This window comes from Virgibacillus sp. NKC19-3 (assembly GCF_019837165.1).
Taxonomy (GTDB): domain Bacteria; phylum Bacillota; class Bacilli; order Bacillales; family Amphibacillaceae; genus Virgibacillus_L; species Virgibacillus_L saliphilus.
Map to the genome: position 1 here is coordinate 2,133,202 of NZ_JAGYHC010000001.1, position 57,671 is coordinate 2,190,872.

At 36.5% G+C, this 57,671-nt stretch carries 60 protein-coding genes and 2 pseudogenes (2 of these 62 only partly in view); 57 read left to right on the forward strand and 5 right to left on the reverse strand.

Translation table 11 applies throughout. From position 1 onward, the window contains the following. On the forward strand, window positions 1–1,152 hold the 3' portion of the coding sequence (locus KFZ56_RS10300) for a DNA polymerase IV (RefSeq protein WP_222641850.1). The gene continues 105 nt to the left of window position 1, outside the view; only the last 1,152 of its 1,257 coding nucleotides appear in the window; the start codon falls outside the window, past its left edge; it ends in the stop codon at window positions 1,150–1,152. A 220-nt stretch (window positions 1,153–1,372) separates the two neighbouring features. Here KFZ56_RS10300 and KFZ56_RS10305 read toward each other — a convergent pair. The 3 genes and pseudogenes from KFZ56_RS10305 to KFZ56_RS10315 all read right to left on the reverse strand — a co-directional run bounded on the left by KFZ56_RS10305 (window position 1,373) and on the right by KFZ56_RS10315 (window position 4,486). Next, window positions 1,373–2,742: pseudogene (locus KFZ56_RS10305) on the reverse strand (aldehyde dehydrogenase). Between the two features lie 14 nt (window positions 2,743–2,756). Continuing rightward, entirely contained in the window at window positions 2,757–3,680 is a 924-nt protein-coding gene (gene rnz / locus KFZ56_RS10310) for a ribonuclease Z (protein WP_222641851.1), read from the reverse strand. 47 nt (window positions 3,681–3,727) lie between these two features. Continuing rightward, the gene (locus KFZ56_RS10315; RefSeq protein ID WP_222641852.1) at window positions 3,728–4,486 is read right to left on the reverse strand and encodes a glycerophosphodiester phosphodiesterase; all 759 of its coding nucleotides are present in this window, start codon (window positions 4,484–4,486) and stop codon (window positions 3,728–3,730) included. A gap of 232 nt (window positions 4,487–4,718) precedes the next feature. On the opposite strand from KFZ56_RS10315, the gene KFZ56_RS10320 reads away from it, so the two are divergent. Continuing rightward, a complete protein-coding gene (locus KFZ56_RS10320) occupies window positions 4,719–5,516 on the forward strand; it encodes an SDR family NAD(P)-dependent oxidoreductase (protein ID WP_222641853.1) in 798 nt (265 codons plus the stop codon). 122 nt (window positions 5,517–5,638) lie between these two features. Here the strand turns inward: KFZ56_RS10320 and KFZ56_RS10325 are convergent, their stop codons facing one another. Continuing rightward, window positions 5,639–6,556, reverse strand: coding sequence for an aldo/keto reductase (locus KFZ56_RS10325; protein ID WP_222641854.1), 918 nt, complete (start codon window positions 6,554–6,556; stop codon window positions 5,639–5,641). Between the two features lie 113 nt (window positions 6,557–6,669). Between KFZ56_RS10325 and KFZ56_RS10330 the strand changes: the two genes are divergently transcribed. The 21 genes from KFZ56_RS10330 (at window position 6,670) to KFZ56_RS10430 (ending at window position 24,624) form a co-directional block, all read left to right on the forward strand. Further along, window positions 6,670–7,221, forward strand: a complete 552-nt coding sequence (locus KFZ56_RS10330; protein ID WP_222641855.1) for an NUDIX hydrolase — start codon at window positions 6,670–6,672, stop codon at window positions 7,219–7,221. Between the two features lie 165 nt (window positions 7,222–7,386). After that, window positions 7,387–8,310 (forward strand): LysM peptidoglycan-binding domain-containing protein, encoded by a 924-nt coding sequence (locus KFZ56_RS10335; protein ID WP_222641856.1) that lies wholly within the window; start codon window positions 7,387–7,389, stop codon window positions 8,308–8,310. A 318-nt stretch (window positions 8,311–8,628) separates the two neighbouring features. Then, window positions 8,629–9,774 (forward strand): endonuclease Q family protein, encoded by a 1,146-nt coding sequence (locus KFZ56_RS10340; RefSeq protein WP_255585330.1) that lies wholly within the window; start codon window positions 8,629–8,631, stop codon window positions 9,772–9,774. Window positions 9,775–9,872: 98 nt separating this feature from the next. After that, window positions 9,873–10,508: a stage II sporulation protein M gene (gene spoIIM, locus KFZ56_RS10345; protein ID WP_222641858.1), complete on the forward strand. Its 636-nt coding sequence runs from the start codon at window positions 9,873–9,875 to the stop codon at window positions 10,506–10,508. A gap of 112 nt (window positions 10,509–10,620) precedes the next feature. Continuing rightward, window positions 10,621–11,076, forward strand: coding sequence for a ferric iron uptake transcriptional regulator (fur, locus tag KFZ56_RS10350; RefSeq protein ID WP_222641859.1), 456 nt, complete (start codon window positions 10,621–10,623; stop codon window positions 11,074–11,076). Window positions 11,077–11,287: 211 nt separating this feature from the next. Then, the gene (locus KFZ56_RS10355; protein ID WP_222641860.1) at window positions 11,288–11,494 is read left to right on the forward strand and encodes a YqzK family protein; all 207 of its coding nucleotides are present in this window, start codon (window positions 11,288–11,290) and stop codon (window positions 11,492–11,494) included. Window positions 11,495–11,499: 5 nt separating this feature from the next. Next, window positions 11,500–12,393, forward strand: a complete 894-nt coding sequence (xerD, locus tag KFZ56_RS10360) for a site-specific tyrosine recombinase XerD (RefSeq protein WP_222641861.1) — start codon at window positions 11,500–11,502, stop codon at window positions 12,391–12,393. Between the two features lie 89 nt (window positions 12,394–12,482). Then, window positions 12,483–13,658, forward strand: coding sequence for a phosphopentomutase (deoB, locus tag KFZ56_RS10365; protein WP_222641862.1), 1,176 nt, complete (start codon window positions 12,483–12,485; stop codon window positions 13,656–13,658). Window positions 13,659–13,892: 234 nt separating this feature from the next. Beyond that, window positions 13,893–14,714 (forward strand): purine-nucleoside phosphorylase, encoded by an 822-nt coding sequence (locus KFZ56_RS10370; protein WP_222641863.1) that lies wholly within the window; start codon window positions 13,893–13,895, stop codon window positions 14,712–14,714. 20 nt (window positions 14,715–14,734) lie between these two features. Then, window positions 14,735–16,039, forward strand: a complete 1,305-nt coding sequence (locus KFZ56_RS10375; RefSeq protein WP_222641864.1) for a pyrimidine-nucleoside phosphorylase — start codon at window positions 14,735–14,737, stop codon at window positions 16,037–16,039. 106 nt (window positions 16,040–16,145) lie between these two features. Next, the gene (locus KFZ56_RS10380; RefSeq protein ID WP_222641865.1) at window positions 16,146–17,327 is read left to right on the forward strand and encodes a D-alanyl-D-alanine carboxypeptidase family protein; all 1,182 of its coding nucleotides are present in this window, start codon (window positions 16,146–16,148) and stop codon (window positions 17,325–17,327) included. 108 nt (window positions 17,328–17,435) lie between these two features. Then, window positions 17,436–17,789 carry an anti-sigma F factor antagonist gene (gene spoIIAA, locus KFZ56_RS10385; RefSeq protein ID WP_222641866.1) on the forward strand — a complete coding sequence of 118 codons (354 nt, stop codon included), beginning with the start codon at window positions 17,436–17,438 and terminating at the stop codon, window positions 17,787–17,789. Then, window positions 17,786–18,226, forward strand: a complete 441-nt coding sequence (gene spoIIAB, locus KFZ56_RS10390; protein WP_222641867.1) for an anti-sigma F factor — start codon at window positions 17,786–17,788, stop codon at window positions 18,224–18,226. The genes spoIIAA and spoIIAB overlap by 4 nt, the downstream gene beginning before the upstream one ends. A 9-nt stretch (window positions 18,227–18,235) precedes the next feature. Next, entirely contained in the window at window positions 18,236–18,991 is a 756-nt protein-coding gene (gene sigF, locus KFZ56_RS10395; RefSeq protein WP_222641868.1) for an RNA polymerase sporulation sigma factor SigF, read from the forward strand. A gap of 91 nt (window positions 18,992–19,082) precedes the next feature. Next, the gene (locus KFZ56_RS10400; RefSeq protein ID WP_222641869.1) at window positions 19,083–19,700 is read left to right on the forward strand and encodes a stage V sporulation protein AA; all 618 of its coding nucleotides are present in this window, start codon (window positions 19,083–19,085) and stop codon (window positions 19,698–19,700) included. After that, the gene (locus KFZ56_RS10405) at window positions 19,678–20,106 is read left to right on the forward strand and encodes a stage V sporulation protein AB (protein WP_222641870.1); all 429 of its coding nucleotides are present in this window, start codon (window positions 19,678–19,680) and stop codon (window positions 20,104–20,106) included. The genes KFZ56_RS10400 and KFZ56_RS10405 overlap by 23 nt, the downstream gene beginning before the upstream one ends. 26 nt (window positions 20,107–20,132) lie before the next feature. Then, a complete protein-coding gene (locus tag KFZ56_RS10410) occupies window positions 20,133–21,614 on the forward strand; it encodes a spore germination protein (RefSeq protein WP_222641871.1) in 1,482 nt (493 codons plus the stop codon). 77 nt (window positions 21,615–21,691) lie between these two features. Beyond that, window positions 21,692–23,002 carry a diaminopimelate decarboxylase gene (gene lysA, locus KFZ56_RS10415; protein WP_222641872.1) on the forward strand — a complete coding sequence of 437 codons (1,311 nt, stop codon included), beginning with the start codon at window positions 21,692–21,694 and terminating at the stop codon, window positions 23,000–23,002. 77 nt (window positions 23,003–23,079) lie between these two features. Beyond that, window positions 23,080–23,517, forward strand: a complete 438-nt coding sequence (locus tag KFZ56_RS10420; RefSeq protein ID WP_222641873.1) for a peptidylprolyl isomerase — start codon at window positions 23,080–23,082, stop codon at window positions 23,515–23,517. A 47-nt stretch (window positions 23,518–23,564) separates the two neighbouring features. Further along, entirely contained in the window at window positions 23,565–24,041 is a 477-nt protein-coding gene (locus KFZ56_RS10425; protein ID WP_222641874.1) for a M50 family metallopeptidase, read from the forward strand. Window positions 24,042–24,246: 205 nt separating this feature from the next. Then, window positions 24,247–24,624 carry a GNAT family N-acetyltransferase gene (locus tag KFZ56_RS10430; protein ID WP_222641875.1) on the forward strand — a complete coding sequence of 126 codons (378 nt, stop codon included), beginning with the start codon at window positions 24,247–24,249 and terminating at the stop codon, window positions 24,622–24,624. Between the two features lie 302 nt (window positions 24,625–24,926). Here KFZ56_RS10430 and KFZ56_RS10435 read toward each other — a convergent pair whose 3' ends face one another. Continuing rightward, entirely contained in the window at window positions 24,927–25,007 is an 81-nt protein-coding gene (locus KFZ56_RS10435) for a YjcZ family sporulation protein (RefSeq protein ID WP_222643965.1), read from the reverse strand. Window positions 25,008–25,153: 146 nt separating this feature from the next. On the opposite strand from KFZ56_RS10435, the gene KFZ56_RS10440 reads away from it, so the two are divergent. The 34 genes and pseudogenes from KFZ56_RS10440 to menG form a co-directional block, all read left to right on the forward strand. Next, complete coding sequence (locus KFZ56_RS10440) at window positions 25,154–25,891, forward strand: segregation/condensation protein A (RefSeq protein ID WP_222641876.1); 738 nt, start codon at window positions 25,154–25,156, stop codon at window positions 25,889–25,891. A 2-nt stretch (window positions 25,892–25,893) separates the two neighbouring features. Further along, window positions 25,894–26,469: an SMC-Scp complex subunit ScpB gene (gene scpB, locus KFZ56_RS10445; RefSeq protein ID WP_222641877.1), complete on the forward strand. Its 576-nt coding sequence runs from the start codon at window positions 25,894–25,896 to the stop codon at window positions 26,467–26,469. 143 nt (window positions 26,470–26,612) lie between these two features. Continuing rightward, complete coding sequence (locus tag KFZ56_RS10450; RefSeq protein WP_222641878.1) at window positions 26,613–27,494, forward strand: superoxide dismutase; 882 nt, start codon at window positions 26,613–26,615, stop codon at window positions 27,492–27,494. A gap of 305 nt (window positions 27,495–27,799) precedes the next feature. Continuing rightward, window positions 27,800–28,903 (forward strand): D-alanyl-D-alanine carboxypeptidase family protein, encoded by a 1,104-nt coding sequence (locus tag KFZ56_RS10455; RefSeq protein ID WP_222641879.1) that lies wholly within the window; start codon window positions 27,800–27,802, stop codon window positions 28,901–28,903. Then, window positions 28,897–29,484 carry a nucleoside recognition domain-containing protein gene (locus KFZ56_RS10460; RefSeq protein WP_222641880.1) on the forward strand — a complete coding sequence of 196 codons (588 nt, stop codon included), beginning with the start codon at window positions 28,897–28,899 and terminating at the stop codon, window positions 29,482–29,484. Before KFZ56_RS10455 ends, KFZ56_RS10460 begins: the two co-directional genes overlap by 7 nt. Before the next feature lies 1 nt (window position 29,485). Further along, on the forward strand, window positions 29,486–30,016 hold the full coding sequence (locus tag KFZ56_RS10465) for a spore maturation protein (RefSeq protein WP_222641881.1): 531 nt from the start codon (window positions 29,486–29,488) through the stop codon (window positions 30,014–30,016). Between the two features lie 77 nt (window positions 30,017–30,093). Further along, on the forward strand, window positions 30,094–30,819 hold the full coding sequence (locus tag KFZ56_RS10470) for a pseudouridine synthase (protein WP_222641882.1): 726 nt from the start codon (window positions 30,094–30,096) through the stop codon (window positions 30,817–30,819). A 64-nt stretch (window positions 30,820–30,883) separates the two neighbouring features. Next, on the forward strand, window positions 30,884–31,459 hold the full coding sequence (resA, locus tag KFZ56_RS10475; protein ID WP_222641883.1) for a thiol-disulfide oxidoreductase ResA: 576 nt from the start codon (window positions 30,884–30,886) through the stop codon (window positions 31,457–31,459). Between the two features lie 38 nt (window positions 31,460–31,497). Next, window positions 31,498–33,141 (forward strand): cytochrome c biogenesis protein ResB, encoded by a 1,644-nt coding sequence (gene resB / locus KFZ56_RS10480; protein ID WP_222641884.1) that lies wholly within the window; start codon window positions 31,498–31,500, stop codon window positions 33,139–33,141. A 21-nt stretch (window positions 33,142–33,162) separates the two neighbouring features. Continuing rightward, window positions 33,163–34,359, forward strand: coding sequence for a c-type cytochrome biogenesis protein CcsB (ccsB, locus tag KFZ56_RS10485; RefSeq protein ID WP_222641885.1), 1,197 nt, complete (start codon window positions 33,163–33,165; stop codon window positions 34,357–34,359). A gap of 112 nt (window positions 34,360–34,471) precedes the next feature. Beyond that, window positions 34,472–35,188, forward strand: coding sequence for a response regulator transcription factor (locus KFZ56_RS10490; protein ID WP_222641886.1), 717 nt, complete (start codon window positions 34,472–34,474; stop codon window positions 35,186–35,188). Beyond that, the gene (locus KFZ56_RS10495; RefSeq protein ID WP_222641887.1) at window positions 35,188–36,951 is read left to right on the forward strand and encodes an ATP-binding protein; all 1,764 of its coding nucleotides are present in this window, start codon (window positions 35,188–35,190) and stop codon (window positions 36,949–36,951) included. The genes KFZ56_RS10490 and KFZ56_RS10495 overlap by 1 nt, the downstream gene beginning before the upstream one ends. Window positions 36,952–37,074: 123 nt before the next feature. Beyond that, window positions 37,075–38,139: a YpbB family protein gene (locus KFZ56_RS10500; protein WP_222641888.1), complete on the forward strand. Its 1,065-nt coding sequence runs from the start codon at window positions 37,075–37,077 to the stop codon at window positions 38,137–38,139. Window positions 38,140–38,153: 14 nt separating this feature from the next. Continuing rightward, window positions 38,154–39,707 carry a RecQ family ATP-dependent DNA helicase gene (locus KFZ56_RS10505; protein WP_222641889.1) on the forward strand — a complete coding sequence of 518 codons (1,554 nt, stop codon included), beginning with the start codon at window positions 38,154–38,156 and terminating at the stop codon, window positions 39,705–39,707. Continuing rightward, complete coding sequence (locus KFZ56_RS10510) at window positions 39,694–40,272, forward strand: CPBP family intramembrane glutamic endopeptidase (RefSeq protein WP_222641890.1); 579 nt, start codon at window positions 39,694–39,696, stop codon at window positions 40,270–40,272. The genes KFZ56_RS10505 and KFZ56_RS10510 overlap by 14 nt, the downstream gene beginning before the upstream one ends. 1 nt (window position 40,273) lies before the next feature. Further along, complete coding sequence (locus tag KFZ56_RS10515; RefSeq protein WP_222641891.1) at window positions 40,274–40,606, forward strand: hypothetical protein; 333 nt, start codon at window positions 40,274–40,276, stop codon at window positions 40,604–40,606. A 226-nt stretch (window positions 40,607–40,832) separates the two neighbouring features. Further along, on the forward strand, window positions 40,833–41,414 hold the full coding sequence (locus KFZ56_RS10520) for a genetic competence negative regulator (RefSeq protein WP_222641892.1): 582 nt from the start codon (window positions 40,833–40,835) through the stop codon (window positions 41,412–41,414). A 157-nt stretch (window positions 41,415–41,571) separates the two neighbouring features. Continuing rightward, window positions 41,572–42,852: a Glu/Leu/Phe/Val family dehydrogenase gene (locus KFZ56_RS10525; protein WP_222641893.1), complete on the forward strand. Its 1,281-nt coding sequence runs from the start codon at window positions 41,572–41,574 to the stop codon at window positions 42,850–42,852. Window positions 42,853–42,970: 118 nt separating this feature from the next. After that, a pseudogene (locus KFZ56_RS10530) lies at window positions 42,971–43,953 on the forward strand (YpdA family putative bacillithiol disulfide reductase). Window positions 43,954–44,264: 311 nt separating this feature from the next. Further along, window positions 44,265–45,038 (forward strand): spore cortex-lytic enzyme, encoded by a 774-nt coding sequence (gene sleB, locus KFZ56_RS10535; RefSeq protein WP_375540699.1) that lies wholly within the window; start codon window positions 44,265–44,267, stop codon window positions 45,036–45,038. A 15-nt stretch (window positions 45,039–45,053) separates the two neighbouring features. Beyond that, window positions 45,054–46,397, forward strand: coding sequence for a germination protein YpeB (gene ypeB / locus KFZ56_RS10540; protein ID WP_222641895.1), 1,344 nt, complete (start codon window positions 45,054–45,056; stop codon window positions 46,395–46,397). Window positions 46,398–46,551: 154 nt separating this feature from the next. Next, on the forward strand, window positions 46,552–47,244 hold the full coding sequence (cmk, locus tag KFZ56_RS10545) for a (d)CMP kinase (protein ID WP_222641896.1): 693 nt from the start codon (window positions 46,552–46,554) through the stop codon (window positions 47,242–47,244). A gap of 25 nt (window positions 47,245–47,269) precedes the next feature. After that, complete coding sequence (locus KFZ56_RS10550) at window positions 47,270–47,875, forward strand: lysophospholipid acyltransferase family protein (protein WP_222641897.1); 606 nt, start codon at window positions 47,270–47,272, stop codon at window positions 47,873–47,875. 153 nt (window positions 47,876–48,028) lie between these two features. Beyond that, on the forward strand, window positions 48,029–49,159 hold the full coding sequence (gene rpsA, locus KFZ56_RS10555; RefSeq protein WP_222641898.1) for a 30S ribosomal protein S1: 1,131 nt from the start codon (window positions 48,029–48,031) through the stop codon (window positions 49,157–49,159). A 104-nt stretch (window positions 49,160–49,263) separates the two neighbouring features. Next, window positions 49,264–49,869, forward strand: coding sequence for a YphA family membrane protein (locus KFZ56_RS10560; protein ID WP_222641899.1), 606 nt, complete (start codon window positions 49,264–49,266; stop codon window positions 49,867–49,869). A gap of 135 nt (window positions 49,870–50,004) precedes the next feature. Beyond that, window positions 50,005–51,315: a ribosome biogenesis GTPase Der gene (der, locus tag KFZ56_RS10565; protein WP_222641900.1), complete on the forward strand. Its 1,311-nt coding sequence runs from the start codon at window positions 50,005–50,007 to the stop codon at window positions 51,313–51,315. Between the two features lie 13 nt (window positions 51,316–51,328). Continuing rightward, a complete protein-coding gene (locus KFZ56_RS10570; RefSeq protein WP_222641901.1) occupies window positions 51,329–52,366 on the forward strand; it encodes an NAD(P)H-dependent glycerol-3-phosphate dehydrogenase in 1,038 nt (345 codons plus the stop codon). Window positions 52,367–52,424: 58 nt separating this feature from the next. Next, window positions 52,425–52,685, forward strand: coding sequence for a stage VI sporulation protein F (locus KFZ56_RS10575; RefSeq protein ID WP_222641902.1), 261 nt, complete (start codon window positions 52,425–52,427; stop codon window positions 52,683–52,685). Window positions 52,686–53,003: 318 nt separating this feature from the next. Next, entirely contained in the window at window positions 53,004–53,201 is a 198-nt protein-coding gene (locus KFZ56_RS10580; RefSeq protein WP_222641903.1) for a DUF2768 domain-containing protein, read from the forward strand. 20 nt (window positions 53,202–53,221) lie between these two features. Continuing rightward, window positions 53,222–53,941, forward strand: coding sequence for a YphF family lipoprotein (locus KFZ56_RS10585; protein WP_222641904.1), 720 nt, complete (start codon window positions 53,222–53,224; stop codon window positions 53,939–53,941). 190 nt (window positions 53,942–54,131) lie between these two features. Then, window positions 54,132–55,610 (forward strand): stage IV sporulation protein A, encoded by a 1,479-nt coding sequence (gene spoIVA, locus KFZ56_RS10590; protein ID WP_222641905.1) that lies wholly within the window; start codon window positions 54,132–54,134, stop codon window positions 55,608–55,610. 645 nt (window positions 55,611–56,255) lie between these two features. After that, window positions 56,256–56,528, forward strand: a complete 273-nt coding sequence (hbs, locus tag KFZ56_RS10595; RefSeq protein WP_222641906.1) for a non-specific DNA-binding protein Hbs — start codon at window positions 56,256–56,258, stop codon at window positions 56,526–56,528. Window positions 56,529–56,745: 217 nt separating this feature from the next. Then, window positions 56,746–57,540: a heptaprenyl diphosphate synthase component 1 gene (locus KFZ56_RS10600; protein WP_222641907.1), complete on the forward strand. Its 795-nt coding sequence runs from the start codon at window positions 56,746–56,748 to the stop codon at window positions 57,538–57,540. Between the two features lie 3 nt (window positions 57,541–57,543). Continuing rightward, on the forward strand, window positions 57,544–57,671 hold the beginning of the coding sequence (gene menG / locus KFZ56_RS10605; protein ID WP_222641908.1) for a demethylmenaquinone methyltransferase. Its footprint extends 577 nt past the window's final position; only the first 128 of its 705 coding nucleotides appear in the window; the start codon lies at window positions 57,544–57,546; its stop codon lies off the right edge, out of view.

Below are 57,671 nucleotides of genomic sequence, written 5' to 3' on the forward strand. Positions count from 1 at the left end.
CCTTTAGCAATTGCCGGAAATCCGGAAGAACGTAAGGGGATTGTCGTGACAAGCAGCTATGAAGCAAGAGCAAAAGGTGTTCAAACAACGATGCAATTACATGAGGCCAAAAGGCTATGTCCGGAATTAATTATCATGCGTCCTAATTTTGATCGTTATCGGATAGCTTCCAAACAAATATTTCAGATGCTTTCCGAAATAACACCATATGTTCAACCGGTATCCATTGATGAAGGATATATGGATGTGACGGACGCCGAACATGACAATAACCCTCTACGTATGGCAGAAAACCTACAAAAAAAAATATTAAAAGAGTTGGATTTACCATGCAGTATTGGAATAGCGCCAAACAAATTCATGGCAAAAATGGCCTCAGATTTTAAAAAACCACTTGGCATCACAATATTGAGAAAAAGAGAGTTACCACAAATGTTATGGCCACTCCCGATAGAAAAAATGTATGGTGTTGGTAAAAAAACCGCAGAAAAATTAAAAGCGATTGACATTGAAACAATAGGTGACCTTGCAATAAAAGATGTATATGAGCTTAAACAAATGTTAGGAATAAACGGCGAGCGTTTAAAACAGCGGTCCAACGGAATGGACAACAGACCAGTGGATCCGAATGCCGTAAATGATTTTAAAAGCATTGGAAGCTCACAAACACTATCCCATGACACGACAGATGAAAAAGAGATAAGAAGCCTAATGCATCATCTTGCAGACAATGTGGATCGCCGTGTGAAACGAAAAAAAGCAGCAGGACGAAGTGTACAGCTCATGATACGTTATCATGATCGAAAAACCATTACAAGAAGTAAAAAACTGCAAACCTACATTGACGCAAAAGAGGATATTCTTCATGTAGCAAATGAATTATTGCAAAAACACTGGAATTTAGAGCCGATTCGTCTCTTGGGAATCACGCTTCAAGATGTGGATGAAAAACAATATATTGGTCAGCAATTAGATTTATTTACGTATGAAAAGCATGCCCGAAAAGAAAACCTATACGTAGCGATTGATGCCCTATCCCAAAAATATGGGGAAAATCCGTTTAAGCAATTAGACGACGTGAGCAGCGTTGATCAGGATCAACCAAGGACAAGCTTTCAGAAAGATTTTTTGGATGATTATCGAAAAGGATAATAGCTCACATCCAAATTGAGGCTGTGAGCTATTTAAGAGATACAAAAGTATTAAATTTTGTTCAGTAGTAATGAAGTCTCGTCCAGCTCCAGTAACTCGCATTCTTCAACGACAAGTTAGGTTCATCTAATCTCACCTGCGGATAGGAGGTGCTGAGAACGCCTGACCACTCGCACACTAAGCACAGTTTGTACGTTGCTAACCGGATAGTTTGTGCTTCCTATTTCATGATTTTTTTTGTAACGGATTGAGCAAATTTCGTTCCCGGGTAACGAAACGGGATATCAAATTTAGTAGATTGCTTCAAAATGCTTTTATCATGTGAGAATGTGTCAAAACTGTATTTGCCATGGTACGATCCCATTCCGCTTGCACCGACACCTCCAAAGGGCAGGTGAGGATTGCTCAAGTGATAGATTGTATCATTAATGGAGCCCCCGCCAAATGACAGGTACTGCATAATTTGTTCCTGCATTTTTTCATTTTCACTAAAATAATACAGCGCTAGCGGTTTTTCCTTCTCTCTGATGACTGCTGCAGCATCCTCCACATTGGTAAAAGATAAAATAGGAAGGATAGGACCAAATATTTCCTCCTGCATAATCGAATGATCCCAGGTGATTTTATCAAGAATCGTGGGCTCTATTTTTAAAGCAGCAGGATCAGTATTGCCACCATGTAACGGGGTGCCATCAGACAGAAAACCCAGTAATCTATTAAAATGTTTTTCGTTGATGATGCGTATGTAATCATCATTGTTCAATGGCTCTTTCCCATAAAATGATTTGATATGTTTCTTCATTGCTTTCAATAATTTAAATTTTACTTTTTCATGTACATATACATAATCAGGAGCTACACATGTTTGTCCCGCATTGGTAAATTTTCCCCATACGATCCGTTTAGCAGCAAGATTTATATTGGCATCCTTATCAACAATGGCCGGGCTTTTACCACCTAATTCGAGTGTAACAGGTGTGAGATGTGTACTTGCTTCTTTCATAATTACCTTTCCTACTGCTGTACTTCCTGTGAAGAAAATATAGTCAAATCGTTGCTTTAGTAATTCTTCACTTGTTTCTTTCCCGCCCTGAACTACAGTGATATAAGATGGATTAAAAGTGTTTTGGATCATGTCTGCCAGAAGATCTGATGTAGCCTCCGTATATTCGGATGGTTTTAATACAGCACAGTTCCCAGCAGCAATTGCTCCAATAGCAGGTGCAAGTGCTAATTGCAAGGGGTAGTTCCACGTAGCAATAATCAGACTGACACCGTAGGGTTCTTTTAAAATAAAGCTTTTGCTTCCTTTATGCGTGATAGGGGAACGTACTTTCACTGGTTCCATCCAGCTACTAAGGTTTTTAATAGCAAAATCAAGTTCGGTATATAAAAAGCCCAATTCTGTTGTAAAGGTTTCATGCCTAGATTTGTTTAAATCTTTTTAAGCGCATGATAAATTACTCTTTCATTATCCTTAAGCATTTGCTTCAGATTTTGTAACTGCTCTTTGCGAACGTCGTAGTCTAATGTATTTCCATTCAGAAAAAATGCGCGTTGATGGGCAACAACTTCTTCTATTTGCTTCATTTCAAATCTCTCCTCTACTTTTTGTCTATAGCCATGTGTTGAAAATCATGAGCAAGCACAGTATTTGGAAAAATCTCTCTTGCTTCTGTAACTAACTCATGGTTATCTTCTTTTTGATAGCGAGAGGATATATGAGTTAATACTAGTTTTTTAACATTACTCTGTCTCGCGAGTGTGGCTGCCTGTGTAGTTGTCGAATGAAAATACTGATGTGCTAATGTTTCTTTATCTTTACCAAATGTAGCCTCATGGATAAGTATATCAGAATTTGCTACAAATGAACGGTACCTGTGGGAGGACCGTGTGTCTCCTAAAACGCTTATGATACGCCCCTTTTTATCAGGCCCGACAAAATTTTCTCGATGAATGACTTGTCCATCCGGTGTTTCCACAATCTCATTTTCCTTTATTTGTTTATATATTGGTCCAGGCATAATACCGACATTCTTTAATTTACTCACTAGTAATTCGCCTGGTTTATCTTTTTCCACAATACGGAATCCATAGCTTGGTATAGCATGATCCAGTTGCTCTGTATAGACCTGAAATTGCTCGTCTTCAAAAAGCTTCCCCGCACTAAACTCGATAATGGATAATGGATACGTTAAGTGCGTTGTACTTGCTTGAAGACTTGTTTCAATAAAATCTTTAATACCTACAGGACCATACACGGTCAATAAATCAGATCCGCCCTGAAACGACCGACTGCTGAGTAATCCTGGCAAACCAAATATATGATCCCCATGCATATGGGTGATGAAAATTTTATTGATTTTTCTTGGTTTGAGGTTTGTATGCAATATTTGATGCTGTGTCGATTCCCCGCAATCAAATAGCCATATACTGTTTTGTTCTTGCAGTAATGTCAAGATAATAGCTGATACATTCCGTTCTTTTGATGGAACACCAGCACCAGTACCTAGAAAAGTTAGTTCCATAGCTAATCCTCCAGCATCTTGTTTAGCATCCTACCTTGTTATTTTAATCATGGCTTCTGTTTAATCTTACGCTCATTTTTATAAAGTCTTTGACGATATTTCAATATCTTATCTGGAACATCGGTAAAAATAGCGTCACAACCAAAAGAAAAACATTTTTTAACATGTGCGAATTTATTAACGGTAAATATACGGATAGGCATGTTCTCCTTGTGAGCTTTTTTAACAAGGGTTTGATGGAGTAAACGATATTTTATATGTATGGCATTTGCACCAAGCTCCAACGCATAAGATACAAGATTTTTATTTTTTTGCAATGTTAAAAAGGCCGTTTCTATATCGTTGAACTCTCTCAATCGTTTTACACTATTTGGATTAAATGTAGAAAATATGGTACGATTTACTAATTGATAGTAATCGATCCTTTCGTAAACGATTGCTTCCAGATTCTTATAATTTATTTTATTATTTTTAAGCTCAATATTTAAATATAAAGGTTTATCATGTATCCATTGTAGGAATTCGTCAAGGGAAACGATCGTTGTACCTCGGTATTCTTGTGCAAACCAAGAACCTGCATCAAGCTGTTTTAATTGGTTAAAAGTGAAATCCTTTACGTAACCGGTACGATTTGTTGTTCGTGTTACTTGTTCATCATGAATTAATACCGGGATGTCATCTTTGGTTAATTGAACATCTGTTTCAATCCCTTGTGCGCCTAGAAAGTAAGCAAGCTTGAATGCGTGCATTGTGTTTTCAGGAGCACGTTTGCTGGCACCCCGATGTGCAAAAATCTTTGGATCCAATACATTCACCTCACTTTTATTGTGTTTTATTAACTGGAAAAAGTCAATTACAAGGAGGAACTTACGTGCAAAATTGGCAAACGAAAGAAGAACTTACGGATTTATGGCAATCTCGTTAATCAGCAAAGTGTTACCGGTAACACGGCAGAAGTTGCCCAGCTCTTGGAGCAAAAAGAATAAATAATGGGATTTGTAATTTAACGATAAAACAACAAAAAATGGTGTGTTATTTATGATACGAAATAGGTTGGAAAACAAGAAAATATTAATCACTGGTGCTTCGAGTGGAATTGGAGAAAGACTCGCCTGGCATATAGCAAACAATGACGGTATTCCGATTATGCTAGCAAGATCCATGGACAAATTGAAACAACAACAACAGTTGCTTAAACAAAAATCACGAACAGAGAGCTTTATTTACCAAGTTGATTTACAAAATGGAGGAGAGTTAGATGCTGTCATAAACAATATATTGCTGGATCATAAACGAATTCATGGGTTAATTAATAACGCTGGTGTTGGAAAGTTCGACTTTGTAAAAGATATCACGTGGCAGGATGTTGATCAGATGTATCAATTAAATGTGTTTGCCGTCATTCAAATAACCAAGCGAATGCTTGGCCATTTTTCACACTATCAGGAAGGACATATCGTCAACATCGCTTCACAAGCTGCTAAAATTGCCACACCGAAATCAGCAGTTTATGCTTCAACAAAACATGCTATACTCGGGTTTACCAATGCATTAAGACAGGAGTTAACCGATGAAAAGATAAGCGTCACTGGAGTCAATTTAGGTCCGGTACGAACAAATTTCTTTGTACAAGCAGACCCTGAAGGGACTTATCAAAAAAGTGTTGAACGTTATATGCTTGATCCAGATAGGGTTGCCAAAACAATTGTCCGACATTTGTTTACAACCAAACGGGAAATAAATTTACCATATTGGATGGAACTTGGTGGCAAAATATATCAACTTTTTCCGAGTTTCGTGGAACGTGCATTGAAAAGCCAATTTAATAAGAAATGAAAATCAGTCTCCTGCACCTATAATTGTTGACAAGAAGACAAGGTGGCATTGATCCGGAGAATCGGTTTTGCCACCTTTACAGCATTTGGTTTCATTGTAATAGCGAGTACAGGATTCACGTATTAACGATGGTTTGTATAGGTTATCGGTTTTGTAATGTCCTGTAATGCGTGATACGTTTCAGGTGTTAGTGCCTTGGAATGAGTCATGTCTACATTTTCTTTAACTTGCTCCTTCGAACTTGCTCCAAATACGGCACTTGCTACAGCCGGGTGTTTCAGGACATACTGTAATGCGCTGACATTGAGTGTAGCTCCCTTGGGTACAGTTGTAGAAAGGTTATGATGAATTTCTTTAAGCTCACCATACGTGTAATCTAAAAAACCATCCTGTCCTTTTTCCTCTATTTGTTTTGCTGCTTGGTTACTTAACATGCCTTTGGCTAACGGACCACGTGCAAGGACACTAATTTGGTTTTCATGTAATACATCTAATAGTGTCTCAGGTCTTCTATCCAACATGCTGTATTGCATCATTACGGCATCAATAGTAGAACGGTTCACATATTCGAAAATCACATTTGGTCTTATGGAAGATATACCATACGCACGAATAAGACCTTCTGCTTTTAACTCTTCAAATGCTTCAATCGATTCATTAATCGGATCGTCGATTGTTCCTCCATGAAGCATGTAAAAATCGATATAGTCAGTTTTTAATCGGGATAAGCTATCCTTTAAGCCATTTTTTATATGATTCTTTGATGGATCCCAGAACCAGTCTGTTTTTTCCTTATTAAAATGATTCCCAACTTTGGTTGTTAGTATTAGTTCATCTCGTTTTCCTTTAATTATTTCACCAATGATTTTTTCGTTTTCTCCAAAATCGTATAAATCAGCCGTATCTAAGTGATTGATGCCGGCATCCAGAGCCTGATTAATAATTTCTGTTGCTTCTTTTCTATTTGTTCCTAAGGACATGCAGCCGAGTGTTAATTCGGATACGTATATATCTGATTTGCCTAATTGATTTTTCTTCATAATCAACCTCCATTTCTATTTCTGCTTATTTTATTGTACAATTAACTTGAGGTGGAATACTACTATTTTATGCTAAAATGGGAAGTAGCATAAAGAAAGGCAAGGCGATAATAGTGAAAAAAATGGAAGAAAAAACGATCAAAACGGACGAAATATATAATGGGAAAGTGGTTCAATTACAAGTCGATGATGTTACATTACCAAATGGGGAAAACGCAAAACGGGAAATTATTAAGCACCCAGGAGCAGTGGCGGTGATTGCACTTACAAAAGATAATAAAATTGTTTTTGTAGAGCAGTACCGTAAACCATTGGAAAAGTCACTCATTGAAATTCCAGCAGGTAAATTGGAAGAAGGAGAAGACCCGGAAGTAACGGCAGTTCGTGAATTAGAAGAAGAAACGGGCTATACTACCAATGAATTATCCTTTGTTACCTCTTTTTATACCTCACCTGGATTTGCAAATGAACTCATGTACATCTATATAACCGATCAACTCCAAATCGTAGAAGAGACAGTTAACGGCGATGATGATGAATTTGTTGAACTAGTGGAGCTAACATTAGATGAAGCAAAAGAATACGTAGAAGCAGAACGTATACATGATGCAAAAACGAACTATGCAATTCTTTACTTACATGCTCTGAAAAGAAGTATGGCATAAAACCTCCTTATACATTTTATGCATAAGATAAATGAAATAGAACCAATTAATGCGAATATATTTTAATTGTAACCTTTGACATGTACGCTTAAACAAGCTGTAAACGCAGAAGGGTCCCTCCTATGGTACGATGACCTTGTCAATAATTATAAGGGGGACTACATAATGAAGAAGTTAGTAGCCATATTAGCAGGGTTGATTATTGCGGGTATATCTGCCATGAGTGTATCAGCAGCAGATTATAAAGTGGAAAAGGGAGATACACTTTGGGATATAGCAAATGAAAATAATACAAATGTAGAAACATTAATGGATATAAATGGATTAAGCAGTTCTGTGATTTATCCGAAACAGGAATTAAAACTGAAGGAAAAACAGCGTGAATATTATGTTGTGCAAAAAGGAGATACACTTTTTGAAATCAGCCGTGAACATAAGATACCTATAGATGACCTTAAAACATGGAATAATCTATCTTCCGATCTGATTATTACTGGACAGAAATTAGCCGTAAATGAAGTAAGTGCCAGAGAACAAGCGCCATCCGATGCTTCTGAACAAACAGCTGATAGTGAAGCAGGCACAACTGAAAAGAATACACAACAAGCGGAAGGAACCCTTGAATCAGAAGAAGCAGAAAATAATACAGAGCAAGCGGAAGAAAATCCGGAATCAGAAGAAGCGGAAAATAACACAGAGCAAGCAGAAGAAAATTCGGAATCAGGGGAAGGGGAAGATAATACAGATCAAGTCGAAGCCAATTCTGAACCAGAAGAAGAAACAGAACAACAACCGAGCGGCCAAACAATGTCAGTTGAAGCTACAGCATATACCTCAAGCTGCAATGGTTGTTCCGGCGTTACTGCTACTGGAAGAGACTTGAATGAGGATCCTCATGCGAAAGTGATTGCCGTTGATCCAAATGTGATTCCACTTGGAACAGAAGTTTATGTAGAAGGCTATGGCCATGCAGTTGCATCCGATACCGGCGGAAGCATTAAAGGACATAAAATAGACGTGCATGTACCAACGACAAATGAGGCAACTAGCTGGGGAAGGAAAACGGTTAATATTACCATTCTGGAGTGAATGATTGCAAGCCAGGAACGTATCTTACGAGGTACATTCCTGGCTTTATTTCTATGTATAAAGCTTTGTTTTGTGATATAGTTTAATGGATGTTCTGTTTACTTTAAACTGGGTTTATGTACTTTTATATAAACCAATGGTGGCAACTAAACGTGGGAAAATGAACTACAACTTTTATGTTGTAGCATTTTTATTTCTATATATGAAAGAGCTAAATTGAGGTGAAAGATGTTGAATAAAAACACGATAAAGCAGGAAGCAAAAGAAGTTATAGAAGAAAATAAAAATATAGTAACGAACAAAACTTATTTTGCAGATATGCATATTCACATAGGACGAGACATGTACGATAACCCTGTAAAAATAACCGGAGCAAAGCGTTTAACATTGACGAATATTCTAAAAGAATCCAGTCGCAATAAGGGAATCGATATGATTGGTGTGATTGATAGCCAAGCTCCGGCTGTCCAGCAGGAGATAAAAAGGCTGATTGAAGCAGGAGAAGCATACGAGTTGGCAGATGGCGGTATACGTTTTGAAAAAGTTACCCTACTATTAGGATCAGAAATTGAGGTCTATGACGAATATTGCAAAGGGCCTATTCATGTGCTGTGTTACTTTCCAACCCTAGATAAAATGGAATATTTTTCTGAATGGTTAACAACAAAAATGAAAAATATTACCCTTAGTTCTCAGAGATATTATGGAACGGCCAAAGCATTGCAGTATAAAGTAAAAGAATTAGAAGGGATCTTTATTCCCGCTCATGTGTTTACTCCTTTTAAAAGTTTATATGGCAAGGGTGTGCAAAGCTCGTTGCATGAAATATTTGATCCGGATCTTATTGATGGAATCGAACTTGGATTAAGTTCAGACACGCAAATGGCCGACCAAATAAACGAACTGCATGACTACACATTTGTTTCTAATTCTGATGCACATTCATTAGCTAAAATAGCACGTGAATATCAGGAAATAAATATGAAAGAGCCTTCGTTTAAAGAATTCTATTGGTCATTACATCACGTGAACGATAGAGGGATAAGAAGAAATTTCGGTATGAATCCTCAATTAGGAAAATATCATACCACTGTCTGCAGCAACTGTTTAGAACCGTTGACTCCAGAATCTACGGTGTGCAGGAATTGCGGTTCTAAGAAAATAATAAAAGGGGTATTTGATCGAATTCAGGAATTGAAAAACACGACTGGAAGGTTAGAGAAAAGACCCCTGTACTTATATCAAGTCCCATTAGAATATTTGCCATCACTAGGACAGAAAACGTTTGAGAAGTTACTGAATCACTTTGACACAGAAATGAACGTTATTCATTACGCAACATTCGAGGAATTACAAAAGGTCGTTCCAAAAAAACTAGCAGATTCCATTATCCAATTGCGAGAAGGTAAATTGACTATAAAAGCAGGTGGGGGAGGAAAATATGGCAGCATAAGATCATCGTAATATATATAGTATAAAAATAAAAAATAGTAATTTGGTATTTTTGTACGGCTTTCTTCATAGTTTTAATGATAGATACATCATTCGAATGGGGGATTCCGATGTACAAAAATAAGACACTAATCATGAATCACGTAAAAGAGCATGCAACGATCTATCTTTTTATGATTATTTTATTTTTAACAGGGGTCATTTTTGGGGCAATTATTGTTAACAGCATGAATTTTGTCCAGAAGCAAGATTTATTTTTTTATTTAGAGCGCTTTTTTAATCAAATTACAGATAACCAGCAGGTTGAAAACTTGGAAATACTAAAAGTGAGTTTTGCCTACCACGCTAAGTATTTATTACTTTTATTTCTTTTGGGGCTTTCTGTTATTGGTCTTCCATTAGTATGGATCTTGTTGTTTATAAAAGGAGTGGTCGTCGGATTTTCTGTAGGTTTCATCGTTAATCAACTTGGTACAAAGGGGCTTATTTTGGCTGCTTTGTCCATTGCACCACAAAATATTCTTATTATACCAGTATATATTATTGCCGGCAGTTTATCGATGATATTTTCATTGACTTTATTAAGTAAGCTGTTTACCCGGAAAATTTCACAACCTGTTTTCCAGCCGTTTGGTAGATATGTTATTATTTTTTCCATATTACTGGCGATTTCTTTCATTTCCGCTATGTTAGAGGCTTATGTTGCCAATGGAGCGATGGAATCACTGATTGAATCATTTTACTAATAGTTAAACTTAGATTATAATTATTATTAATACAAAGTAATATAAAATATTTTGACACAGGTTTCTTTGGTGCATATAATAAAAGATGGGATATGAGGGAGGTTAACTTGTCATGGAACATCGAATTGAGGGAATAAAAAAACAGCTCCATGCACAGAGCTATAAGCTTACTCCGCAACGAGAGGCAATTGTTCGTATATTGTTAGAAAGAGAAGAAGATCATCTAAGTGCAGAAGAAATTTATTTGCTTGTAAAAGAAATTGCCCCTGAAATTGGTTTAGCCACTGTTTACCGCACACTCGATTTACTTTCGGAACTAAAAATTGTTGATAAAATTAATTTTGGTGATGGAGTCTCTTCCTATGACCTTCGTAAAGAAGGTGCCAAACACTTTCATCATCACCTTGTTTGTACAGAATGTGGTTCTGTTGAAGAAATTATTGATGATCTATTAGAAGATGTTGAACAAATTGTTCAAAATGATTGGGGCTTTCAAGTACAAGATCACCGTCTAACATTTCATGGTATTTGCAAACAATGTCAGGAAGTAACGGTTAAAGCAACATAATACGTATATGAATTTGCCTTTTCCACGAGGATAAAGGCATTTACTTTATAATAATATCATTTAGTGATTTACAAATGGATGGAAAAAGGGTACATTTGATTGGAGAAGTTTTTTCTGTACTCTACTTTATTTCAACTTGTATGTATAATCTTATTCTTTTATGGCATATCTTTTAATAGGGTTTGAATTTTTAAAAGAAGGGACATGCCATATGAGACGTATCGTTTGGGACACATGCAAAGTTTTTGTGCTATTTATTGTTTGTACATTATTATTTTACTTTGGTTTACGTACCATGCATGCGGAATATCAAGATTATCACAGATACGATCCACCAGAAGGCCCTGCTGTAAAAGTATTTAATGAAGATCAGAGTTTTATCGATCGATTGAATTTATTTTTTCGATTAGGAGAGTAAGGGATATGCTGAAATATGCTTTTGAGGATTTTTTTCACTTTCTCCGGGTAGAAAGAGGTTTATCTGATAATACGCTGGAGTCCTATGAGCGTGATTTGACAAATTATAAGCATTATATGGAGCATGTCATATTAAAAACGGAATGGGACGCTGTGAATCGAAGCGACATCAGTAATTTTTTGTATATGTTAAAAGACAGTGGAAAATCCTCTGCGACGATTTCACGTCACATTGCATCTATCCGATCATTCCATCAGTTTTTAATACGTGAGCAACTTGTAAATCAGGATGTTAGTTTACATATTGAAACACCTAAAAAAGCGAGAAAACTACCGGATACTTTATCTGAAAAGGATGTTGAATCATTACTGATGATCAGCGGAAATTCGCCTTTGAAAATTCGAAATAAAGCAATGCTGGAATTACTTTATGCTACGGGCTTACGTGTAAGCGAATTAATAACATTAAAAATTGGTGATCTCCATCTTACAATGGGGTTTGTCCAGTGTATTGGAAAAGGTGGTAAAGAGAGAATTGTTCCACTTGGAAATGTTGCCAAAAGAGCTGTAGAGGATTATCTAAATCGTGCAAGAGGACGCTTAGTAAAACGACAGGTCGATGACAATGTTTTATTTGTCAATCAGCATGGTAGGGCCTTATCTCGGCAAGGATTCTGGAAAATACTTAAAACGGCTGCGAAAGAGGCAGGTATAACCCAGAAAATTACTCCACATACATTGCGGCATTCTTTTGCCACACATTTGTTGGAAAATGGTGCGGATTTACGTATCGTGCAAGAAATGCTGGGACATGTAGATATATCTACGACACAAATTTATACACACGTGACAAAAGCTAGATTAACAGATATATATAAGACGTATCATCCAAGAGCATAATTTTATTTATAGAGGTCTGACATCATACAACTTAATTGTTGACATAGATCAAAGATAAATTGGGAATATAATTATAGGAGGTAATATAAATGCAAAAATTTAAGCGCGTTTTTTTAATTGTAATGGATTCTGTTGGAATTGGAGAAGCCCCCGATGCAGAAAAATTTAACGACAAAGGTGCAGACACATTAGGACATATTGCCAAACATATGAATGGGTTGCATATGCCAAACATGGGTGAATTAGGGCTTAGTAATATTAGAGAAATACAAGGAATTGAGAAAGCGGATTCTCCAAAAGCGCATTTTACGAAAATGCAGGAATCCTCAAATGGGAAGGATACAATGACAGGTCACTGGGAAATCATGGGTCTGAACATACAACAGCCATTTCGTACATTTCCTGATGGTTTTCCAACTGCTTTAATAAATGAGTTAGAAGAAAAAACAGGTAGAAAGATCATTGGAAATAAACCGGCTTCTGGTACAGCGATTTTAGATGAACTTGGAAAAGAACAGATGGAAACTGGTTCAATAATCGTTTATACCTCTGCTGATTCTGTACTTCAAATCGCTGCACATGAAGAAATTGTTCCACTTAAAGAGCTGTATCAAATTTGTGAAATTGCACGCGAGCTCACATTGGATGAGAAATATATGGTAGGTCGTGTCATTGCTCGTCCCTTTGTAGGTGAACCAGGGTCTTTTCAACGTACGTCAAACCGGCATGACTACGCTTTAAAACCATTTGGTCGGACTGTAATGAATGAGCTTAAAGATGCAGAGCATGATGTGATTGCTTTAGGAAAAATCAATGATATATACGATGGTGAAGGTGTAACGGAAGCTATCCGTACAACGGACAATGAAGATGGAATGACAAAACTGGTTGAATCCATGCGTAAAGAGTTTACGGGTATTAGTTTTTTAAACTTAGTTGATTTTGATGCAAAATATGGGCATAGACGTGACCCTGAAGGTTACGGAAAAGCGCTGGAAGCATATGATGCAAGGCTTCCGGAAGTGTTGGATAAACTTAGAGAAGACGATTTGTTAATCATTACTGCAGATCATGGGAATGATCCTATTCATCATGGAACCGACCATACACGTGAATATGTACCATTGATTATTTATCATTCAGCTATCACAGAAGGCAAGGAATTGCCATTAAGAGAAACTTTCGCAGATATTGGTGCAACCATAGCAGACAACTTTAAGGTCAGCATGCCTAAAAACGGGGAAAGTTTTTTAGACACCATTTAACAAGACATATATAACGTTTATTTGCAACACGACGAGCACGAAGAGGGTTCATCAGCTGCCCTAAAGCGCGTGAAATGTGGTTTCGTATGCTACGCTCAACCAACATTCGCAAAAATAATTTCCACTACGCTGCAGTTTATATCTTTTGTACTAAAAACAGGGTTTATAAAATGGTGGTTTTATTTTATAAGGCAATCGCTACATGTAACATTATTATAAAGGGGAGGAACTATCATGGATCAAAGCGCTATTAAGGAAGCAAGTAAATATATAGAGGAAAAATTATCCGAGCAACCAACGATTGGCTTAATTTTAGGATCCGGACTTGGTGTATTGGGAGAAGAAATTGAAAAACCGGTAACAATTCCATACAATGATATTCCTCATTTTCCTGTATCAACTGTAGCCGGACATAAGGGGCAGCTTGTTATTGGATCATTGGAAGGAAAACAAGTAATAGCAATGCAGGGAAGGTTCCATTACTATGAAGGCTATTCCATGAAACAGGTAACATTTCCGGTTCGCGTTATGAAACAACTAGGAATTGATTCCATTATCGTAACCAATGCAGCTGGTGGAATAAATATTGGATTTAACCCTGGTGATTTAATGCTAATAACAGATCATATTAATAATATGGGAAGCAATCCTCTAATCGGTAAGAATAATAGCGAATTAGGCGATCGCTTTCCTGATATGTCACAAGTATATGATAAAACATATATACAACACGCAGAAACAGTTGCAGATGAACTTAGTATTGATGTAAAAAAGGGCGTATATGTTGGTAATACAGGGCCGACCTATGAAACACCAGCAGAAATTAAGATGCTTCGAACACTTGGTGGAGACGCAGTAGGCATGTCTACAGTACCGGAAGTTACTGCTGCTAAACATGCAGGCTTACGAATACTTGGCATATCCTGTATTTCCAATATGGCAGCAGGCATATTGGATCAACCGCTAACCCATGCTGAAGTAATGGAAACCACTGAAAAAGTCAGACAGGATTTTTTACGATTTGTTAAAAACATAATTAGCAAATTACCAAATTAAATCGAGAAAGGTGGGGTATAATGAGGGTATATGATGTTATTGAAAAAAAGCGAGATGGAAAAGCCCTAACACAAGAAGAAATACAATTTTTTATTGATGGGTATACAAATGGTGAAATTCCGGATTATCAAGCGAGTGCTCTATTAATGGCCATTTATTTTCAAGATATGACCAAAGAGGAACGTGCTAATTTAACAACAGCCATGGTTAAATCCGGAGATCAAATTGACCTTTCTGCCATCTCCGGTATAAAAGTGGATAAACATTCCACTGGAGGAGTTGGAGATACAACAACATTAATCCTGGCTCCTATGGTAGCCTCATTGGGCGTAGCAATCGCTAAAATGAGTGGGCGTGGACTTGGGCACACAGGTGGCACGATTGATAAGCTTGAAGCAGTGCCAGGATTTCATACAGAAATAACAAATAACGAATTTATTGATCTTGTAAATAAAAATAAAGTCGCAGTTGTTGGTCAATCCGGTAATTTAACACCTGCTGATAAAAAAATATACGGGTTACGTGATGTAACAGCTACTGTAAATTCGATCCCATTAATCGCCAGTTCCATAATGAGTAAAAAAATCGCATCAGGTGCGGATGCGATTGTATTAGATGTGAAAACTGGAGCAGGTGCTTTTATGAAAGATATTAGCGAGGCAAAGGAGCTTGCTAGTGCCATGGTTTCTATCGGAAATCAGGTGGGAAGAAGCACGATGGCGGTTATCTCCGATATGAGTCAACCACTTGGAAATGCAATCGGAAATGCCCTAGAAGTAAAAGAGGCTATTGAGACATTGCGGGGACAAGGACCTGAGGATTTAACTGAATTATGTCTGACGCTAGGCAGTCAGATGGTTGTATTAGCTAATAAAGCAAATAGCATTGAAGAAGCAAGGGCGCGTTTAAAAGAAAACCTTATGAATGGAAAAGCGTTTGAACAATTTAAAATTTTCCTTGCTTCACAAGGTGGAGAAGTAAACGTAGCTGATTCCCCTGAGTTATTAGCGCAAGCTACTCATAAAATTGAATTGCCTTCCAAACAATCAGGAACAGTCGCAAACATTATTGCAGATGATGTTGGTACAGCTGCAATGATGCTTGGCGCAGGAAGAGCTACAAAAGATTCAGAAATCGATTTAGCTGTAGGTATCGTTCTTCATAAGAAAGTCGGTGATGATGTAAAAGAAGGCGAGTCTCTACTAACGATACACGCGAACCGACAAGATGTGGAAGATGTGAAAGAAAAACTATATGCCAGTATTGTTGTCTCAAATACAGCAGTTCAAGCACCGAAGCTAATACATGATACGATAACAAAATAACTAGGTGAAAAAGCACACATTTTAGTGTGCTTTTTTCCTGTATAGCGGTATAAAAAATACCAATGATGGCAATCCTAAAATTATATAAATTGCTGGAGGTATAACGATGAAAAAGTATGCTTTAATTGTCGGTATTATATTTTTGATGGTGTTTACTACAAGTTTTCCCATTTTTGCTGAAGAGGAAAGTGATGAAAACACTGACGATACAAACCTTGCATCAAATTCAAAATCGGCTATATTGATCGAACGTGATACAGGGAAATTACTTTTTGATAAAAATGCACATGAACAGCTTCCACCAGCCAGTATGACTAAAGTCATGACACTTCTATTAATTATGGAAGCACTGGATCAAGAGGACTTAGCGTATGATGAGATCGTGCGAGTAAGTGAACGAGCAGCTTCTATGGGAGGATCACAGATATTTCTTGAAGCCGGTGAGGAAATGTCTGTCGAAGAGCTACTAAAAGGAGTAGCTGTCGCATCCGGAAATGACGCTAGTGTAGCTTTGGCAGAAAGAATTGCAGGCAGTGAAGATGCTTTTGTCAAGCAGATGAATGAAAAAGTAAAAGAATTAGGCTTGGAAAATACGCATTTTCAAAACACGACCGGATTACCAGCTGATGACCATTACAGTACAGCCTATGATATGTCTATAATAGCAAAGGAGCTATTAAAATACGAAACGATAACAGATTATACATCTATTTATGAGGATTATTTAAGAGAAGGAGCAGATAATGAGTTCTGGCTAGTTAACACGAACAAATTGGTTCGTTCCTACTCTGGGGTTGATGGATTAAAAACTGGGTTCACGAACGATGCAAAATATTGTTTAACTGCGACTGCCAAAAAAGATGATATGCGTGTAGTTGCAGTAGTACTAGGAGCAGAAACACCAAAAGATCGAAATGCGGATGTTTCTCAAATGCTTGATTATGCTTTTAATCAATTTGACACCAAAAAGTTATTTGAGAAAGATCAAACGATTACAAACATGGAATTACTAAAAGCAGAAAATAAAGATATAAATATTGTAGCATCTCAATCCATTAGTACCATTCATCCAAGGGGAGAATCGACAGAGAACCTGACGACAGCCGTAGATATTAATGAAACAATTGACCTGCCACTTAAAAAAGGAGATCCGGTAGGAACTTTAACCGTAGAAAATGAAGGTGAAATCCTATCTGAAACCCCTTTAGTTGTAGATAGAGATATTGAAAAGGCCTCTTATTTTACATTTTTAAAAAGGTCTCTGCAGGAAATAGCGAAATCACAATGAATGACTTCTAATTTCGTCGATTATCTTCTACTTTTGTCGCAAGGCAGGAATTGACCCATTCCATCAAGAAAAAATAGTGTGACATGGATTTTTGAAGGAGGAAGTTAAATGAGTCTACGTTCACTATTTGATATTAAACAAGATGTATTAATCGTAAGGCTATCCGGTGAGTTAGACCATCACGAAGCAGAAGCACTACGGGATAAATGGAAAAACATGATGCAATCGAATGATGTAAAACATGTAATATTAAACTTAGAGTCCATGACATTTATGGACTCCTCCGGGCTGGGAGTAGTACTGGGGAGATATAAGGAAGTTCTGCAGGTTGGAGGAGAAATGGTCGTTTGCTCCGTCTCACCACCTGTTAAACGATTATTCGAAATGTCAGGTTTATTTAAAATTGTTCGTTTAGAGGAGAACGAAGCATTTGCTTTAGAAACGTTGGGGGTGGCATCATGAAAAATGAAATGTTTTTGGAATTTTCCAGTGTTAGTCAAAATGAGTCATTTGCAAGAGTAACTGTAGGTGCATTTATCACCCAGTTAGATCCAACAATGGAAGAGTTAACAGAAATTAAAACCGTCGTTTCTGAAGCGGTAACGAATTCCATTATTCACGGATATAACAACGAAGCACATCATACCATTTCTATTTCCTGTCAGTTATTGGAAGGAGAAATCGAACTAACGATAAAAGATAATGGAATTGGAATTGGTAATGTTAATGAAGCCTTGCAGCCCTTATATACATCTAAACCTGAACTGGAAAGATCCGGAATGGGATTTACCATCATTGAAAACTTTATGGATACTGTAGAGGTTATATCACATCCTGGAGAAGGAACTACCGTAAATATGACAAAGCAATTAATGAATAGTAAAACGGTTAGTAAGTAGGTTCTGCCTATGGATGTGAATGTTAAAAACAATAGCCATAGTGAGGCATTAACGGATGAACAGGTGAAAGATTATATTTTTAGGAGTCAGCAAGGGGACAAAGAGGCAAGAAACGTACTGGTAGAAAAAAATGTACGTCTTGTATGGTCTGTTGTGCAACGGTTTATTAATAGAGGATATGACCCTGACGATCTATTTCAAATCGGGTGTATTGGGTTAATTAAATCCATTGATAAATTTGATCTGTCTTATGATGTTCGTTTTTCCACATATGCTGTTCCAATGATCATTGGAGAAATTCAGCGCTTTATTAGGGATGACGGCAGTGTGAAAGTGAGTCGTTCTTTAAAAGAAGTTGGTAATAAAATCCGTAAAAAGAAGGATGAATTAACAAAAAGCTATGGAAGGTCACCAACTGTAAATGAAATTGCTGATGCGCTTGAAATTTCAGCAGAAGAAGTGGTACATGCACAAGAAGCGTCTAAGTCACCACATTCCATTCATGAAACTGTCTTTGAAAATGATGGAGACCCAATCACCTTATTAGATCAGATAGCTGATCAGGATACAAACTGGTTTGATAAGCTATCGTTGCAGGAAGCGATCAGGGGGTTAAATGAACGAGAACGGTTAATTGTGTACTTGCGTTATTATAAAGATCAGACACAGACAGAAGTAGCAGATAGACTTGGCATATCACAAGTTCAAGTTTCCCGTTTAGAAAAAAAAATCTTACAGGATATGAAAATAAATATGGATTTATAAAAAATCATCACAGCCTGTGGTGATTTTTTTTGATAAAAATTGTACTTCCGGCAAATACTATTTTTAACGACATACAAAGGATGATGGCAACATGGCTGAAATCGTTTATTTACGTTTAAAAAAAAGTATAGAATTATCCATTATGCAACAGGTTCAGCTGAAAGATATTGCATATATATCCACTTCTTCGTCAAAGAAACGTAAATTAGAAAATACACCGATTTATCGGATTACGAAAAAAGACAAAAACATTGTAATTATTGACAGCTTTATCATTATAGATCATTTAAACAACGTATACGATGATTTGGAATTTCAGCTTATAGGCCCAACACAAACGATTATTCGCATCAATAAAAGTAAGAAAAGCCCTTCTATCGTAATTGTATCTTGCGTCTGGCTTCTTTTATTTATAGGTTCCGCCATGACGATTATGAATTTTCATTATGACGTCAGTATGCAAGAAGTTCAACAAAGACTGCATTATTTACTTACGGGGGAGAATAATGAATTTCCACTATGGATACAAATACCTTATTCTTTTGGATTGGGGATAGGAATGTTGTTATTTTTTAATCACTGGTTTAATAAACGATTTAATGAAGAGCCAAGCCCACTTGAAGTAGAGATATACAACTACCAGCAAGACCTTGATAATTATGTTAATCATTATGAAAATAAACTAAATGATACAAAACCTCCTACTTAATTGCATTCAAATTATTATTGGGTTTGCTGGAGGACTTGCTGTTGGGGGAGGGTTTGTTGCCTTCTTAACTGTTCTTGGAATCATTCCGAGATTAATTCAATTAACGAAAACCGAAAAAATAGTAAATGTTTATGCGACATGTGTAATTCTGGGTACATTATTTGGAACCTATCTGTCTTTTACTAATCTGACCTGGAATCAACCAATTGCATTATTAGTACTCTGGGGAATATTTCATGGAGTATTTAATGGAATGCTTGCGGCAGCTTTAACAGAAGTTTTAAATGTTTTTCCGATTATATCCAAAAGAATTAGGATGGAGAAATATATGCTATGGTTACTCATGGCTTTTGTCTTTGGTAAAATTGCCGGATCATTGTTTCAATGGATGTATTTCGTTACGTAATGCCTTTCTAAGAATGGAGGATGTACATGAACAAAACAAATAATACAAGTCCCATTTCTGCTAAATTACGTGATAATGAAGCATATATGAAAGAGCGAGTTGGATTTGATGTTTCATTCGATCTTGGTTTTCGAGAAATCAGCGTGTTAAAAAATAACATACAAATGTATTATGTAAATGGGTTAGTTGATGATGTTATTGTACAGCAGATAATGGAGACATTGGTCGAAGTTAATGATTTTGAGAGCAATAGGAAGAAGATTCCTGAAATTATAAAAAATCGTCTCGTACACCATCAAGTCGAGAAGGTTAAAAACATGGATGAAGTGGTAGATGAAGTACTATCTGGATTGATTTGTGTATTCATTGACGGAGCAAATTATGCCTTTATCATTGACGTTCGACACTATCCTGGAAGAACGCCGGAAGAACCTGATACAGAAAGGGTCATTAGAGGTTCCAGGGATGGTTATACCGAAAACATAATAGAGAATGCAGGCCTGACAAGAAGAAGAATACGTGACGAGCGACTTCGTATGGAAATGTTAAAGGTAGGGGAACGTTCGAAAACCGATGTGTGCATTAGCTATTTGCAAGATGTGGCAGATGATGATTTCATTAAAACAGTAAAAGAAAAAATTAATGCCATTGAGATTGATGGCATTTCGATGGCAGATAAACCGTTAGAAGAGTTTATCATGGAGCGAAAAACATCTCCATTCCCTTTAGTGAGATATACAGAAAGACCGGATGTTGCAGCAAATCACATATTGGAAGGACATGCACATATTATCGTTGATACCTCTCCTAGTACCATTATTCTTCCTACTACTTATTTTGACCATTTGCAACATGCTGAGGAATTTCGACAAGCCCCTGCTATTGGAACCTTTGTCAGGATGGTACGATTTTTAGCTGTATTTGCTTCGATGTATCTTTTACCAATATGGTTGTTATTTAGCCTTGAACCAACCTTGCTTCCTCAAGGACTGGAGTTTATAGGACCAACAGATGAAGGAAATGTTCCTATAACGGTACAAATAGTTCTGGGGCTTCTGGGAATGCAATTTCTTCGTCTAGCCGCCATTCATACTCCTACTGCTATTGCTACTTCTATGGGACTGATTGCCGCGGTATTGATTGGAGAAATTGCGATTGATGTAGGGCTGTTTACTTCTGAAGTGATTTTATATGTGTCTATCAGTGCTGTAGGTTCTTATGTGACACCAAGCTATGAATTAAGCATAGCCAACCAAATTGTCAATGTTGCTTTAGTTATACTAACCGGGCTCTTTGGTTTAATTGGCTTTATGATTGGACTTGTCATACATGTATTACTTTTAGTACGCCTAAGATCATTGAAAACACCCTATTTATGGCCATTTATTCCATTTAATGCAGAGGCCATGTTACGTGTTTTAATTCGTATTCCAGTTCCATATTCAAATAAAAGACCGAGTATCGTTCATCCAAAAAATAATTACAGACAACCTATAAAAAAGAGCTAATTAATGGTTAGCTCTTTTATTTTTTTATGTAATATGATAAAGTTTTTTTAACTTTAATGAAACAATGGAGGAAAATGATGATAATAGATAATCACCCATTCCAAACAAATCAGGATGGACATCTTCAGATAGGTGGTGTTGACACCATTGAACTGGCAGAAAAATACGGGACCCCGTTATATGTTTACGATGTTTCCATAATCAGAGACAATTGCAGAGCGTTTGTCAATACATTTCGTGACTTAAATGTAGAAGCAAAAGTGGCTTACGGAAGCAAAGCTTTTTCTTCCATCGCGATGCTTGAAGTCATAAAAGAGGAAGGACTATGTTTGGATGTCGTTTCTGAAGGTGAATTATATACGGCCCTACAGGCTGATTTTCCAACAGAAAGAATACATTTACACGGGAATAATAAAAGTTTAAGCGAGTTAGAGATGGCAATCACTCATAATATCGGTTGTATTGTGGTTGATAATTTTCTTGAAATAGAATTGATTAGTAGCATATTGAAAAAACACAATAAACAAGTAGATGTATTGATGCGAGTGACACCTGGAGTTGAATCAGAAACACATCAATATATTATGACAGGAAATGAAGATTCAAAGTTTGGTTTCAACTTAAAAAATGGACAGGCAGAAGAAGCGTTTCACGTTTTATATGGCCATGAATCCATTCATTTTAAAGGATTACATTGTCATATTGGTTCACAGATTTTCGAAACAGAACGTTTTTTGATGGCGACGAATGTTTTATTTGAAAATATTAAAAAGTGGAATGCAGCTGTGGATTATGTGCCGGAGGTTTTAAATCTCGGTGGAGGTTTCGGAATCCGTTATACCGAAAAAGATTCACCTATACCATTAAATAGCTATGTGGAAGATCTTGTAAAGACCGTTCAAAGTCATTCAGAAGATTTAGGTATTTCTATGCCGGAAATATGGATTGAACCAGGGCGGGCAATTGCAGGAGAAGCAGGCATAACGTTGTATACCGTTGGTGCAATGAAACAGATACCTAACGTCCGCCACTATATTTCTGTTGACGGTGGCATGACGGATAATTTGCGCCCCGCTTTATATGGAGCAGAATATGAAGCAGTAGTGGCAAATAAAGTTAATCACCCCGCCGATAATACAGTTTCTATTGCCGGAAAGTGTTGCGAATCTGGTGATATGCTCATTTGGGATTTGCTTGTACCTGATATAAATGATGGAGATATATTAGCAGTATTTTCAACAGGGGCATATGGGTACTCCATGGCTAATCACTATAATCGTATTCCAAAAGCCGCTGTTGTATTCGTGGAAAATGGTATAGACAAACTCGTTGTTCGACGTGAAACGTATGCGGATGTTGTCAAAAATGACTTATCCTATTATGACTGATTATCTTAAATATTTTCTTTTAAGTAAATGAATGGTAAAATGAATTAGGTTTATACATTATTAAAGGGGTTGTAAGTATGGATAAAAAAGGATACATTATAATGGAAAATGGTAATAAAATTGAATTTGAGCTTTACCCAAATGAAGCACCTAATACAGTTGCTAATTTTGAAAAACTGGCAAATAGTAATTTTTACGATGGGTTAACATTTCATAGAGTAATAGACGGTTTCGTTAGTCAGGGTGGATGCCCCAATGGAAATGGAACTGGTAATGCGGGTTATACGATTAAATGTGAAACAGAAGGCAATCCGCATAAACACGTAGAGGGATCGTTATCAATGGCTCATGCGGGGAAGGATACCGGAAGTTCCCAATTCTTTATCGTTCATGAGCCCCAACCGCATCTAAACGGTGTTCATACTGTATTTGGACAAGTCACATCAGGTATTGAATATGCGAAGGCCATGAAAAATGGTGATGTAATGAAAGAGATGAAGGTTTTTTCAGAATAATTAGTAGTAGCTGGTGATTTATTGGCATCTTCTGAGGAAGTTTTTTTATGGATATTTACGTATTACTCTATCTTGTATTTATAGTGGCACCACTTAGCAGCCTATTACATGAAGCTGGACATGCAGCTGCAGCTCGAACAGTAGGTGCGGATCAGATAACATTGTCAATTGGTCTGGGAAAAAGAATTAACACAGTTATCTTTGCCAACGTTCATATCACTTTTCATGCTATTTTCTTTTTAGGAGGCTTAGCGAAGAGTGAAAGAGTAATTCCGTATAAATCATGGGAAATTATATGGATTACCATAGTCGGTCCATGCACGAATGCTTTTTTTGCCTTTCTTTTTTATATATTGTATGGTATGTACCCGAATGATTATCTGCAATTACTTTTTTTATTTAATATGTGGCTTGCTTTTGTTAACATTATTCCATTCAAAATCAAAGAGAAATGTTCAGATGGGTATTTAATCCTTCAAACCATTTCGAGAAAAGACACACCTTTCAAATTTAAACATAAATAATAGTATGATTTTAACTGATCGTGTTAATGCTGTTTTAGAGAATGGTTGATTAGGATATGATTGGATAAATACGTGTATTCATGCGAAAATATATATACAAAAGTAAAAAATTATTGTATAACAAAGGTAATGATTAAAAATAGGTATTGTGTATGTTTGAAGGATATGACGTTATGATCCGTTATTTTGTTAATGAGGGGTATCTATGTTAATTCGTTATAAAAAAAATATGGAAAAGATTGCAATGGGTTTACTATCGTTTATGCCAGAAGAAAAAAAAGATGTAAAAAAATTGCAGCAAACAATTAAGGAATATGAAACAAATCCGGATTGGCATCTTTTTTTGTGGAAAGAGGAGGAAGATGTATTAGGTGCGGTTGGGTTAAGAATTGAAGATGAAATAAATGCTGTTATCCAACACGTTTCCGTGAATCCATCACATCGCAATATTGGAATTGGTAAGAAGATGATTAATGAGGTGCACCGACTTTATCAATCTAAATACGCTGTATCTGCTAATGATGAAATACAGCATTTTCACAATAAATGTGAAGTATCCAATAAACAGGACGAACATGACTAAAAAAAGCCAGCTCCTTCATTCAAAGGAGGCTGGCTTTTTTAAAAGATAAAAACTATAAAATTTGGATGGTACTAATTCTTATCAGGGATCCTACATCTAGCTCCATACGTCAAACTATAGAGACAACACGAGCGTAACCTTCGAAAAAGAAGACTTACTGATTGTGGAGCTACGGGCGCAGACAGAAGTAAAGTTCGTTTGCGCCGTTCCAGTTTTCTACGTTTTGAATTGGATCCCTGTGTTTTTGTTCATATAAACATTTGAGGTATTACAGTGAAACTAGGACACAATTGATTAGATCGTTACATCCATGCAGCACCAACGATAATGAGAAGAATGAACAGTACTACAATTAATGCGAAACCTCCGCCGTAATTACCCATAACAAAATCCTCCTTTTTCTTCTTTACATAAATGTTTTGTGGTAACATTTATCTTACGTTAATAACTTATGATAGAAACAATCATTCTGTATAGGCATTTATGCCAACACTTGCAATTTTCATTTTTAAAGAAGGGAAGCTTATCTATGAATCAAGCTTATCATGTAAAACTAGATGCATTTGAAGGACCGCTTGATTTATTATTACATTTAATTAATCAATATGAGATAGATATATATGATATTCCAATGGCTCAAATTACAGATCAATATATGCATTATATTCACACGTTTCAGCGTTTGGAATTAAATATAGCCAGCGAATATCTTGTAATGGCTTCAACACTTGTCGCCATTAAAAGTCAAATGTTATTACCACAAATGGAGACAATTGACGATTCGGAGGAATATATACAGGATCCAAGAGAAGAATTAATCGAGCGTTTAATGGAGTATAGAAAATATAAAGAAGCTGCAGGAAATTTAAAAGAAAAAGAACTGGAGGCACGACACACTTTCACGAGACCAGCTCATGTTTTTGACAATGTGGACACCAGAGAACTTCCGATGGTAAAAGGAGACGTTTCTGTGTATGATATGCTTGATGCCTTTGAAAAAGTCATGGAACGAAAGAAATGGAATGAACCATTGGACACCAAAATAAAGCAGGCGGAAATTACCATTGAGCAAAAGATGGAAGAAGTACTCCTCCTTGTAAAACAAGCAAAACAAGGAGTAAGATTTGATCAATTATTTTCATATAAGTCGCGAACTCATATCGTCGTTACCTTTATGGCTTTACTGGAATTGATGAAAAAAAATAACGTATATTGTAAGCAAACACAACATTTGGAAGCAATACATGTATTTTATGTGGAGGACTAAACGTGAAAGCAACTAAATTAAAAGCAATAGTAGAAGGTTTATTATTTGTTAGCGGTGATGAAGGAATTACGGTAAAACAATTAGCTAAAATACTGGAAATTACGCAAGCATCCGTTGAAGATATACTGGATGAATTAAAATACGATTACGAACATACCGAACGCGGAATCATGATCATGCAATCCAATCACATTTTTTACCTTACTACTATACCTGAGCATAGCAGTTATCATAAAAAGTTATTGGAAACACCACAGACAACGAAAATGTCTCAAGCCGCTCTTGAGACACTTGCTATTATTGCCTATCGACAACCTATAACTCGGACAGAGATTGAAGAAATCAGAGGAATAAAGAGTGACAGGCCTGTACAAACACTTCTTTCTAGGCTATTAATCGAAGAAGTCGGACGCAGGGACAGTATAGGGAAACCAGTATTATTTGGCACAAGTAAAGAATTTTTAACTTACTTTGGGTTAACCTCCCTGGACGAATTGCCTTCCCTACCAGAAAATGCAGATACAGAAGATATAGAACAAGAAGCGGATTTGTTTTTTGAACGATTTGAAGGTGAATGAAAATCCCAGTATTGATTAATCAATACTGGGATTGTTTAATGGAAATATCTTTTTTGATCTCTGTCAATACGATTTTTGCTAGAAAGAGCCTTTCGCATGCACAAACATATTTCAGGTGGCATAGGCTACCGCGGGGTGATTATATGGATAGTAATACACAAACGTATTTACAAAAGCTTATAGAATGGGGAGATCATACCAAAGCTACTTTAAATAATGTTCATGCTAAATCAACAGAAGGAACAAATTGGAACGAACAAATAGAAAATTGGCAGGTAGAAATAGATCGTAAATTGAACAGAAATACGGAAGTTTCAAATGAGGAACTTGAATTATTACAAGAGGAAGGGGAACGAATCGCTTTTGCAATAAATAATAAAGAAAGAAAGGAACATGAATCATCATCCATACCTTATGGCAAGCGTAAGTTACCACCTTTGCCTTATAAGTATGATGCACTTGAACCATATATTAGTGAAGAAATCATGCGCTTGCATCATGATAAGCACCACAAATCTTATGTTGATGGTTTAAATAAGGCAGAAAAGGAGTTATATACGAAAGGAGGGAATGATGATATTATCAAACATTGGTTGAGGGAACAAGCTTTTCACGGCTCTGGCCACCATTTGCATACCATTTTTTGGAATAACATGACACCGAATTCAAGTAGAAAGCCTTCTGGTGAAATTCAAAGACGTATCGAGGAAGACTTTGGATCATTTGATAAATTTAAGGAGTTATTTTCAGATGTAGCAGCTTCTGTTGAAGGTGTTGGTTGGGCGGTATTACTATGGGAGCCAAGAAGCGGGAGGCTTGCGGTGCAATCACTGGAAAAACACCAGTTATTCCAACTAGCCGATTCTATCCCATTACTGGTGCTAGATATGTGGGAGCATGCATATTATCTGCAGTACAAAACAGATAAAGAAACGTATATCAAAAATTGGTGGAATGTTGTGAATTGGGAGGATGTAAATCATCGATTTGTAGAAGCGCGAAAAGTAAAATGGCATTTGTATTAATAGCCTAATATAACAGTTGTTCTCCTGCAGGACTTTTTATTACCTCATCGCTATGATATGGGAGTAGAAGTAAATAGGAAATTATATAAAGAATGGCAAACATAACAGCATAAAAAGCATGAGCCAATAACCCTTTCGATGGCGGTTTGGTTCAAAAATCATGTTTGCAGAGATTACATGTCAAATTGACTTGCTTTTATATTATTTCTTTACGCTTCATCGTAAATGACAAAGCGCCTTTTTATTCATATCACTATATATCCTGCATAAAATAATTATACCAATCCTGTGGGAGGAAACCTACGATGCGAATTTTTTTATGTAGTATATTGATTTTACTATTTACGTTAATACATCCAATAAGTGGACAGGCTGCACCGAAAGTCTCCGCAAATAATGCTATATTAATAGAACAATCAACCGGTAGGGTTTTATTTGAGAAAAATGCAAATGAAGAGCAGTTGGTTGCAAGTATAACAAAGTTAATGACTGCCATTATTGCAGTAGAGTCTGGCAAAATGCATGAAGAAACCATAGCAAGCAGAAAAGCAATTAATACAGAAGGATCCGCTATTTATTTAGAACAAGGAGAAAAAATGTCCATAGAAGACCTCGTTTACGGGTTAATCCTGCGTTCGGGAAATGATGCAGCAGTTACGATAAGCGAGCATATTGGTGGCAGCATGGATGGATTCGTTTATTTAATGAATGAAAAAGCAAGATGGTTAGGGATGACAAATTCCAGTTTTGAAAATCCGCACGGGTTGGATTCGGACAACCATTATTCTACAGCGTATGACATGGCCATACTCATGAAATATGCCATGGATAATGACCAATTTAGAGAGATAATCGGGACAAAAACGTATAAATCTGATAAGAGAACATATCCTTGGCAAAATAAAAATAAATTGTTAACTCAATTATATGAAAATAGCACTGGCGGTAAAACAGGATACACAAAAACCGCTGGAAGGACACTCGTATCTTCGGCACACAAGAATGGGATGGATCTTATTGTTGTAACGATTAATGCCCCAGATGACTGGCAGGATCATATCAATTTGTTTGAATGGGGATTTGAAAACTATGATATGAAATCAATCGCCAAAGAGGGTCGGGAGAAATACCACCACAAAGGATCGGATAATGAAATCATTGGCTACTTACATCAAGATGTTCTTTTCCCATTAACGGAAGGAGAAATGGAGGATATTAATAAGCAAACATATTTACGAAATGACAATCATGCAGAAGATGTAATCGGGAAAACGATGTTTCACCTGGGTGGGGAGCAAATAGCAGAAACAACAATTTTTAATAATCCGTGGGACATGCAAGAAAAAGGCTTTTTCTCTAATGTGATATCGACGTATAAGAAAATTAGTGGGTTGGATGAGATATGGTAAATATTATATGGGCATGTATGGCTATAATCGGAATTCTATATGCTATATTCAATGGAACAATGGATCAAGTTAATGAAGCTATATTCGAAAGTGCAAATGAAGCAGTTACGCTGTCTATCGGTTTAATCAGTGTATTGGTGTTTTGGCTGGGTATTATGAAAGTAGCAGAACAAGCAGGGATTTTACGTATGCTAAGCAAATTATTCAGACCATTGATTCGTAGACTCTTTCCCGAGATACCGAAAGATCATCCTGCAATGGGGTATATATTATCCAATATAACAGCAAACATTTTTGGCTTAGGTAATGCGGCAACGCCGATGGGAATAAAGGCAATGGAACAAATGAAGCAATTAAATGGTGATCGTGATACTGCATCACGTTCGATGATCACCTTTTTAGCATTAAACACATCGGGCTTAACCATCATTCCAACTACGGTTATTGCGATTCGCATGCAGTATAACTCATTATCTCCAACGGAAATTGTAGGAACTACGATTATAACTACGGCTATATCTTCTGTTAGTGCTATTTTAATTGACCGTTTTTTCTATTATAAGCGTATTTGGAGGAAATAGAATGGGGATTATTACTTCTGTTAGTATATGGCTTATACCATGTTTCATACTACTAGTACTTGTTGTTGCAACATGGAAACGGATACCTGCATATGAGATGTTTGTGGAAGGAGGGAAGGAAGGTGTCAAAATGGCATTTACATTACTTCCTTTTTTAGTAGGCATGATCGTTTCCATTTCAATATTGAGAAGTTCAGGAGCGTTGGAAGCTTTTATTAATCTCATTTCACCGTTTTTAATAGCTGTTGGTATCCCGCCCGATATCATCCCGCTTGCATTAGTAAGACCTATCTCAGGTAATGCTGCACTTGGAATGACAACGGAATTAATTGATAGTCATGGCCCTGATTCATTTATCGGCAGATTAGCATCAACCATGCAAGGGAGTACCGATACGACCTTGTATATTTTAACTGTATATTTCGGTGCAATTGGTATTAAAAAAATGAGATATGCACTAAAGGTTGGACTACTGGCCGATTTAATTGGTATACTTGCATCTATCATTGTTGTTACTATTGTATTTGGATAATACGTTTGAGTAGCGTTAACCTATAGTTAGCGCTATTATTATGTAAGGAAAAAATAAAATAAAATTTGGTGGTATATATGTCAAACACAGAAGAAAGATTACAAAAAGTGATCGCACAAAGTGGTATTACGTCAAGAAGAAAAGCAGAGCAGCTCATTATGGAGGGGAAGGTAAAGGTTAATGAGCAAGTTATCATAGAATTAGGTACGAAAGTTTCACCAAGTGATAAGATTGAAGTAAATGGTGTACCCTTAGAAAAGGAAGCTCCTGTATACTATATGTTATATAAACCTCGTGGGGTTATTTCAAGCGTTAAGGATGATAAAGGAAGAAAAGTGGTTACAGATCTACTAGAAGGAGTCACGGAACGTATCTTTCCAATTGGAAGACTAGATTATGAAACATCCGGAATTTTATTATTAACAAATGATGGCGAATTTGCTAATCTGTTAATGCACCCGAAATATGAAGTGGAAAAGGTATATGTGGCTAAAATAAAAGGAATACCAAATAAAATGGAATTAGGACAACTTCGAAAAGGGATTACAGACGAAAAAGACACCTTGAAGGCTAACCACTATAACGTTTTATCAACCGATAAGAAAAAGAACACCATGATCCTGGAAATCACCTTGCATGAAGGGCAAAATAAACAGATCAGACGAATGATGGATCGTCTTGGGTATCCGGTAATGAAGTTAAAGCGGGAAAAATACGGAATGTTAACCTTAGATGGTCTTACACCTGGTAACTATAGGGCCTTAACACCGAAAGAAATTAAACAAATGAAATACGGCAAATAAAATTGTTAAATAATCGACAAATTTATCATTGCACACACATGCTATAATGAGCGGGGTGGTCTAAGTGAGTTTAAACCAAGTCAAGAAAAAGAAAAAAGGCAAAAAAAGAAATCGGTTAATATTTAGATCGGCTGTTCTTGCAATTTTATTGATAGCAGTAATTTTTGCATTGGTTAATAACTTCCAGCAAGATAATACCATCTACAGTGCGGGGGATAAGGCACCTGATTTCCAGCTACAGCAAATTAGCGATAATAATGAACTGGAATCAATCCAACTAAGTGATCTGGAAGGAAAAGGTGTTATGCTTAATTTTTGGGGTACCTGGTGTGAACCTTGTGAGGATGAAATGCCATATATGGAGGAATTATACCCCGAATATAAAGATAAAGGGGTTGAAATCGTTGCAGTAAGTTTAGATGCAACAACATTAGTTGTTGACCGATTTATTGATAAACATGATCTTACTTTTCCAATTCCACATGATACGAATGGGGAAGTAATGGATTTATACAAAGTGGGACCTATTCCAAGCACTTTTTTCATTAATCCGGATGGAGAAATTGAGGAAGTAGTAAATGGTGCCTTAACACTGGATAAGCTAGAGGGGCATCTGCAGGATATTCAACCTGAATTATAAGCGTAAACACGCAGTAATAGTCATTGTGAGGGATTTGAATGAAAGAAATAAAATGTGAGTGCGGGCATGTTAATCCGGAGGGAACGGTTCTCTGTGAGGCTTGTGGAAAACCGATAGAAGGAAATCAGCATATTGATGGAAACGAAGGAAAAAAACTCTTAAATATGCGCTATGATGGAAGTGCGCGTAGATCACAAACTTACAATAAATCGATCATTGATAAAATTTGGAGCTTTTTCTCCTCGGTAAAAGTTGGTGTGTGGTTGATTGTTATCACATTACTGGCTTCTGCCGTTGGTTCTATCTTGCCACAGGAAATGTATATACCTGAAGATGCACCAACTCGAGATCCGGAAATCTTTTATGAAGATAGGTATGGTCTGTTCGGTCTCATCTTTTATCAATTGGGCTTCCATAATTTGTACAGCTCATGGTGGTACATCATACTGATAGCACTCATTGGTGTTTCCCTGGTTATTTGTAGTCTTGACCGGTTTGTTCCGCTGTATAAAGCATTGAAAAATCAAAAAGCGAAGCGACATGAAACGTTTTTAAATCGACAGCGTTTGTATAGTGAAACAGAAACAGTGACCGATGAGGAGATCCAGCAGGTAAAGGAGAATTTAAAGAAACAGCGTTATCATGTGAGGGATGAAAATGGACATATCCTCGCTGAAAAAGGCAGATTTTCCAGATGGGGCCCATATGTCAATCATATTGGATTGATTATCATCTTACTTGCGGCGATATTGCGTTCTACCTCCGTTTTATATATGGATGAATACATATGGATAAGAGAAGGGGAAGAAGCCGTTATTCCTGGTACGGAGGGAGAGTACTATATCGAAAATGAGGAATTCATTTTCGAAACACATGATGAAAATGATGAACGGTTCAGTGAAGCCATCGAGCAAGAGGGTGGCATGGTAGCAAGTAATTATCAAACCAATGTTGTTATTTCCGAAGCAGCGGAAGGATCTGTTCCCGGAGCAGATCCTGAACTTGAGCCAATAATCGAAGATGAAATTCGACTGAATCACCCTGTTAAATTTGATGGATATACATTATATCAAGCGGGATACCAGTTAAATGAATTTACCAGTATGTCGTTTAACATTCATGAAACAGATGATGAAAATGAAGAGGCTCTAGACACATTTACCATTGATTTAACATCTCCGGAAATGGCATATGATTTAGAAAACGGGTTTCATGTAGAGATAGGCCAATATTATCCGGATTATTATTTGGACGATAATGGAGAACCAGCTTCCGAAACCAATTATCCAAGAAATCCGGCATTTGTCTTATACGTTACCCCACCTGATAGCGATAATACAGAGGTGAGCTTTTTAGGAATCGGTAGAAATATTGATGCCACCGGAGAAAACCAATATAACGTAAGTATCCAAGACTTTGATATGCATGATGTAAGTGGAATAACCGTTCGTCGTGATTATACATTACCATTTTTCGGCTTAGGTGCAGCCATTTTCATGATCGGGGTCATTCAGGGAATGTACTGGTACCATAGAAGAATTTGGATTCATCCAAAAGGCGATGGTCTATTATTGGCTGCTCATACGAATAAAAACTGGTTTGGTATACAAAAAGATATCGAAAAGGCAATTGAAGATACGAACATTAACATGGTAGATGATCAGAAGGAATTAGATGAATAGGATAAGGAGGGCGACTAGCGAATGAGTAGTTTAGTAAGCATAAGTAGTACATTACTTTATACAGCTTTTGTACTTTACTTAATCGCGACATTTTTCTTTGGCGCAAGCATAAGAGATAAGCGTACAACGAAAAAAAGTAGAACAAAAACAGCAAGTAAAATTGGGATTACACTAACCATCATTGGTTTTATGGCACAACTTGGTTATTTGATCACCAGGTGGATAGCTAGTGGACATGCTCCGGTAAGTAATTTATTTGAATTTATGACATTCTTTGGTATGTGTATGGTTTTGGCGTTTATCATCCTTTACTTTATTTACAACCTCAATGTCCTGGGACTGTTTGCACTACCTGTAGCAATGATTATGATTGCTTATGCCAGCATGTTTCCAACTGAGATATCTCCATTGGTACCATCTTTGCAAAGCCACTGGTTGTACATACATGTGACAACCGTTTCTTTGGCACAAGGAATACTTGCTATTAGTTTTATTGCCGGGTTGATTTATTTGATCAGACAAATCGATCAATCTGTTAGAAGCAAACGGACAACGTGGTTAGAGATTGTTTTATATTCGCTGTTCCTGTTTGTTGGCTTTGTTGTGATTACAACAGCCTTTAACTTAGCAGATTATCATGCAACATTTGAGTATACAGAACAAAATACAAGGGTTACAACAGATTATCACCTACCAGCAATTGCAGGACCTAACGAAGGAACGTTAGTAACAGAAGGTGTGATGCAACCATGGTTTGAATCACCTGAATGGATGCATGGTCAAGACGCCGGCAGGAAATTTAATACAGTGGTATGGTCATTCATTACTGGATCTATGATATATATCCTAGTCCGTTTAGTGATAAGAAAAAGAGTTGGGGCAGCTATTCAACCCATTCTTAAAAACACCAAACCGGATCTTTTGGATGAAATTAATTATCGTGCCGTAGCAATAGGCTTCCCGGTATTTACACTTGGCGGTTTAATATTTGCTGCAATATGGGCACAAATTGCCTGGGACCGTTTCTGGGGATGGGATCCTAAAGAGGTTTGGGCATTAATAACATGGTTTTTCTATGCTGCATACTTGCATTTACGACTTTCAAGAGGGTGGCATGGCGAGAAATCTGCTTGGCTGGCTGTCGTCGGGTTTGCCATCATTATGTTTAATCTGATTGCCGTAAATCTGGTCTTGGCCGGTTTACATTCCTATGCTTAGATATGTTCAAGCAAGGTGTCATTATAAAAAGCGATGATACCTTGCTTTTTTCTTATACTTTTAACTAGTCATGGTTTATACTTTAAATAAGGTCGAATAAGGGGGAATTTTCATGGACATAGCTAGTAAAATATTAGTAGTAGACGATGAAGAACGAATTCGTCGATTAATCCGTATGTATTTAGAAAGAGATGACTATGAAATTGATGAAGCAGAAAATGGGAAAGATGCTTTACAAAAAGCACTTAAAAATGATTATGATGTTATTTTATTAGATATTATGATGCCAGAGATGGATGGAATCGAAGTTTGCCGTGAACTAAGAAAAGAAAAGGAAACTCCGGTAATTATGCTGACAGCCAAAGGGGAAGAGAGCAATCGGGTACAGGGGTTTGAAACGGGGGCTGATGATTATATTGTAAAGCCATTTAGTCCCAGAGAAGTTGTCTTACGTGTTAAGGCTTTGCTACGAAGAGTATCGTCTTCCTCTTTTAAAGATGTAGATGTAGAGGCAAGAGATATTCTTGTTTTTCCGCATTTAACGATAGATCATGATGCACATCGGGTAACGGCAGATGGTATGGAAGTTGCTTTAACACCAAAAGAATATGAATTGCTTTGTTTTCTAGCGCAATCACCAGATAAAGTATTTCACCGTGAGCAATTGTTAAAAGAAGTTTGGCAGTATGAGTTTTTCGGTGATTTACGTACCGTCGATACACATGTAAAGCGACTACGGGAAAAATTAAACAATATTTCCGAAGAAGCTGCAAAGATGATTGTAACTGTATGGGGTGTTGGATATAAATTTGAGGTAGATGAAGAATAATGTTCTGGCGCAGTGTAGTTGGCAAACTGGCATTAACCATCCTATTGCTGGTTTCCTTCGTCTTACTTATATTGACCATTTTATTATTGGAGTTTTTTGAGGAATTTCATATTGATGAGGCAGAAAAAGAAATGATGCAAACAGCAACTAGAGTTGCCGAGTTAGTGGAACAACAACCGAATCGATCAACAGCCCTTGAAACAACGGAACGTATTCAAGATCCGGACAGCCGTATTGCAATCATGTTTGATGAAGAAGACATTTGGGTTTCCGATAGTGCTAATGAAAATTTGACAGAGTTTCAAGCGGATTGGATAGAAAAGGAAACTGGCTTAACCGATGTATTAACGAATGATGAACGCATAAGGAAACAAATCGTTTTACCAGGCACCGAGATTGAAGCAATGATTGTTGGGGCGCCAACATTTACGAATGATGGTGCAGTATTTGTATATCAATCGCTGGATGTTATTGAACAAACAAAAGCAGAAACGACCAAGATTATATTTTTGGCAGCCGGAATTGCCATTATCTTGACAATATTTTTTGCCTTTTTCCTATCAACACGAATAACATCCCCTCTAATCAAAATGCGAGAGGCCGTTTCTGATTTAACTAGAGGAGAATTTAATACGAAGGTTCCTGTTTTATCCCATGATGAAATCGGGGAATTGGCTGTGGCATTTAATCGAATGGGAAGACAGCTTAAATTTCATATTAATGCGCTCCATCAGGAAAAAGAACAGCTTTCCAGTATCGTCAGTTCGATGGCAGATGGCGTTGTGACCTTAAATAGAAATGGGGATATGGTTGTCACTAACCCTCCTGCAGAAAAATTCATTGAAGACTGGAATTTTGAACATAATATTGAAATGACTGAAGATAATCGTCCATTGCCAGCTGAACTAAATCAAGTATTACAAAAGGTGATTGACGGAGAGTCGGAAGCTTTACATGAGATAAGTATACAGGGGCGAAATTATGTGATGTTGATGACACCACTATATGATCAATCTCATGTACGCGGGGCAGTAGCTGTAATCCGTGATATGACAGAAGAAAGACGCTTGGATAAATTTCGTAAAGACTTTATAGCAAATGTGTCGCATGAGTTACGTACACCCATCTCCATGCTTCAAGGATACAGTGAAGCAATTGTTGATGATGTTGCGGAGAGCCAATCAGAAAAAAATGAACTCGCAAAAATCATTCATGAAGAGTCTCTTCGAATGGGGCGACTGGTTAATGAATTACTGGATCTGGCACGTATGGAAGCCGGCAATATCCAGCTGAACATGGAAACTGTAGATATAGAAGCGTATGTCGACCGAGTCATGAAGAAATTTAATGGATTAGCAACTGACAATCAAATCGAATTTTCACTGCATAAAAATATAACTGAATCATTCGTAACCATTGATCCGGATAGGCTAGAGCAAGTTTTCACAAATTTGGTCGATAATGCAATTCGACATACGAGTGAATGTGGATTTGTTAAGGTATATATTGAATCTAATTCGAGTGAATTTCATGTGTTTATTGAAGATAATGGGAGTGGAATTCCTGAAGAAGATTTACCATTTGTGTTTGAACGTTTTTATAAAGCGGATAAATCCAGAACAAAGAATAATTCCAAAAAAGGCACAGGACTAGGATTAGCAATTGCGAAAAATATTATCGATGCACATCATGGTATTATTACTGTAAACAGTAAAGTGGATCAAGGAACAACCTTTAGCTTTAAAATCCCACAAACAAAATAACAGATGATATTAAAGTGTACGGTAATAACTAATACCAGCTGAATTCCAGTTGGTATTTTTCTTGTTTTATACTATAGTAGAGGTAATATCACGATAGGATTTTTAAGGGGGAGCTGAGGACCATTGTTATTCGAAGGGATCATTCTATTATGTTTTCTGCGAATGAATGCAGAACGAACAGAGATGGCCATTTATCATTTATTAAGAGCTAAAAAATCCATTCAAACCGTTCAGGATGCGCATCTCTATAACCTTGAGCAATTCTACGGTGTATATCATCATTTAAATCAAGTTCAATTTGAATATAAATTACATGAATTGGTACGTAGTGGGTTGCTTCAGGAGAGTTCCTCTCAAAAGTCTGAGACTATTTACATGCCTACCAAAACAGGAGTAGAATGGATCAATAAACATCGAAAAAATCTCCCGTTCGATTATTACAATGGGTTGAAGTTTCATGATAGTGCGAATGTTTTTTTGGAACGTTTAACATTACTGATACAAACATTAACCAATAGTAAAATGAACTACTTTTCCTTTATTCCTGTCATTGATAAGTTACCGATTGAAAATTGGGTGAGATCTTTTTACAAAAAAATGAAACCCCATGAAACGAAATTATTACCGGCAATTCATGATGAATTATCGAACCTTCTACATTATTTTTCGGATCATGAAGCAGGAATGTTTGTGGATCGATTAACCGGTTTTAAAAACTATGGCATGAGCGTGAATCAACTTGCGGATAAGTATGAGATGACACCTGATGATGTAATACTATGGTCTACAGCAATAAAGCATCGCATGTTAAACCTAGTGGAAAAGGAACAAGCGCATTATCCATTTCTGTGTATGTTAACAAATGATTTGTTACAGCAAACGTCTATGACAGCTTCTGCACGTACGACCTATGAATTGTTACAAAAAAAATATTCGATTGATAACATATCTAAAATAAGACAGTTAAAGCCAAACACCATTTATGATCATATTGTGGAGATCGCTTTATATAGGACAGATTTTCCAATAAACGATTATGTGAATGAGGAAAGCCAGCAGGATATTATAAATGTCTTTAACAACATAAAATCGACGAAATTAAAAAATATAAAACAGCAGCTTAATACTGACATCAGTTATTTTCAAATACGTTTGGTATTGGCCAGGACCAAAGACTTGCTGAAATGAGGTGTACGTATAAAATGAATTCCCAGATGATGCTGGAGGACAGCTTAAGAACCCATTTTAATTATACAGCTTTTCGTTTGGGACAAAAAGAAATTATAGAAGATATTATGAGTGGGAAAGATGTACTTGGAGTACTCCCCACTGGTTCCGGTAAATCGATTTGCTACCAATTGCCGGCCGCATTGTTAGACTATGGGACAGTGATTGTTGTGTCACCATTAATTTCTTTAATGGTAGATCAAGTAAAGCAATTAAAAGCTATGAATTTCAAAAAGGTTATTGCCATAAATAGTTTTATGGCTTCAATAGAAAGAAAACGTGCATATGATCACTTACATACGTATAAGTTAATCTATATTTCTCCTGAATTATTACAAAAAAATGAGATCATGGAGTATTTGCGAAAATTAAAGATACGTTTATTCGTAATCGATGAAGCGCATTGCATATCTCAATGGGGGCATGAATTTCGACCGGATTATCTAAAGCTTGCTTCCATTATACAATCACTTGATAATCCTCCTTTATTAGCACTAAGCGCAACGGCAACACCAGAAGTTCAACAGGATATTATAACTGCTTTAAAAGTCCCGAACATTACAAAACATATATATCCAATGGACAGAGATAATATTGCCTTTGCTGTAGAGCAAGTTACTGACAATACACAAAAACAATCTATAATTAGCGAATTACTGGCAAATTATCAGGTTCCAACATTAATCTATTTTTCAAGTAGAAATATGGCGGAAACCACAGCCCGATTTCTTTCTGAAAAACTGCCTTTCAAACGAATTGCATTTTACCATGGAGGAATGGAACAATATGATCGTATTACGATTCAACAGCAATTTATGAATGATCAACTGGATGTTATATGCTGTACAAGCGCATTTGGGATGGGGGTTAACAAAGATAATATTCGCTTGGTTATTCATTTTCACCTCCCGCCCCAAATAGAAGCATACATTCAGGAGGTTGGACGAGCAGGTAGGGATGGAAAATCGAGTGTCAGTTTATTGCTATTTTCTGAGAAAGATGCATATCTTCCAAGGAAAATTATTCAAAAGGAACTACCAACAGCAGATGATTTAAAACTGGTATTTCATGAATTATATAAGCTATATCAAGCTGAATCCTTAATTCCCGATGACATCACACAGGTAGAGAATTTGTTCCAAATCAGTGAAATACAGTGGCGATTTTTAACCTATCAATTTGAAAAGCATGGTATGATTGAGGGAAATAGAATTATTTATCAACGGGAAAATTGGCAGCAGGCATTTCAACAAATAAATAATCATCGAATGAAGCGCTCTTTACTAAAAGAGAACAAATTAACGGAAATGCTCACATGGATACATGAAAAAGAATGTCTAAGAAAACACTTGTATAAAAGCTTTCAATCTTCATATAGCAGTCCCAAATATCAATGTTGCAGTAATTGTGGTTTTTCTTTTGCAAATTGGAAACCAGTTGAGAAGCATATCAAAGAAACAGGTACAACAACGTGGCAGGAGAAATTAGAAAAATTGCTATTGATTGGAGCAACGGATGAAACAAAGTGAAATCATTAAGATGATGTCAGACAAAGAACTAAAAAAGCAATTGCTACTATCACAGTTTATATTCCTATTTATTGGTCTCATACTTAGTATATTTTTATTCCGTAATATATCTGAATGGCTTCTATATTTTGACTGGGATCTAAATGAAATGCTCTATTATGGGGTCATTCCGGGACTTATTATTGTGTTAGTCGATGTATGGTTAATGGTTGTTCTCCCAAAACACTATTATGATGATGGAGGTATTAATGAACGGGTCTTTAAAAATCAGTCCATTGCCTATATATTTATCCTCTCTCTCATAGTAGCTATTTCGGAGGAAATATTATTTAGAGGGGTCATCCAAACTACCTTTGGTTACGTGTTTACCAGTGTATTATTTGCACTCGTTCACTTCCGTTATTTGAAAAAACCTGTCTTATTGATCTCGGTCTTATTTGTAAGTTTCTACATTGGATATATGTTTGAAATAACCGGGAATTTACTCGTCACGATAGTTGCACATTTTACAGTTGATTTTTTATCAGGATTACTTATTCGCTTTCAAAAATGGGGTGCTTTATAGAATGAATAATAATTCAAGTAATCAAGAGGATCAAGCAACAGAACTAAAGTCTCTACTGGATGAAGTGCAGCAGAGAGATGGAGCTAAGGGAGACAATAGCCAAATAGCAGCAATAGAAGAAACAGAAGTACAAGAACGAGAAATTGATGTGTTAAATTTGCCTCCAAGAAAAGAAGTACATCGTAAAAATAAGCAACGCACACATATAAAAGTGGGAAGTTTAGGAGGTCCACTGCTGCGTTTTTTAATCGTTTTTATTTTACTATTGGTTGTATTGACAGGAGCATATCTCTTGTGGGAAGAAGAATTGATAAACGTGATAAGCAATTTATAGTTCTCCGTCACCATTATATTTCAGTAACTAAAAAAATGTATAAATACAAATTAATAGCTTGGTGAAAGATAAATAAATAGCATAAAAAGAGCGTATAAAAATATAAGTTACGTTCAACAATTACGTAAGAAGCATATAGTGTATAAAGGGATATTTTTAGTAAGGTGTTGCGAAATAATTTATGTTTTAAATAAATGTAAGATAGTTATATGAGGGAGGATACTGTATGCGTATTGAGCGGTTGACCGATAATCAATTTAGGATATTTTTAACATTTGATGACCTAATTGAACGTGGGTTTACAAGAGATGATTTGTGGCATGATGCGTCAAGTGTCCGTAATCTGTTTAGCGATATGATGTATGAAGCTAGTACAGAGCTGGGATTTGAATTAGAAGGTATGTTGCTTGTTCAAGTACATTTAATGCAAGCACAAGGGATGCATGTTATTGTTACACAAAATTTCGAAGATCAGAATTGGGATGATGATTTCATTGAAATGAAAGTGACGTTGGATGAGAGTGAAGAGTTACTATTTTCCTTTGAGGATTTTGAGAATGTAATTCAAGTATCACCGTATCTGTCAGTATTGCCAATAATGGGAGGGCAAGTCTATTATATGGATAACCTTTATTATATGCTGTTAGATGACAATGATTTGGAAGATAAAATCAAAGAAGACATTATTGCGATCATGTCCGAATATGCGAATCCAAGCATTATTACATCCTATAAGTTAAAGGAATATGGGAAGGTAATTTACCAGTCGAATGCGGTTAAACAAATTATGAGGGTTTTTAATTCCTGAAAAAAACAGGTACCCATTGTTTGCAGAGCAGTTTTTCGTAGCAGCTATGCAGGGGAAAAATGAATTTATTTTATTGCATATTTATCATGAAGGTGTATACTAATGTCTGAGTACAGCTATATCTAAAATATTTATGGATATTCTAGGAGGTAAATTCATGGTAGCCGAAAAAGCAGCAGATTCTACCAAAGAAGATGATAAAAAAATGGATGTTTTAAGTTCAACACGAACTGTTGTAAAAACTGCATTGGAGAAATTGGGTTACCCTGATGAAGTTTTTGAGCTTTTAAAGGACCCAATCCGTATGATGACAGTGAGAATTCCAGTTCGTATGGATGACGGATCCATTAAAGTTTTTACCGGATATCGTGCACAGCATAATGATGCAGTTGGCCCAACAAAAGGTGGGGTTCGATTCCATCCCAATGTTACAGAAACAGAAGTAAAAGCATTATCTATTTGGATGAGTTTAAAAGCCGGTATAGTAGACCTTCCGTATGGTGGGGGTAAAGGTGGAATTATATGTGACCCGAGAGAAATGTCTTTCCGTGAACTTGAGGGACTGAGCCGTGGATATGTTCGTGCAATCAGTCAAATTGTAGGTCCTAACAAGGATATTCCAGCACCCGATGTATTTACAAATTCACAAATTATGGCTTGGATGATGGATGAATACAGTCGGATTGACGAGTTTAACAGCCCCGGTTTTATTACTGGTAAACCAATTGCGCTTGGCGGATCACACGGTAGAGAAGCTGCAACTGCAAAAGGGGTTACAATTTGTATTAATGAAGCTGCTAAGAAAAGAGGCCTGGATGTAAAAGGGGCAAGAGTTGTTGTTCAAGGGTTTGGAAACGCTGGCAGCTTTCTTGCAAAATTCATGCATGATGCGGGAGCAAAAATTGTCGGAATTTCAGATGCATACGGCGGATTGCACGACCCGGATGGCCTTGATATTGACTATCTTTTAGACAGAAGAGATAGTTTTGGAACGGTTACGAAACTTTTCGATAGTACAATAACCAATAAAGAATTACTTGAATTGGATTGTGATATTTTAGTTCCAGCAGCTGTAGAGAATCAAATTACAGAGGAAAATGCACATAATATTAAGGCAGAAATTGTAGTGGAAGCAGCAAATGGCCCGACAACGATGGGTGGTACAAAAGCTCTATCTGATAGAGGTATCCTTTTGGTACCTGATGTTATGGCTTCTTCCGGCGGAGTTACTGTCTCTTATTTTGAATGGGTACAAAACAATCAAGGCTACTATTGGACAGAAGAAGAAATAGAGAAAAAGCTTCATGAAATTATGATTAAATCATTTAACCAAATTTTTAATACGTCCAAAACCAGGCGTGTTGACATGCGTCTGGCAGCATATATGGTTGGTGTCAGAAAAATGGCTGAAGCTTCCAGATTTCGCGGATGGGTCTAACCATTTAATAATTAAACAATCAAACGATATGACGAAAAAACTCTTATCAGGTATAATTAGATAGGAGTTTTTTACTGTATATGCTAGGTAGGAATTTATATAAAGGAAGTGTATATCTTTGCAGAAAGAAAAAGTTATTATTATTGGCGGGGGCCATGTGGAATGTCCTGCGCCATTGAATTACAAAAGCTTGGAATCTCCCCGTTAATCATTGAAAAGGGAAATGTAGTAAATACGATTTATAATTTTCCGACCCACCAAACCTTTTTTAGTTCAAGTGAAAAGTTGGAAATTGGGGAAGTCCCCTTTATTACGGAAAAACAAAAACCTGTAAGAAATCAGGCTCTGGCTTACTATCGTACAGTAGCTGATCGGAAACAATTGCGTATAAATACATATGAAAGCGTAATGGAGGTTGAACAAGTTGACCATCGTTTCCAACTAACTACAAAGAAGAACACAGGAGAAAACCAAAAGTATTTTGCCGATCATGTAGTTATCGCCACTGGCTATTATGATCATCCCAATTACATGAATATTCCCGGTGAAAATCTCGATAAAGTGATGCATTACTTTAAGGAGGCGCACCCTTATTATAATAAAGATGTAACAGTTATTGGCGGGAAAAACTCTGCTGTAGATGCCACATTAGAGCTTCACAAGGCTGGTGCTAATGTCACGGTTTTCTATCGTGGTGGAGTATATTCAAAGAGTATAAAACCTTGGATACTTCCCGAATTTGATTCATTAATAAGAAAAGATATTGTTCAAATGCATTTTAACGCTGAAGTTACAGCAATTACAAATAATCATATTCATTATACAACTGGCGAACAAGCATATAAACTTAAAAACGACTTTGTGTTTGCAATGACTGGATATAAACCGGATCTACATTTTCTAAAAGATATAGGAATATTCATTGATGAGCAAAGTGGGGTTCCTCATTTTAATGACAGCACTTATGAAACAAATATCCCCGGAATATATGTAGCAGGTGTTGTAGCGGCTGGATATAATAATAATAAAATATTTATCGAAAATGGACGTTTTCACGGGGAAAAGATTGCAAACGCGATTAATAATAAAAAGGATAGCTGATTGTCGGATCAGCTATCCTTTTTATTATTTTTGCAGAGCTATGAATAATGATTGTAATGATACACGCTAGTGAAGAAAGACTAGTGTTTTTCCACAGCGGTTTTCAATCCTAGATTTGGGTATTGGTCCTTTATTTTTATCGTGAAATGGATTTTTAATTGAACAACTCGCATATATTCCTCTATTTATGAATAAAAAAGACATTAATTCAAAAAATAGGTATCATAATATAATCAGGAGGATAAACGATGGCCTATAAAAAACTGTCTCTTTTATTTGTAATTACATGTTTACTAACTATAGGACTGTTCATGTCACAGCCACAAAAACCTGTAAATGCTTTTAGCTCGCAAGTGGTTCAGCAAGGTGCAACAGGGGATGATGTTATTGAATTACAAGCCAGATTACAATACCTAGGTTTCTACAACGGGGATATTGATGGGGTTTTCAGTTGGGGTACATACTGGGCCTTAAGAAACTTTCAATATGAGTTCGGACTTAATATAGATGGTTTAGCCGGACAGACTACAAAAGATAAGCTAGTGCAAGCAAGTAATTATGATGAAAACTATGTAAAAGAACAAATGAATCAGGAAAATAATTTTAGACATTATGGAGGTAACGATAATCAGTCTGCTTCTGGTGAAGAAAACGGTGGGGCGAATGCAGAAGATGAGTCTGCAGAAGGACAAACATCAAACACGGCAAGTGTAAATGTACCACAGGGCTATTCACAAAACGATATTCAATTGATGGCAAATGCCGTCAATGGAGAAGCTCGAGGAGAGCCGTACGTAGGTAAGGTTGCAGTTGCAGCAGTTATCTTAAATCGAGTGGAAAGTCCCACATTTCCCAATACAGCCTCTGGTGTAATATTTGAACCAAGAGCCTTTACTGCAGTTGCAGACGGTCAGATATGGTTAACCCCAGATGAGACCGCAAGGAAGGCTGTACTTGATGCAATTAATGGATGGGATCCTACAGGAAACGCAATCTATTATTTTAACCCGGATACGGCAACATCAGAATGGATTTGGTCAAGGCAACAAATTAAAAAAATAGGCAAACACATATTTGCTTTATAGAAAGGTGTGAGGTATATGATTCGTTGGATTTTAATAACCGTACTTACAATTGGAGTTGCTGGAACAGCTTTTTGGGGTTACCAGGAACATCAGGAAAAGAACGCCGTGCTTACACAAGCAGAAAATGAATATCAACGTGCGTTTCATGAACTTTCCTATAATATGGATTTGTTAAATGACAAAATCGGTACAGCTTTAGCTATGAACTCAAATCAAAAACTTTCTCCGCAATTAGTGGATATATGGCGTTTGACATCCGAATCTTTATCAAATGTCGGTCAATTGCCACTTGGTTTGTTACCCTTTAATAAAACGGAAGAATTTCTTTCTAATATTGGGGATTTTACGTATCGAACTGCAGTACGAAATTTAGAAGATGAACCGCTTTCAGAAGAAGAAACGAAGTCATTAGAAGATTTATATGCTCAATCGGCAGATATTAAAGATGAACTACGGCGTGTGCAGCATGCTACTTTAGATAATAATCTACGCTGGATGGATGTTCAACTTGCCTTAGCTAATGAGGATGAGCAAGTGGATAATACAATCATTGATGGATTCCAAACAGTGGAAGACACAGTAGAAGGGTTTTCAGAGAGTAATGTGGACTCTCCCATAACTGGCACCTCGTCACAAGAACATGAATATAAGTTTTTGAATGGTGATCAGATTAGCGAGGAAGAGGCGTTAAATTTAAGTAAAAAACATTTTAATGTCGATAATGAACAAGACTTAACGCTTACACCAAGTGGTGATGGTGCTAACGTTCCTATGTATAGTATTTCCTACAGAGATGATGAAAAAAATGGTTATATGGACATGTCTGTACAAGGAGGACATCCACTTACGCTTTTAATTGACAGACCGGTTAATGATAAACAAATAAGCCTTAATGAAGGATTGAAAGAAGCAGAAGCATATATAGAAAACAATAACTTCGACAATATGCAGGTTTACGAAAGTAATGAATACGACAATGTCGGTTTTTATTCATTTATATATAATGATGACGGTGTTCGCGTATTCTCCGATGCCATAGAAGTTAAAGTTGGGTTGGATAATGGTGAAATATTAGGGGTCACCGCAGAGAACTACTTTATGAACCACGACGACAGGGATATACCTGAGCCCAAACTGTCTGAAGATGAAGCGAAAGAAGCTGTAAATCCTAATGTAGAAATCCAGGAAGAATTTATGGCTGTTATTGATAACGATATGGGTGAAGAAGTTTTCACCTATGAGTTTCTTGGGGTGTTAGATAATGAAACATATCGGATATTTATTAATGCAATGGATGGAAAAGAAGAGAAAGTAGAAAAATTAGATGGCAAAGAAATAAATTACGCAGGGAACTTTTAAGGAAGGGCTTATGCCTTTCCTTTTTATTTCTCACTAACAAGATGCGATAGCGTTTTTCATAACAGTTATGTTATTATTTAAAGGAAGATGGTCAGTAGTAACGAAGTACTTGCCATATTTAAAAAACGGATAAACTTATAGGGTGACGAGAGGAATGAATTTAGTGAGTACGAAAACAATAGCAATCGCAATTGATGGCCCGGCAGCAGCTGGAAAAAGCACCGTAGCAAAAATCGTAGCGGGAAAACTCTCCTATATTTATATTGATACAGGAGCAATGTATCGTGCTTTAACGCTTCAAGCAATGCTCGAACATATTCCATTAGATGATGAAGCTTTGTTAGTTCAATTATTACAACGTATTGATATCAAATTAAAACAAGATAAAAATGGTCAACTTATATTAGTGGATGGTACAGATGTTACCTCCGAAATTCGTTCTCAAAACGTTACAAACAATGTCTCTTTTGTTGCTAAACATTCCAATATACGTAAAGAAATGGTTAATAGACAACAGACTTTAGCAGCAGAGCGTGGTGTTGTGATGGATGGTCGGGATATTGGAACGCATGTAATTCCGGATGCAGAAGTTAAAATTTTCTTAGTTGCAACAGTTGAAGAGCGCGCGAAACGGCGTTATGAAGAAAACGTAAAAAAAGGATTTCAACCTAATATAGAAGAGTTGAAAAAAGAAATTGAGCAACGAGACTTTATCGACTCTAAACGAGAGGCGGCCCCTTTAATTCAAGCAGTTGATGCAATCGAAATAGATACGACTTCTTTATCAATTAACGACGTGGCTCAACGTATCTTAGATAGGGTCAAAGAAGTCACTCATTCATTATAATCACTCATATAAAGGGGGCGTGCATATGAGTTTATATAAAGTAGCAAAATATGTTGTAGCCAGTATTTTTTTTCCGCTTTTTCGCATCAATGTAATTGGAAAGGAAAAAATACCACAAGAAGGGCCAGTCATTATTTGTTCTAATCATATATCGAATTTAGACCCACCTGTTGTTGGTATTACCTCTCCAAGAGATATATACTTTATGGCGAAAGGAGAATTATTCGAAAAACGATTTTTAGGCAAATTATTAACCGCTATCCATGCGTTTCCAGTTAAACGGGGGATAAGTGATCGTAGCGCATTACGAAAAGGGCTTAAAATTCTTAAAAATAACGAAACCCTGGGGTTATTTCCGGAAGGGACCAGAAGTAAAACGGGTGAACTTGGACAACCATTAGCCGGAGCTGGCTTTTTTGCATTACGATCAAATGCCGTAATCATTCCATGTGCTATTCTTGGACCATATAAAGCGTGGAAGAAACTGACGGTTGTATATGGTGAACCAATCGACATGGAGTATTACCGTAATACCAAAGCTTCTGCAAAAGAAGCGGCTGAGGCAATTATGACAGAAATTAAAATACTTAAAGAAAAACATCAATCAGAAACTGCTTTACTTGACAAATAATTATAATTATTAGAAGTTATATAAAAGGGTTTTTTTAATAGTTTACTTTTAACTATTTTCTAAAATAAAATGTAGGAATTAAAGAAAACTTTTATTGTTGTCAAAATTACATGACAGTTTACGTTTTCGAACTGCTTTTAGGAGGCTATGGACATGAGTGAAACGAACAATGCATTAGAAGAAGTAGAAGTAGGTAAAACATTAACAGGAACGGTTATTAAAGTAGAAGAAAAACAGATTCTTGTAGACATTGGGTACAAGACGGAAGGTATAGTCCCAATTGGTGAATTATCCAATCTTCACGTAGAGTCGACAAACGATGTTGTAAAAGAGGGGGACACGATTACTTTAAAAGTAATAAAAATGGATGATGACGAAGTAATACTTTCTAAGAAAGCGATAGACGCTGATAATGCGTGGGATGATTTAGAAAAAAAGTATCATAACAATGAAACGTTTGAAACAGAAGTAAAAGAAATTGTAAAAGGGGGGCTGGTTGTTGACGTAGGCATTCGCGGGTTTATTCCGGCCTCATTAGTAGAAACTTATTTTGTAGAGGACTTTTCAGATTATAAAAATCAGCGATTAACTGTAAAGATAGCCGATTTAAATAGAGAGCAAAATCGGATCATTCTATCCCATCGGGCAGTAGTTGAAGAAGAAGCCAATGCAACCAAAAATGAATTGTTACAGTCATTAGAAGAAGGCCAAATACTGGAAGGAACTGTACAGCGTTTAACTCATTTTGGAGTTTTTGTTGATATTGGTGGTGTTGATGGTCTTGTTCATATATCTCAGTTAGCCCATGAGCATGTAGATAAAGCATCTGATGTAGTTTCAGAGGGAGACACTATTAAAGTTGAAGTGTTGTCCGTTGATCGTGATAATGAGCGAATTTCCCTATCACGAAAGAAAACATTGCCAGGACCTTGGGCTAATATAGCGGATCGCGTGTCACAAGGTGATGTATTAGAAGGAACTGTTAAACGTCTCGTTAACTTTGGAGCTTTTATTGAAGTACTACCCGGCGTAGAAGGTTTAGTTCATATTTCGCAAATTGCAAATAGGCATATAGGTACACCACAAGAAGTTCTTGAGGTTGGTCAGCAGATTAAGGTTAAAGTACTCGATGTAAATGAAAAAGAAGAACGAATTTCCCTAAGTATTAAAGAGCTAGAACAAGAACAGGAAGCTAAAGATTATAAGCAATACGAAAAAGATGATGAGCAATCCGGATTCCAAATTGGTGACTTCATTGGTGATAAACTCAATAAATATAAGTAAAACTCATGAACATGATACCAAAGGTTCTTTCCTCTATTGGGAGAGAACCTTTTTAGTATAGAATTCACAAATAACACCCATAATGCCTAATGGGGTGTGTTCATATGATAAATGGCCTTTTATTTTATTGGTTTAGTTGGATATTGTGGATTGTTGTTACATTTTTTATGAAAAAAAGTAAAAGAAGAACGATCTTGGCGTGTTGGATACTAGTAACGATTCTCAGTTCAAGCCTTTCAATCGAAATGCAAAATCAGCAAATCTCGGTAGCGTTTTTACTATTGGTTGGAGGGTCCTTTATTTTACTAATACAGCTACCGCGTGTCGTATATCACTTATTTGCTTCATTTACGATTATGATTGGTTATGCAGCCATTCTATTTTGGGAAAAGAGCGCTCCTATTTGGATGATTGCACCAAGGGTGATTCTTATTTCTTTTATTTTGGGGCTACTTATAACCATATTGACTAAAGGACTTTACAATCAATTAAGTATAGGTTTATTAGGGCTGACATGTGGTGAAATGATTAATGGACTTATGTTATCCAGCTATGGATTTCGTATAACCATAGGAGAAATGCAGTTTTTTGATCTTTTGTTATTTATTTTAGTCATACTCGTATTTCTAGAAATGCTACATAAAGGCAAAGATAAATTATATGTCGTGTTACAAAACCATAAACAAACAGTGAAGTGGCAAAATGAATGACATACACTTCATAAGCTTAGTGATGAGCTTTTTATCAATATGATGTATGAAGAAATTCATTGTTAATGTCACCAACATTTGCTAGAATGAATGAAGCTAAAGCAAATTAGGGTGTAGAGAAAGGATGTTCCTTTCATGAGGAAATCAGTTGTTGCCATTGTAGGAAGACCCAATGTTGGAAAATCAACTATATTTAATAGATTAGTTGGTGAAAGAATCTCTATTGTGGATGATATTCCGGGAGTAACAAGAGACAGGGTATATGCTCAAGGTGAATGGCTATCCCAGTCGTTTAATATTATTGACACTGGAGGAATTGAAGTTGGCGATGAGCCTTTACTCCAGCAAATGCGTTATCAAGCTGAAATAGCGATCGATGAAGCAGACGTTATTATTTTCCTCGTAAATGGCAAAGAGGGTATTACTGCAGCCGATGAAGAGGTTGCAAAATTATTGTTTAAATCCAATAAGCCAATTGTGCTTGGAGTTAATAAAATCGATAATCCGGAAATGCGTGAGAATATTTATGAATTTTATGCCTTAGGTTTTGGACAACCTTATCCAATTTCAGGGTCTCATGGTCTAGGCTTAGGTGATCTGTTAGATGAAGCAGTTAGTCACTTTCCGAAAAATGACGATGAAGAAATAAATGAAGATATGATCTATTTTAGTTTAATTGGAAGGCCAAATGTTGGAAAATCATCCTTGGTCAATTCCATTTTAAATGAAGAACGTGCCATCGTGAGTGAAATTGAAGGTACAACAAGAGAAGCTACTGACACGTATTTACATAAAGACGATCAAGATTACGTCATTATTGATACAGCAGGTATGCGAAAACGTGGGAAAGTTTATGAGACTACAGAGAAATATAGTGTACTTCGGGCACAGAAAGCGATTGAACGTTCAGATGTCGTGTTAGTTTTGATTGATGCTGAAACAGGAATAAGAGAACAAGATAAAAAAATTGCTGGCTATGCGCATGATGCGGGACGTGCCATTGTTATTGTTGTAAATAAATGGGATGCAGTGGAAGCAAATGACAAAACAATGAAAGAATTTGAAACAAAGGTACGAGGGCAATTTCAGTTTTTAGATTATGCTCCGATTGTTTTCTTATCTGCAAAAACAAAAAAAAGACTGCATACGCTTATTCCATCAATAAAAGTAGCAAGTGAAAACCATGCAAAACGAGTACCTACTAATGTTTTAAATGATGTCATCATGGATGCATTAGCGATAAATCCAACACCAACATTTAAAGGGAGCCGTTTAAAAGTACTGTATACAACACAAGTAGCTGTTAAACCGCCCAGTTTTGTCGTGTTTGTTAATGATCCTGAATTAATGCATTTTTCGTATAAACGTTTTTTAGAAAATAAAATACGGGATGCATTTGGTTTTGTAGGTACACCAATTCAAATATTTGCTAGAAAAAGGCAATGAGGAGGAATTTTAGATGGCAAAAGTTGCTGTATTGGGTGCAGGAAGCTGGGGGACAGCATTAAGTATTGTTTTAGCAGATAACGGAAATGATGTTCGTCTTTGGTCACATCGAAGGGACCAAGTTGAAACCATTAACCAGACACACAAAAATGAAAAATATTTAGATGTGACAATCCCAAAGCAAATTAAAGCATTTTATAATCTAGATGAAGCGATACACGACGTGACGTCGATTGTTATTGTCGTGCCTACAAGTGCAATACGTGAGGTGTGTGGCCAACTGAATGAAATACTGGAACAACGAGTTACCCTTATCCATGCTTCTAAAGGTATTGAACCAGTAACATTGAAACGGGTTTCACAACTAATAAGTGAAGAAATGGATCACTATAACGATGAAGATATTGTAGTTTTATCTGGCCCCAGCCATGCAGAAGAGGTTGCGCTTAGACAGCCTACAACGGTAACAGTTTCTTCTTTGAATAATGCGAAAGCAGAGCATGCACAGGATTTATTTATTAATGAATCCTTTCGTGTTTACACAAGCCCCGATATTCTCGGGATAGAGCTGGGAGGAGCATTGAAGAATATTATCGCCTTAGGTGCAGGTATTTCGGATGGCCTGGGGTATGGAGATAATGCGAAAGCGGCTCTTATAACAAGGGGCTTAGCTGAAATTGCGCGCTTAGGAACATCACTTGGAGCGAATCCACTCAGCTTTTTGGGCTTACCAGGTGTAGGTGATTTAATTGTTACATGTACAAGTGTACATAGCCGTAACTGGCGTGCCGGGAATTTATTAGGTCAAGGGTATAAATTAGATGACGTGTTAAAGCAGATGGGTATGGTTGTAGAAGGTGTGAGAACAGTTAAAGCTGCATACCAATTTGCTGAAGATCAACAAGTTGAAATGCCGATTACGGCAGGCATTCATCAAGTTTTATTTGATGAAAAGGAACCTGGAGATGTCGTTGAACAATTAATGAATAGAAATAAACGGGAAGAAATGGACGATTTGGCCAAATTGCTAACAGAGCGCTATTCACAATAACAGTAATTCTCCTCTTTGCATACAATATGTTGAATTAATTAAGCAAGGAGGAGAATGTGTGAATAAATTTCAAAAAGATCTTTTTGATAAAGTACAACAAAATGCCAATATTAACCCAGATGAAGTATATAAAGTCGCAAATTCTGTGAAAAATGCAGATTTTTCCGATGAAAAGACAGTAAGACAATTAGTTCGTCATTTGTCAAAAATAGCTAATAAGCCATTATCCAAGGAAAAAGAAGATAAAATTGTACATTCCATTATAAAAAATAATATGCCAATGGATGCAGAATCGTTAAGTAAATTCTTTGGAAAATAACTGCACCTGGGCAAGTGAGGATGCAATACCGCGAATACTTGCATAAAATAAATCGCACAAGCATTCATGTATAGAGTTGCTGTGGATGTTATTTAGTCAAACCGGGATGAAATTGCCCCTTTCATCCCGGATTTTTTTGGTGTGCTAGACATGCGCACGTTATCTAGAGCTGAAGTCCCGACTGCGAAAAGTAGTAGTGGTTGGAAAACGATTTATACAAACAGGCCAATGATGATACATTTCGATACTTGTAGTGGATGGCCTGTGTTATAATACGTTTTGTGATATTGAATTTTTTAGATTTTAGGAGTGAAACAAATGTCGTTATCAATGCTAAAAATGTACATATCATTTGCGGGCATGATTTTTTTAATTTTAGCCGTTGGCCTTATTCTACTTAGTAGGTACAAGCTTAAAGGGGTGTTGGCCGGAATTGTATCAGTGATTGCATACTTATTCTTAATCGTAGGCGCGTTAATCATTTTTTATATTGTTTTTAGTGGTCCGACAAACTAGATGCAAAAGGAGGCTATTAAATGGAGGGTACATATAATCGGGTCTGCAGCATATTGTTATTTGTCATCTTACTAAGTGGCTGTTTAGCTCCTCAAAATGAATTAGCCAAAAATCAACCACCTAATGAACAGCAACTGGAACAAGTGCAACATGCAGTTGAAACCTATCAAGAAGAAACTCAAGTTTTACCTATTAAAACAAAACCAAATGATACACCCATTTTTCAAAAATATTTGATTGATTTTACCGCACTAAAAGAAAATAATGCACTGTCTGAAATTCCTGGAACTGCATATGAAAATGGTGGAGTCTATCAATATACATTAATAACTCCAGAGGAAAATCCACGTGTGAAACTTATTGATTTACAAATAACAGAAGCTATTCGAAGTGTAAATGTGCAGCTTGACATTTACCGGGATGAAAATATTTATCCTCCTTTTGGAGAGGAAATTGCTGAAGATGTATACTCGATCGATTATCAAAAATTGGGCTTTGAAAGTCCTCCAAGTGTAGAAAGCCCATATTCGGATGAAAAGCTTCCAATCATTATGGATGTAGAAGGCAACTTACATGTGGATTATCGAATAGAACTAAAAAAAGCCCTAAATGATTATGATCATGACTATACAGAAGGTGATGACATACGCTATATATTACCGGAAAATACACCATTTGTTCCTGCTTATTCACTGCCATATACAATTAAAGATGGAGATCCGATATTCGCTGATAGATAATTAAATAAATATAACATATTCATTCCCTTGTAACATATATTGTTGCAAGGGTTCATTGTTTTTTGTCTTTTTTCTTCATCCTTTACACATATTTAAGTCATATTATGATAGGACAACATCATAGACTTGTAATGACAATTATTCGCAGTTTGTGCATAATTAAAAAGTACGGAGATCGGGAGGGGATCTTTTGGAAAAGGTTGATATTTTTAAGGATATTTCGAAACGGACAAATGGAGATATTTATCTTGGAATCGTAGGAGCTGTCCGTACAGGTAAATCGACATTTATCAAGAAATTTATGGAATTAGTTGTGCTGCCTAGCATCGAAGAAGAAAGTGAGCGTGTGCGAGCGCATGATGAACTACCGCAAAGCGCTGCTGGTAAAACCATTATGACTACAGAGCCCAAATTCATTCCAAATCAAGCTGTATCCGTAAATGTAGAAGAAGGCCTTGATGTAAATGTTCGCTTAGTAGATTGCGTGGGATATGCGGTTGAGGGTGCTAAAGGATTTGAGGATGAGAATGGTCCAAGAATGGTTCATACACCTTGGTATGAGGATGAAATACCTTTTCATGATGCAGCTGAAATTGGTACAAGAAAAGTAATCCAAGAGCATTCAACCATAGGTGTGGTTGTAACGACAGATGGAACAATAGGAGAAATTGAACGAAACGATTATGCAGATGCGGAAGCTAAAGTAGTTGATGAATTAAAAGAAGTTGGTAAACCTTTTATCATGGTCGTTAATTCCACAAATCCAAGAAATCCGGATACAGAATTATTACGTCAGGACTTAACAGAAAAATATGATATACCAGTTCTATCTATGAGTATAGAATCAATGACAGAACATGATGTATATAATGTGTTGCGTGAAGCGCTTTATGAATTTCCAGTACTGGAGGTTAATGTCAATCTCCCAAGTTGGGTAATGGCTTTGAAAGAAGATCATTGGTTAAGGAAAAACTATCAAGAATCTATACAAACAACAGTGAAAAACATCAGGCGATTAAGGGATGTTGATCAAATAGTTGGTGACTTTTCAGATTATGAATATATTGATAAGGCAAACATAGCCGGGATGGAATTGGGTGAAGGCGTTGCTGAGATTGATTTACATGCACCGGATTATCTTTATGATCAGATTCTAAAAGAAATTGTTGGAGAAGAAATACGTGGCAAAGACCACTTACTGGAGTTAATGCAGAATTTTGCACATGCAAAAAGAGAATATGATCAAGTATCAGATGCATTGAAGATGGTTAAGCAAACAGGATACGGGATTGCAGCACCGAGCTTAGAGGATATGATACTAGATGAACCTGAAATAATCAGACAAGGCTCAAGATTTGGTGTAAGATTAAAAGCTGTCGCTCCGTCTATTCATATGATAAAAGTTGAGGTGGAATCAGAGTTTTCCCCCATCATTGGTACAGAAAAACAAAGTGAAGAGTTAGTAAGATATTTAATGCAAGACTTTGAAGAGGATCCATTATCAATTTGGGAGTCAGATATATTCGGCAGATCTCTTAGCTCCATTGTAAGAGAAGGAATTCAGGGTAAAATATCACTTATGCCGGAAAATGCAAGATATAAATTAAAAGATACATTAGAGCGTATCATCAATGAAGGATCAGGAGGATTAATAGCCATTATCTTATAGCAGCTTTTCATAGCTGCTTTTTTGTGGTATAAAATTTGAAGGTGTGGGTATTTAGTAGCCAAATAAGCCTTTACACGGCTTCGGCATCCAGCAACTAGCAATACTATTGATGGGACAATCTTTAGCAGTCCCGAACCTTTTCACCCTCCACCGCAATAAAGAAGACTTACTGATGGCGGGACTGCAGATGCAAGCAAGTGAGTCACACTTATATTTGTAGGCGAAAAGTTGAACACAGATTATTGTTGCTAATCGGGAGCTTACATCTTTGTCTTTTATATAAAGGATGCGTTCAAAAAAATTCGTTAAACGGCAGGAATTTACGAAACAATGTCGTATATATATAATGAGGCTATAATAATAAGGCAGTGACTATTATATAGAATGCTTTGAGTTATACGATTTTTTCATATTGGTGCCTACTTTTGCTGATTTTTGATGTAAAATCACTTTTTTTAGAGATAAATACTGAAAAATTGGGTACTTATTGTTGAATTTTGTTGCAAACTCAGTTATTATAAGCCTTGTCATCTTATGCAGTAGGTGATATCGAAGTATAAATGCTGACAAATTGGTAAACAAATGATAATAGTTATATTATCTGTTCCAATGTCGATTGAAACTACCCGGGAGGAGGTGAATATCATGAACAAAACAGACTTAGTTAATGCTGTAGCTGAAAAAAGTGAACTTTCTAAAAAAGATGCTACAAAAGCAGTTGATGCCGTATTCGAATCTGTCATGGATTCACTTAAAGATGGTGAAAAAGTACAGTTAATCGGATTTGGTAACTTTGAAGTACGTGAGCGTTCGGCTCGTAAAGGCCGTAACCCGCAAACAGGGGAAGAGATCGAAATTCCCGCAAGCAAAGTTCCTGCGTTTAAACCAGGAAAAGCCCTTAAAGATAATGTAAAATAATTTACATATAAGGGCAAAAAAAGGGTGCGTGTACACGTACCCTTTTTTAATTCGAATATTGTGTGCCATATGTAAATAAAATTAGAAATCAGGGAAAGATAATTATTGGAATTTATATACGCTTGGCTACCGAATTATTTATTATCGATTAAAATTAAATTATGCTATAATAACTACAGCAATTACCTGAATGTATGAAAGGGCTGAGGTGATTTCGTTGAATACTTCCAGTACAGAAATTCGACATCTTAAGGCACTTGTTGAAGATAAAATTCAACATGCATATCTCAAAAAGCATATGCAAAAGCCCGTGATTGATGAAGAAAAGTTAACAACTTTAGCTGCAATAATAAATAATACCGCATTATCAACCAAACAAAAAGAACGATATATCATTACTACAATGCTTGTACAGGTAGCACTTGATACACACGAACTGGTTCCAAAGACAAACGATCCAGAAGAAAGTGAAGAGGTCAATGTATCAAAACAATTAAGCGTTCTAGCAGGGGATTATTTTAGTGGTCTCTATTATTTACTTTTATCAGAAATAGATGACTTTGACCTTATACATAATTTAGCATCGGCAATAAAAGAAATTAATGAATATAAAATGAAGCTTTACTATAATGAAACGAATTCGCTAAACCAGTATATCGATATAGTAAAAGATATTGAATCCACATTAATTCTACAAGTGGCAAATTTTGTAGGCGATTCTTCACTGAAAGTTGTTATAGGCGAATGGTTAATAACCAGTAAATTAATTGCAGAAAGAAATTTAGATAGTAATGGATTTTCTCCACTTGTAAATAATTGGCTAAATTATTCGACTAACAGCACATACACGTCTATAATGAATGCGATCGACGTGATTATACAACGTAATCTAAAGCAAATAGAACATTCATTGTTCAAGCTGCCAAAACATCACAGCATGTTTAAACGTCATCTTCAATTAAGGATCAATGCTTATTTGTACAATAGTACGTCTTTTGCGGAAGAAGGGTAAGTTATGACACAACAATCGAAAGAAGAACGGGTACATCATGTTTTTGAAAAAATATACACAAAATATGATTCAATGAACTCTATTATTTCATTTCAAAGGCATAAAGCTTGGCGTAAGGACATCATGCAACG

Bases quoted from the DNA above. Each gene is read 5' to 3' on its own strand.
- rnz (WP_222641851.1), bottom strand. From the start codon at position 3,680: ATGGAACTAACTTTTCTAGGTACTGGTGCTGGTGTTCCATCAAAAGAA.
- KFZ56_RS10320 (WP_222641853.1), top strand. From the start codon at position 4,719: ATGATACGAAATAGGTTGGAAAACAAGAAAATATTAATCACTGGTGCT.
- KFZ56_RS10325 (WP_222641854.1), bottom strand. From the start codon at position 6,556: ATGAAGAAAAATCAATTAGGCAAATCAGATATATACGTATCCGAATTA.
- KFZ56_RS10335 (WP_222641856.1), top strand. From the start codon at position 7,387: ATGAAGAAGTTAGTAGCCATATTAGCAGGGTTGATTATTGCGGGTATA.
- KFZ56_RS10340 (WP_255585330.1), top strand. From the start codon at position 8,629: ATGCATATTCACATAGGACGAGACATGTACGATAACCCTGTAAAAATA.
- spoIIM (WP_222641858.1), top strand. From the start codon at position 9,873: ATGTACAAAAATAAGACACTAATCATGAATCACGTAAAAGAGCATGCA.
- fur (WP_222641859.1), top strand. From the start codon at position 10,621: ATGGAACATCGAATTGAGGGAATAAAAAAACAGCTCCATGCACAGAGC.
- KFZ56_RS10355 (WP_222641860.1), top strand. From the start codon at position 11,288: ATGAGACGTATCGTTTGGGACACATGCAAAGTTTTTGTGCTATTTATT.
- xerD (WP_222641861.1), top strand. From the start codon at position 11,500: ATGCTGAAATATGCTTTTGAGGATTTTTTTCACTTTCTCCGGGTAGAA.
- deoB (WP_222641862.1), top strand. From the start codon at position 12,483: ATGCAAAAATTTAAGCGCGTTTTTTTAATTGTAATGGATTCTGTTGGA.
- KFZ56_RS10370 (WP_222641863.1), top strand. From the start codon at position 13,893: ATGGATCAAAGCGCTATTAAGGAAGCAAGTAAATATATAGAGGAAAAA.
- KFZ56_RS10375 (WP_222641864.1), top strand. From the start codon at position 14,735: ATGAGGGTATATGATGTTATTGAAAAAAAGCGAGATGGAAAAGCCCTA.
- KFZ56_RS10380 (WP_222641865.1), top strand. From the start codon at position 16,146: ATGAAAAAGTATGCTTTAATTGTCGGTATTATATTTTTGATGGTGTTT.
- spoIIAA (WP_222641866.1), top strand. From the start codon at position 17,436: ATGAGTCTACGTTCACTATTTGATATTAAACAAGATGTATTAATCGTA.
- spoIIAB (WP_222641867.1), top strand. From the start codon at position 17,786: ATGAAAAATGAAATGTTTTTGGAATTTTCCAGTGTTAGTCAAAATGAG.
- sigF (WP_222641868.1), top strand. From the start codon at position 18,236: ATGGATGTGAATGTTAAAAACAATAGCCATAGTGAGGCATTAACGGAT.
- KFZ56_RS10400 (WP_222641869.1), top strand. From the start codon at position 19,083: ATGGCTGAAATCGTTTATTTACGTTTAAAAAAAAGTATAGAATTATCC.
- KFZ56_RS10405 (WP_222641870.1), top strand. From the start codon at position 19,678: ATGATACAAAACCTCCTACTTAATTGCATTCAAATTATTATTGGGTTT.
- KFZ56_RS10410 (WP_222641871.1), top strand. From the start codon at position 20,133: ATGAACAAAACAAATAATACAAGTCCCATTTCTGCTAAATTACGTGAT.
- lysA (WP_222641872.1), top strand. From the start codon at position 21,692: ATGATAATAGATAATCACCCATTCCAAACAAATCAGGATGGACATCTT.
- KFZ56_RS10420 (WP_222641873.1), top strand. From the start codon at position 23,080: ATGGATAAAAAAGGATACATTATAATGGAAAATGGTAATAAAATTGAA.
- KFZ56_RS10425 (WP_222641874.1), top strand. From the start codon at position 23,565: ATGGATATTTACGTATTACTCTATCTTGTATTTATAGTGGCACCACTT.
- KFZ56_RS10430 (WP_222641875.1), top strand. From the start codon at position 24,247: ATGTTAATTCGTTATAAAAAAAATATGGAAAAGATTGCAATGGGTTTA.
- KFZ56_RS10435 (WP_222643965.1), bottom strand. From the start codon at position 25,007: ATGGGTAATTACGGCGGAGGTTTCGCATTAATTGTAGTACTGTTCATT.
- KFZ56_RS10440 (WP_222641876.1), top strand. From the start codon at position 25,154: ATGAATCAAGCTTATCATGTAAAACTAGATGCATTTGAAGGACCGCTT.
- KFZ56_RS10450 (WP_222641878.1), top strand. From the start codon at position 26,613: ATGGATAGTAATACACAAACGTATTTACAAAAGCTTATAGAATGGGGA.
- KFZ56_RS10455 (WP_222641879.1), top strand. From the start codon at position 27,800: ATGCGAATTTTTTTATGTAGTATATTGATTTTACTATTTACGTTAATA.
- KFZ56_RS10460 (WP_222641880.1), top strand. From the start codon at position 28,897: ATGGTAAATATTATATGGGCATGTATGGCTATAATCGGAATTCTATAT.
- KFZ56_RS10465 (WP_222641881.1), top strand. From the start codon at position 29,486: ATGGGGATTATTACTTCTGTTAGTATATGGCTTATACCATGTTTCATA.
- KFZ56_RS10470 (WP_222641882.1), top strand. From the start codon at position 30,094: ATGTCAAACACAGAAGAAAGATTACAAAAAGTGATCGCACAAAGTGGT.
- resB (WP_222641884.1), top strand. From the start codon at position 31,498: ATGAAAGAAATAAAATGTGAGTGCGGGCATGTTAATCCGGAGGGAACG.
- ccsB (WP_222641885.1), top strand. From the start codon at position 33,163: ATGAGTAGTTTAGTAAGCATAAGTAGTACATTACTTTATACAGCTTTT.
- KFZ56_RS10490 (WP_222641886.1), top strand. From the start codon at position 34,472: ATGGACATAGCTAGTAAAATATTAGTAGTAGACGATGAAGAACGAATT.
- KFZ56_RS10495 (WP_222641887.1), top strand. From the start codon at position 35,188: ATGTTCTGGCGCAGTGTAGTTGGCAAACTGGCATTAACCATCCTATTG.
- KFZ56_RS10505 (WP_222641889.1), top strand. From the start codon at position 38,154: ATGAATTCCCAGATGATGCTGGAGGACAGCTTAAGAACCCATTTTAAT.
- KFZ56_RS10510 (WP_222641890.1), top strand. From the start codon at position 39,694: ATGAAACAAAGTGAAATCATTAAGATGATGTCAGACAAAGAACTAAAA.
- KFZ56_RS10515 (WP_222641891.1), top strand. From the start codon at position 40,274: ATGAATAATAATTCAAGTAATCAAGAGGATCAAGCAACAGAACTAAAG.
- KFZ56_RS10520 (WP_222641892.1), top strand. From the start codon at position 40,833: ATGCGTATTGAGCGGTTGACCGATAATCAATTTAGGATATTTTTAACA.
- KFZ56_RS10525 (WP_222641893.1), top strand. From the start codon at position 41,572: ATGGTAGCCGAAAAAGCAGCAGATTCTACCAAAGAAGATGATAAAAAA.
- sleB (WP_375540699.1), top strand. From the start codon at position 44,265: ATGTCACAGCCACAAAAACCTGTAAATGCTTTTAGCTCGCAAGTGGTT.
- ypeB (WP_222641895.1), top strand. From the start codon at position 45,054: ATGATTCGTTGGATTTTAATAACCGTACTTACAATTGGAGTTGCTGGA.
- cmk (WP_222641896.1), top strand. From the start codon at position 46,552: ATGAATTTAGTGAGTACGAAAACAATAGCAATCGCAATTGATGGCCCG.
- KFZ56_RS10550 (WP_222641897.1), top strand. From the start codon at position 47,270: ATGAGTTTATATAAAGTAGCAAAATATGTTGTAGCCAGTATTTTTTTT.
- rpsA (WP_222641898.1), top strand. From the start codon at position 48,029: ATGAGTGAAACGAACAATGCATTAGAAGAAGTAGAAGTAGGTAAAACA.
- KFZ56_RS10560 (WP_222641899.1), top strand. From the start codon at position 49,264: ATGATAAATGGCCTTTTATTTTATTGGTTTAGTTGGATATTGTGGATT.
- der (WP_222641900.1), top strand. From the start codon at position 50,005: ATGAGGAAATCAGTTGTTGCCATTGTAGGAAGACCCAATGTTGGAAAA.
- KFZ56_RS10570 (WP_222641901.1), top strand. From the start codon at position 51,329: ATGGCAAAAGTTGCTGTATTGGGTGCAGGAAGCTGGGGGACAGCATTA.
- KFZ56_RS10580 (WP_222641903.1), top strand. From the start codon at position 53,004: ATGTCGTTATCAATGCTAAAAATGTACATATCATTTGCGGGCATGATT.
- KFZ56_RS10585 (WP_222641904.1), top strand. From the start codon at position 53,222: ATGGAGGGTACATATAATCGGGTCTGCAGCATATTGTTATTTGTCATC.
- hbs (WP_222641906.1), top strand. From the start codon at position 56,256: ATGAACAAAACAGACTTAGTTAATGCTGTAGCTGAAAAAAGTGAACTT.